Here is a 57,671-nt window from a genome sequence, read left to right as displayed (position 1 = left end):
TCGGTACGGCACGGGCGCGGTAGCCCTTGCTGACGAAAAAGCGCTCCAGCAGGCTGCTCAGCCCAGGATCGTCGTCAACAATAAGAATTTTTTCGCCTTCAGCATTGTTTGCAGTGCTGCTCATTGGATGCTCCTTTTAGCTCGGCGCGCATTATGGCGTAGCTGCCGTTATACGCACCGTGTGCATTGTTAGCAGATTTTTCCTTCACTGCCAGAAAACCGGGGTTTGTGCCTACAGACTGCTACACCCCCGAATGACAGAACGCTGGTTATAATGCGCGGCGTTTTGTGCCAGGCAACGTCTGAATCGTTACCGCAGGTGGCCGGGCTTTTTTCCCGGTGGCCGCAGTAATTGTTCGATTTCACGGGTCAATGGGGAGCCTTTTGACCCAGGCAGCGGCAATTTTCTAGCCGCTCAACCAGACTCCGGGCCTTTATTTCCGTGCCTGCGAGCCTGCTTTCACACTATGTCAGGTGGTTTTATGGACAGCATCAACAGCCGCATCGCCGAGGAACTCGGCGTACGCCCGCAACAGGTCGAAGCGGCCGTCGCGCTACTCGATGAAGGCTCTACCGTTCCCTTCATCGCCCGTTACCGGAAAGAAGTCACCGGCAGCCTCGATGACACCCAACTGCGTCATCTGGAAGAGCGTCTGCGCTACCTGCGAGAACTCGACGAACGGCGCATCAGCATCCTCGCCAGCATCCAGGAGCAGGGCAAACTCACCCCCGCCCTGGAGCGCGATATCAAACTCGCCGACACCAAGACCCGCCTCGAAGACTTGTACCTGCCGTACAAGCAGAAGCGCCGCACCAAGGGCCAGATTGCCCTGGAAGCCGGCCTTGGCGAACTGGCCGACGGCCTGTTCAACGACCCGAATCTGACGCCAGAAACCGAAGCCGCACGCTTCGTCGACGCCGAGAAAGGCGTAGCCGACGTGAAAGCTGCGCTGGAAGGCGCCAAGTACATCCTGATGGAGCGCTTCGCCGAAGACGCCAGTCTGCTGGAGAAGCTGCGCAACTTCCTCAAGCAGGAAGCGACCATCAGCGCCCGCGTGATCGCTGGCAAGGAAGAAGAAGGCGCGAAGTTCCGCGACTACTTCGAACACGACGAGCCGCTGAAAAGCATGCCGTCGCACCGCGCACTCGCGATTTTCCGTGGCCGCAACGAAGGCATCCTCAGCTCCGCGCTGAAAGTCGGCGACGAACTGCCGGGCACCATGCACCCGTGCGAAGGCATGATCGGTCAGCAATTCGGCATCCAGAACCAGAACCGACCGGCCGACAAATGGCTCGGTGAAGTGGTGCGCTGGACCTGGAAGGTCAAGCTTTACACGCACCTGGAAACCGACCTGCTCGGCGAGCTGCGCGACGGCGCCGAAACCGAGGCGATCAACGTCTTCGCCCACAACCTGCATGACCTGCTGCTGGCCGCGCCGGCCGGCCCGCGTGCGACCCTGGGCCTTGACCCGGGCCTGCGTACCGGCTGCAAGGTCGCGGTGGTGGACTCCACCGGCAAGCTGCTCGATCACGCCACGGTTTATCCGCATGTGCCGCACAACAAGTGGGATCAGACCATCGCGATCCTGGCCGCCCTGTGCGCCAAGCACTCGGTTGATCTGATCGCCATCGGCAACGGCACCGCCAGCCGCGAAACCGACAAACTGGCGATCGAGCTGATCAAAAAATACCCAGCGATGAAAATGACCAAGGTCATGGTGTCCGAGGCCGGCGCCTCGGTGTACTCGGCGTCGGAACTGGCAGCCAAGGAATTCCCGGATCTGGACGTGTCGATCCGTGGTGCAGTGTCCATCGCCCGTCGTCTGCAGGATCCACTGGCTGAACTGGTGAAAATCGATCCGAAATCCATCGGTGTCGGCCAGTACCAGCACGACGTGTCGCAGCTGAAACTGGCGCGTGGTCTGGATGCGGTGGTCGAGGACTGCGTGAACGCCGTCGGCGTCGATGTGAACACCGCTTCGGTGGCGCTGCTGGCGCGGATCTCCGGCCTCAACGCGACGTTGGCGCAGAACATCGTTGCTCACCGCGATGAACACGGCGCCTTCAAAACCCGCGCTGCGCTGAAAAAAGTCGCGCGTCTGGGCGAGAAAACTTTCGAACAGGCCGCAGGCTTCCTGCGCGTGATGAACGGCGACAACCCGCTGGATTCTTCCGCTGTTCACCCGGAAGCCTATCCGCTGGTGCAGCGCATTGCCGCTGAAACCGACCGCGACATTCGCTCGCTGATCGGCGACGCCGCATTCCTCAAGCGCCTGGATCCGAAGAAGTTCACCGACGAAACCTTCGGTCTGCCCACCGTCACCGACATTCTGCAAGAACTGGAAAAACCGGGCCGCGACCCGCGTCCGGAGTTCAAGACTGCCGAGTTCCAGGAAGGCGTCGAAGACCTGAAAGACCTGCAACTGGGGATGATCCTCGAAGGCGTCGTCACCAACGTGACCGCGTTCGGCGCGTTCGTCGACATCGGCGTGCATCAGGACGGTCTGGTGCACATCTCGGCGTTGTCGGAGAAGTTCATCAAGGACCCACGCGAAGCGGTGAAGGCCGGTGACGTGGTGAAAGTGAAGGTCATGGAAGTCGACATCCCGCGCAAACGCGTCGGCCTGTCGATGCGCATGAGCGACACCCCGGGCGAGAAAATCGACGGTGCCCGTGGTTCGCGTCCAGGCTCGGCACCGCGCCAGTCGTCGAACAACGCGCCGCGCAAGGAAACGGCCACAGCCGCTCCGGTGAACAACGCCATGGCTTCGCTGTTCGCCAACGCCAAGCAGTTGAAGAAACGCTGATGGAGATTCCGGCCGGGCTCGTCGAGAGCGCGTTTTTCAAGCTGTTGGGCTGCCGCCTGCACAGCCTGGAAACCGGGGTGGCGCAAGTCGCCCTGGTGCTGGAACCGCAACTGCGCAATCGCGGCGGCAAATTGCACGGTGGCGCGCTGTTCAGTCTGGTCGATATCGCCATGGGGCTGGCCTGTTCCAGCAGCCACGGCTTCGATCAGCAGAGCGCGACCATCGAGTGCAAGATCAACTATATCCGCGCCGTATCCGACGGCGAGGTGCTGTGCACGGCGCGGGTGATCCACCCGGGCCGCCGCACGCTGGTGGTCGAGGCCGACGTGATGCAGGGCGACAAACTGGTCGCAAAAGCGCAAGGCACGTTCGCTGTCCTGTAGATGTTGTTCATCATTTTGAGTTAATTTCGGCGCAACGAATCCTGTAGGAGCTGCCGCAGGCTGCGATCTTTTGATCTTGCTATTGAAAAACAAAATCAAAAGATCGCAGCCTGCGGCAGCTCCTACAGTTTATGTGTGTGGCTGACCGGCTAGAAAACCAGGCGAAAACGCCAGTTTCAACTTCACCCTTGTAGACCGTCCTGCCCACCCCCATATTGGGGCGACTGACGCGTGAAGGAATCCAAATTGAGCGAACTTCTCAACCGCCGCCTGGCTCTGCTCGGCGAGCGCGCCAACCTCTCTCTGCTCGAACAGTGCCTCCACGGTATCGAACGTGAATGCCTGCGCGTGACCAGTGAAGGTCGTCTGGCGCAAACGCCGCACCCGGAAGCCTTGGGTTCCGCGCTGACCAATGAACAGATCACCACCGACTATTCCGAGTCGCTGCTGGAGTTCATCACCCCTGCCCTGCCCGACCCGGCCGATACGCTGGCGAGCCTGGACAAGATTCATCGCTTTGCCTACAGCAAGCTCGGCAACGAGTACCTGTGGAGTCCGTCGATGCCGTGCCCGTTGCCGGCCGAGGAAGACATCCCGATCGCCTATTACGGCACCTCCAACATCGGTCAGCTCAAATACGTCTACCGCAAGGGCCTGGCCCTGCGTTACGGCAAGACCATGCAGTGCATCGCCGGGATCCACTACAACTTTTCCCTGCCGGAAAAGCTCTGGCCGCTGCTGCGCGAAGCCGAAGGTTTCGTCGGCACCGACCGCGATTTCCAGTCGTCGTCGTACATCGCGCTGATCCGTAACTTCCGCCGCTACAGCTGGCTGCTGATGTACCTGTTCGGTGCTTCGCCAGCGCTGGACGCAGGCTTCCTGCGCGGCCGTTCGCACCAGTTGGAACAACTGGATCCGGACACCCTGTACCTGCCGTACGCCACCAGCCTGCGCATGAGCGACCTCGGTTACCAGAGCAACGCCCAGGCCGGCCTGACGCCGTGCTACAACGATCTGGCGAGCTACACCGACAGCCTGCGCAAGGCCGTGGCCACGCCATACCCGCCGTATGTGGAAGTCGGCACGCACCAGGATGGCGAGTGGGTACAGCTCAACACCAACATCCTGCAGATCGAAAACGAGTACTACTCCAACATCCGCCCGAAACGCGTGACCTACACCGGCGAGCGGCCGATCCAGGCGCTGATGGCCCGGGGCATTCAGTACGTCGAAGTGCGTTGCCTGGATATCAACCCGTTCCTGCCGATGGGCATCGACGTCACTGAATCGCGCTTCCTCGACGCGTTCCTGCTGTATTGCGCGCTGAACGACAGTCCGCTGCTGACCAACACTTCGTGCGGCAATGCCACTTCGAACTTCCTCAGCGTGGTCAAGGAAGGCCGGCGTCCGGGCCTGCAGTTGCAGCGTGACGGCGAAGCGGTCGAGCTGAAGGTTTGGGCAGCCGAGCTGCTGGAACAAATCGCTCCACTGGCGGCGTTGCTCGATCAGAGCCATGGTGGCGACGCGCACAGCAAGGCGCTGGACGCGCAACTGGCCAAGGTCAGCGACCCGTCCCTGACCCCATCGGCGCAAGTGCTGGCCGCGATGGCCGAGCACAAGGAAAGCTTCGCGCAATTCTCCCTGCGCCAGAGCCAGGCCCACGCCGAGTTCTTCCGCCGCGAGCCGTTGGCTGCTGATGAACAGGCGAAGTTTGAGGAACTGGCGCGTTCGTCGCTGGCGCAACAGGCGGAGCTGGAGCAGAACGAGGTCGGTGATTTCGACGTGTTTGTCGGGTCGTATCAGGCGAGCATTCTGGCGATCAGCAACTAACCACTATTCCCTGTGGCGAGGGAGCTTGCTCCCGCTCGGCTGCGCAGCAGTCGCAATCTCAGTCCCCCGGTGCATCAGCAGCACCGTGATGAATTGATATGGGAGTCCTCCGGCCTCCAGCGGGAGCAAGCTCCCTCGCCACAATGGCCTCACCAGCAATCCCTCCGCTTAGATTTTTCCGCTCATAAGCTAAGTCTAAAAAGTTATTTATTTTTAGTTTCTTAGATCATTTAGTCTCCTTTCACGCCGATCGTCGGTCGCCTGATTTGGAGCACTCCCCATGAAACTGAATTTCCCGCTTCGCCTGCTGGCCGTGGCCTCTCTGGCTGCTGCGAGTTTTCTGGCGCAGGCCGCCGACCTCACCGTCGCTTACCAGACCACCGTCGACCCGGCGAAAATCGCCCAGGCCGATGGCACCTACGAGAAAGCCACCAAAGCCGACATCAGCTGGCGCAAGTTCGACAACGGTGCCGACATCATCGCCGCCATTGCTTCCGGTGATGTGCAGATCGGCTACCTCGGTTCCAGCCCGCTGACCGCTGCGATCACCCGCAAGGTTCCGGTGGAAACTTTCCTCATCGCCACCCAGATCGGCGCCGCCGAAGCACTGGTCGCCCGCGACGGTTCCGGAATCAAGAGCCCGCAGGATCTGGTCGGCAAGAAAATCGCCGTGCCGTTCGTGTCCACCGGACACTACAGCCTGCTCGCGGCGTTGAAACACTGGAACATCGATCCGTCGAAAGTCACCGTGCTCAACCTCGCCCCGCCAGCGATCATCGCCGCATGGAAACGCGGTGATATCGACGCCACTTACGTGTGGGATCCGGCCCTCGGTGTGGCCAAGGAAAACGGCAAAGTGCTGATCACCTCCGGCGAACTGGCCAAGTTCGGCGCGCCGACCTTCGATGCCTGGATCGTGCGCAAGGACTTCGCCGAGAAGCACCCGGAAATTGTCACCGCGTTCGCCAAGGTCACCCTCGACGCCTACGCCGATTACCGCAAGGATCCCAAAGCCTGGCTCGCCGACCAGTCCCACGTCGACAAGCTGGTGAAGCTTTCCGGCGCCAAGGCCAGCGACATTCCATTGCTGCTGCAGGGCAACGTCTACCCGCTGGCGGCTGATCAGGTGATCAGCCTCGGCGCGCCGACCACCCAAGCCATTACCGACACCGCCGCGTTCCTCAAGGAACAAGGCAAAGTCGAAGCCGTACTGCCGGACTACGCGCCGTACGTCAGCGCCAAATACATCACTAACTGATCGGGAGTTGACCGCGATGGCCTTGCTACAGCTGGAGCGCATCAGCGCACAGTACCCGGGCAGCCCTGAACCGGTGCTGGCGGACATTTCCCTGACCCTCGGGCCTCAGCAATTGCTGGTCGCCCTCGGCCCGTCCGGCAGTGGCAAGACCTCGCTGTTGAACCTGATTGCCGGCTTCGTCGAACCCAGCGCCGGGCGCATCACCCTCGACGGCGTGCCGGTCAAAGGCCCGAGCGCCGAACGCGGCGTGGTGTTCCAGGATGACGCCCTGCTGCCCTGGCAGGATGTGTTGGCCAACGTCGCGTTCGGTCTGGAGCTGGCCGGCGTCGCCAAGGACAAGCGCGAAAAGATCGCCCGGGAAATGCTTGCGCTGGTTGATCTCTCAGGGTTCGAAAGCCGTCGTATCTGGCAACTTTCCGGTGGCCAGAAACAACGCGTTGGCCTGGCCCGCGCCCTCGCCGCCGACCCGCGCGTGCTGCTGATGGACGAGCCCTTCGGCGCCCTCGATGCGTTCACCCGCGAGCAGATGCAGGAGCTGTTGCTGCAAGTCTGGCAGCGCACCGCCAAACCGGTGTTCCTGATTACCCACGACATCGAAGAAGCGGTATTCCTCGCCACTGACCTGATTCTGCTGGCGCCGAATCCGGGGCAGATCGTCGAGCGTCTGCATCTGGATTTCGGCCAGCGCTACGCCGCCGGTGAGTCGGCGCGGGCGATCAAATCCGACCCGCGTTTTATCGAAACCCGCGAGCACGTGTTGAGCAGAGTGTTCTCGCAACGCAGCGCCGTAAAACGGCAGGAGCGCGCATGAGCAGTTACGACGTTTCCGCCCCGGCAGTGAGAACCCCATCGGTGGCGATTCCGCAGCGCCGCAGCCTCAGCACGCGGTGGATCAGCCTGCTGACCCTGTTGTCCTTGCTGGTGATCTGGTGGGCCGTGACCGCCAGCGGTTTGATCGAACCGCTGTTCCTGCCGCCACCGTCCGCCGTGCTGCAAAAAGGCTGGTTGCTGGCGACCACCGGTTATATGGATTCGACCCTGTGGCAGCACCTGGGCGCGAGCCTGAGCCGTATCGGTCTGGGCCTCGGTTTTGCGATTCTGACCGCAGTGCCGGTGGGCATCGCCATCGGCGCCAATCGTATTGCCCGTGGTGTGCTTGACCCGCTGATCGAGTTCTACCGGCCGATTCCACCGCTGGCGTATCTGCCGCTGATCGTGATCTGGTGCGGCATCGGCGAGTTGTCGAAAGTGCTGCTGATCTACCTGGCGATTTTCGCGCCGATTGCCATTGCCACCGCGACCGGCGTGCGCACCGTTGACCCGGCGAAATTGCGCGCTGCTCAGTCGCTCGGTGCGACCCGCGCACAGTTGATCCGCCACGTGATTTTGCCCAGCGCCCTGCCAGATATTCTGACCGGTGTGCGCATCGGTCTGGGCGTTGGCTGGTCGACCCTGGTCGCCGCCGAACTGATCGCCGCCACCAGCGGTCTGGGCTTCATGGTCCAGTCGGCCGCGCAGTTTCTGGTCACCGATGTGGTGGTGCTGGGGATTCTGGTGATCGCCCTGATTGCCTTCGCCATGGAAATGGGCCTGCGCGCCCTGCAGCGCAAACTGGTGCCGTGGCACGGCCAAACCCACTAAAGCATTTGTGAATCCTCCCGTGTAGGAGCTGCCGAAGGCTGCGATCTTTTGATCTGCTTTTAAAAAACAAATCAAAAGATCGCAGCCTGCGGCAGCTCCTACAGGGGCGCGGTTACCCGGAATTGAAGAGAACCATCATGAGCAGCCTGACCATCACCCCCTTAAGCTCGGCCCTCGGCGCGCAGATCAGCGGCGTCGACGTCAGCCAGCCGTTGAACCTGGAACAGCGCAATGCCATCGAGCAGGCGCTGCTCAAGTATCAGGTGCTGTTCTTCCGCAACCAGCCGATCGAGCCTCCACAACAAGCGCGTTTCGCGGCGTACTTTGGCGACCTGCACATCCATCCGATCTACCCGAACGTGCCGGAGCAGCCCGAGGTGCTGATCCTCGACACCGCCGTCACCGACGTGCGCGACAACGCGATCTGGCACACCGACGTGACCTTCCTGCCAACGCCGGCGATGGGCGCAGTGCTCAGCGCCAAGCTGCTGCCGGAGTTCGGCGGCGATACGTTGTGGGCCAGCGGGATTGCCGCCTATGAAGCATTGTCGGCACCGATGAAAAAGCTGCTCGAAGGGCTGACCGCGACTCACGATTTCACCCGTTCGTTTCCGCTGGAACGCTACGGCAATACGCCGCAAGCCCTGGCGCAGTGGGAAGAAGCAAGGCGCAAGAATCCGCCGCTGTCGCACCCGGTAATCCGCACTCACCCGGTGAGCGGACGCCGTTCGTTGTTCGTCAACGAAGGCTTTACCTCGAAGATCAACGAGCTGTCGGAAACCGAGAGCGAAGCGATTCTGAAATTCCTGTTCGCTCATGCAACGCGGCCCGAATTCACCATTCGCTGGCGCTGGCAGAAGGATGACATTGCGTTCTGGGATAACCGCGTGACCCAGCATTACGCGGTGGATGATTACCGCCCGGCACGGCGGGTGATGCAGCGGGCGACGGTGTTGGGGGATGTGCCGTTCTTCAAATGAGGCCCGATTTCTCATTGCCTGAACTGTCCCCTTCGCGGGCAAGCCCGCTCCCACAGGTACAGCACCGTTCACAGACTTTGTGTACGACTGGAACCCTGTGGGAGCGGGCTTGCCCGCGAAAGCGTCAGAGCAGGCGCCGAATAATTCGGCGCCAGTCACTTATTCAGCGGTCGAAGGCTTCTCCCACAGATTGATCCCGCCCTCCTGGGCAAACCGGTCGATCTCCGCCAGTTCCTCAGCACTGAAGCTCAGATTCTTCAACGCCCCGACGTTCTCGATGATCTGCTCCGGCCGGCTCGCGCCGATCAGCGCCGAGGTCACTCGCGGATCACGCAGGGTCCAGGCCAGCGCCAGTTGCGCCAGGCTCTGGCCGCGACGCTTGGCGATCTCGTTCAACGCACGCACGTGCGCAATGTTAGCCTCGGACAAGTGCGAAGCCTGCAGCGAACCACCGCCCGGACGATTGACCCGCGCATCCGCCGGCACGCCATTGAGGTATTTGTCGGTCAGCAGACCTTGGGCCAACGGCGTGAACGCGATCACACCAGTGCCGAGTTCTTCGGTGGTGTCGAGCAGGTCTTTTTCCACCCAGCGATTGAGCAGGTTGTACGCCGGCTGATGAATCAGTAGCGGCACTTTCCATTCCTTGAGCAGCGCAGCGATCTCGCGGGTTTTCACCCCGGAGTACGACGAGATGCCGATGTACAACGCCTTGCCCTGCTGCACGGCGGTGGCGAGGGCGCTGGCGGTCTCTTCCAGCGGGGTGTCCGGGTCGAAGCGGTGCGAATAGAAAATATCCACGTAGTCCAGACCGAGGCGCTGCAGGCTCTGGTCCAGACTGGCCAGCACGTATTTGCGCGAGCCGCCGCCCTGACCATACGGGCCGGGCCACATGTCCCAACCGGCCTTGCTCGAGATGATCAGCTCATCGCGGTACGGCTTGAAATCTTCGCGCAGCAGGCGACCGAAATTGATTTCGGCGCTGCCGTATGGCGGACCGTAGTTGTTGGCCAGGTCGAAGTGGTTGATGCCCAAATCGAACGCGGTGCGCAGCAGGGCGCGCTGGGTGTCGATCGGCGTGCTGTCGCCGAAGTTGTGCCACAGGCCCAGCGACAGCGCCGGCAGCACCAGACCGCTGCGGCCGACGCGGCGGTAAGGGATGGAGTCGTAGCGGTTTTCGGCAGCGGTGTAAGTCATCGAATCCTCTCTTGTCTGTTTTGAAATGGGTGTCGACTTCTTCGCGAGCAGGCTCGCTCCCACATTTGGAATGCACTCCCCTGTGGGAGCGAGCCTGCTCGCGAAGGGTGTTACACAAATCTGTTGCCGGGTCGGGCCAGGCCCAGGTTGTCGCGCAACGTCCGGCCCTCATACTCGGTTCTGAACAGCCCGCGCCGCTGCAGTTCCGGGACCACACCACGGGCGAAGTCTTCGAGCCCGCCCGGCAGGTGCGGCACCAGCACGTTGAAGCCATCCGCCGCGCCCTGTTCGAACCACGCCTGCAAGCGGTCGGCGATCTGCTTCGGCGTGCCCACCAGGCTGTAATGCCCGCGTCCGCCAGCAATCCTGCGGCCCAATTCGGCGAGGGTCAGGTGCTCCCGCCCCGCCAGCTCAGTCAGCAGTTTCTGCCGGCTCTGCTGGCCGCTGTCGGTCAGTGGCAAATCCGGTAGCGGGCCGTCCAGCGGGTACTTCGACAAGTCGAAGTTGCCCAGCATACGCCCAAGCAACGCCACGCCAACCTCCGGTTCGACCAATTGCTGAAACGTTTCACATTTTTCCTGCGCTTCGGCTTCTGTCTGGCCGACGACAACAAACACCCCCGGCATGATTTTCAGCGAGTCGGCACTGCGTCCGTACTTGGCCAGACGTCCCTTGAGGTCGGCATAGAACGCCTGCGCACCGGCCAGCGAAGTCTGCGCGGTGAACACCACTTCGGCGGTCTGCGCCGCCAATTCACGCCCGGTTTCGGACGAGCCGGCCTGCACGATCACCGGTTGTCCCTGCGGCGAGCGTGCGACGTTCAACGGGCCTTTCACCCGAAAGTGCTCACCGACGTGATCCAGCACGTGAAGCTTCGACGGGTCGTAATAGGCGCCACGGGCCTTGTCGCGGACAAACGCATCATCCTCCCAACTGTCCCACAGCCCGCTGACCACCTGATGAAACTCCCGGGCGCGGCTGTAGCGTTCGGCGTGGCCGATGTGCTCGTCGCGACCAAAATTCAGCGCCTCGGCGGCGTTGTCCGAGGTCACCAGATTCCACCCGGCACGGCCGCCCGACAGATGATCGAGCGAGGCGAATTTGCGCGCCACGTGATACGGCTCGTTGTAGCTGGTGGTCGCCGTGGCGATCAGGCCGATGTGTTCGGTCACCGCGCTCAGGGCCGAGAGCAAGGTCAGCGGTTCGAAGTGATCGGAGCGCGCCATGCGGCTGGCGATGTCCTGAGTCGGCGCGGCAACGCTGTCGGCGACGAACAGCGTGTCGAACTTCGCCGCTTCGGCAATCTGCGCCAGACGCTTGTAGTGGGCGAAATCCAGACCGGCATTGGCCGGTACCTGCGGGTGCCGCCACGCAGCGACGTGGTGCCCGGTGGCCATGAGAAACGCGCCGAGTTTCAACTGTCTGCTCATCTCAGAAATCCTTGCGCAATTGCACGCCGAAGTAACGCTCGTCATCCCGAGGCACAGCGCGGTAGATGTAGCTGCCGCCGCTGGCCAGCAACGGTGAGTAGGACTTGTCGGCAAGGTTCTTGCCCAGCAGCGCCACACGCCAGCCGTTGCTGTAATCGGCGAGCGCTACGCTGGCGTTCCAGATGCCGTAGGCGCCTTGTTTGGTGTCGGCGTTCTGGCTGATGTCGTACTGCACTTCGCTCTGCCAGCTGTAGTCGGTGCCGAGTTCGATATCGAGGCCGTTGTCCAGCGGGATGCTGTAGTCGGCGCGCACGTAGCTTTTCCAGTCCGGACTGAACGGCAATGGCTTGCCATTGACGTTGCACGACGCCGCCGCGCCCGCCGGGCAACTGAACTGGTCGATGCGCGCGCGGGTGTAAGCCAGCGCCCCGGAGAACTTGAGTTGCTGGGTCGCCTGCAAGGCGTAATCGAGTTCGACGCCTTCGGTGCTGACGCTGCCGGCGTTGATCAGGCGCGTCACCACTTGCCCGGCGACCGTGTCGAAAAAATTCGCCTGGTAGTTGTCGTAATCGCTGTGGAACACCGCGAGGTTGGTGGTCAGCCGGTTGTTCCAGCGGGTGGCCTTGATACCCGCCTCCCAAGTGTTCGAGGTCTCCGGTTTCAGCGCTTCGGTGTCACGCGGCTGCATGTTGAAGAACACGTTGTAGGCCGGACCTTTGTAGCCGCGCGAATAGGTCAGGTACGTGGTGACTGCATCGCTGAGGTCGTACTGCACGCCGATCCGACCGGACCAGCCGTCCTCGTCCACCGATCCGGAACTGCGGGTGGCCGGCTGGATGCCGCTGACCGTGGTCGCCGACGTGGAGACGCGGCGGTGATCGTATTCCAGCTCATCGTGGGTGTAGCGCAGGCCGGCGATGCCACGAAAGTCCGAGGTGAAGTTCAGCGTGGCTTCGCCGAACGCGGCGTAGCTGTCGCTGGTGGTGCTGTAATCGGCGACGCCACGGTCGGTGCGTGTGGTGGTGGTCAAGGTGCGTTGATAGGTCTCGTCGTCCTTGCCGTGCATGTAGAACAGGCCGCCGACGTATTCGAGGAACTCACCTTTCGGCGAAGCCAGGCGCAGCTCCTGCGAGTACTGATCAAAGGCCAGATCGCCCTTGTCGGCGGTGCCGGGGAACGCTGCCGTGATCGTGCTCAGCCGATCGCCATCCTGATACTGCGTGTTGTCCCAGCCGCGCCACGCGGTGATCGACGTCAGGGTGTAATCGCCCAGTTGCCAGTCGAGCTGGCCGGACAGGCCCTTGTTGGTGTCCTCGACATGACTGCGGGTGTCGGTGTTGATGTCGCGGTTGTGGCTGCTGGCGTAGACCGGGCCCAGCGCGTTGGCGAAGGCCGGGGTCAGCGACTTGCTGACCACGCCGTTGGGGCCGTCGTCGTGGGACTGCATGTAGTCGGCAATCAAGGTGAAGGTGACGTCGTCGTTCGGGGTGAATTCGAGTTTGCCGCGCACCCCGCGATGGTTGTAGCCGTTGACCTCCTGGCCGTTGTGCTGGTTATCGACGTTGCCGTCGTACGTGCCGAACAGGGTGCTGATCGACCCCTTGAGCTTATCCGGAATCAGGCTGCCGCCAATGCCGAAGCGGGTGCGGCTTTCGTTGCCGCTGTAGTACGACTGGTCGATGTAGCCGTGGGTCTCGTTGGTCGGCGCTTTGCTGGTGATGTTGAGCACGCCGGCCGAGGCGTTCTTGCCGAACAATGTGCCTTGCGGGCCACGCAGCACTTCGACGCGCTCCAGATCCAGCAGGTCGAGAGTCGATTGACCGGGACGCGCATAGACCACGCCATCGATCACCGTGGCCACCGTTGGCTCGACGCCGGGCGAGGTGGAAATCGTGCCGACGCCCCGCACAAACAACGAGGTGTCCTTGTTCGACGCCCCAGTGCGGAAATTCAGCGACGGCACTTGCTGGACGATGCTTGCCACGCCGTTACGGTTATCGCGCTCCAGTTGTTCGCCGTCGATCACCGACACTGCCACCGGAACCTTCTGCAGCGACTCTTCGCGGCGAGTGGCGGTGACCGTGACGGACTTGAGGGTCGGCTCTTGTTCGCTGCTGTCGGCGGCGAAAGCAGTGGGCAGCGGCAACGCCGCCAGCCCTGTAAAAATCCAGCCAGCGGCGCGAATCGATTGCACCAGTTTGTGTGTCGCCCCAGGAGTGTTGTGCATGGTTGCCCGCTCGAAATTGGCCCTGTACCGCTGCCGTTCTGCGACGACAGCGCCTGAATCGTTGTCTTGGGCATTCGCTCGAGCGAGTAGCAGACAATGCGCTTTGTTAGCGCTAACATCGCCAGTATTGGCAAGCTCGGCATAGAGCGTCCAATACTGAAAAATTACTTTTATATGCGTTTTGGTTTTTAAGAAGGATCGAGCCTTGAGCCAGGAAAAGCCCCGCAAACGCCGTGGCGCCGGACGCGTGACCCTGAATGCAGTGGCGCGCGAGGCTGGCGTCTCGGCGATTACCGTGTCGCGCTATTTCAATCAGCCGGAAACCGTCTCGCCCGAGCGCCGCGAGCGGATCGCGGCGGTGGTGGCCGAGCTGGGTTACGTGCCGAATCTGGTGGCCGGCGGCCTGGCCTCGGCGCGGGGCAAAATCGTCGGCATGGTGATTCCGAACATCTCCGGGCCGATTTTTGCCAACACCATTCAGGGCTTCAGCGACACCCTCAGCCGCCACGGTTATCAGCTGCTGCTGGCGTCGAGTTACTTCAGCACCGAACAGGAAGAAAACGCCGTGCGCGCATTTCTTGGCTGGTCGCCGGCCGCGTTGGTGCTGACCAGTCATTTCCATAGTTCGGGCACGGAAAAGATGATTGCCGAGGCGGATATTCCGGTGATCGAAACCTGGGATTACCAGCCGGATCGCGAGCCGATGCAGATTGGCTTTTCGCACTATGAAGTCGGCGTGAGCGCTGCGCGTTATCTGCATGACAAAGGCTATCGCCGCATCGCCTTCGTGCAGAACAGCGCACTCGGTGACCTCAGTGCCCTCGAACGTCGCGACGGTTATGCCGCCACCGTGCGCGAGTTCGGCCTTGAGCCTTGGGTATTCGCCCCCGACGCCGACCGAGCGCCGTTCGAAGCCGGCAAGCAAGCGATGGAAGCGCTGATGAACGCCGCTCTCCGCCCCGACGCGATCATCTTCGCCAACGACAACCTCGCCGCCGGCGGCCTGCTCGCCGGGCAACGCGCAGGCCTCAAGATTCCCGAAGACTGCGCCGTGCTCGGCTTCGGCGATTACCCGTTCGCCGAGATGCTGTTGCCGAGCCTGAGCACGATCAAGCCACCGGCACTGGAGATCGGCGTGCTGGCGGCAACGCGGGTATTGGAAAGCCTTGGGGTGTTGCCGAGCGATGATGTGCAGCGGCTGAATCTGTTGCAATGCAACGTGATCGAGCGCGAAAGCACCTGACGAAAATGGCCTCGGCTTGATTGGCTATGCTCCAAGTAACACCGAGGGGGCCCCTTCGCGGGCAAGCCCGCTCCCACAGGATTTCGCGTTTTTCTCAGAATCTGTACTCAACACAAAAACCTGTGGGAGCGGGCTTGCCCGCGAAGGCGTCCGATCAAGCACCGCATAACCCGCAGGTACACCCATGCACACCGCCATCATCATCTTCTTCGGCCTGGTCCTGCTCGCCCTGATGCTCTACATCGGCGAGCACATTGGCTTCAGCCGGCAGACCCTGGCCTACAGCTTCGCCGCGCTGTGGCTGGCGTTGACGGTGATCAATGGTGCGGTGGGGGTGGTGCATGCCGGGCAGCCGCTGGGTTCGGAGATCGCGGTGGGCAGCGCAGTGTTCGGAGTGCCGATGGCGGCGATGGTGTTGTTCATGGTACTGAGCGCCGAGTCGTGAAACGTCCCGGCGCTCAGTTGCCGATCAACGCACCAGATGCAGGAACTGCATGTGGCGTTCGTACTGGTCGAGGATGTCGTTGATGATCTGTTCCTTGGTGTAGCCGACCAGATCGTAGTCCTGACTGCCCTCGCTCAAGTGCACTTCAGCGCGGTAGTAGCGGCGGTTGTTGAGCTGCTTGGAACCCATGCCACCCCGAGCAAACGACGGCGTGAAATAGCCGCGCATCTGCACCTGATAGATGAACGGATGCTGCTCGCCGTGGCCGATTTCCAGGCTGATGTTGTCGTGCGCCGGATCCGGCTGCGTGACCACGTTCAGACCCTTCTCGACAAATACCGCCGTCACTTCTTCGATCGCCGGACGCACCGTGGTGTCCATGAAGCGGTAAACCTCGTCGCGCGACGGGAAGTGCACCGCCTGACTCAGACGTTGGCGCCAGCCGCCCGTGCCACGCCGCGAACCGGAGACCGGTGCCAGCGAATGCAGTTGCGCGATCTGCTTCTGCGATTCCAGATAGAACGCCTTGTGCAGGCCCCACATCATCAGTAGCAAAATCATCGAGAACGGCAACGAAGTCAGCACCACCGCCGATTTCAGCGCATCGATACTGCCGGAGAACAACAGCGCACTGGTCACCAGCGCGGTCATCGCGCCCCAGAACACGCGCAGCCATTTCGGCCCGTCTTCGTCCGGATTGCCGCCCTTCGCCGACAAGGTCGAAAGCACCACGGTGCCGGAATCGGCAGAAGTGACGAAGAACACGAAGCTGATGAACACCGTCACCGCGATGACGGTTTTGCTCCACGGGTAGGTTTCCAGCAGCAGATAAAGGCTCATCGACGGGTTGTCGAGGGCCGACATGCCCAGCGCCGACATACCGTGGTTGAGCACCTGATCGATCGCACTGTTGCCGAAGATCGACATCCACGCCAGGGTGAAACCGAGCGGAATCAGCAGCACGCCGAAGACGAATTCGCGGATGGTGCGGCCACGGGAAATCCGCGCGATGAACAGGCCCACGAACGGCGACCATGCGATCCACCAGGCCCAGTAGAACACGGTCCAGCCGCCGAGCCAGTCGCTTGGTTTGTCGTAGGCGTAGAGGTCGAAACTCTTCATCGGCAACGCGCCGAGGTAGTCGCCGAGGTTCTGGATCAGGGTATTGAGCAGGTGCTGGGTGGGACCGGCGAACAACACGAACAGCAGCAGCGCACAGGCCAGCAACATGTTGATGTCGGACATCACCCGCACGCCCTTGTCCACACCGGAGACGGCGACGATGATCGCCGCGCCCATCATCAGCGTGATCAGGCCGACCTGAATCCATTGGGTGTGGGCGATGCCGAACAGGTAGTCCAGACCCGAGTTGAGGTGCAGCACACCAAAACCCATGTCGGCACCCAGGCCGAACACCGTAGCAATAATGCCGAAGCCGTCTACCGCGTAACCGATGGGGCCGTTGATGCGCTTGCCGATCAGCGGGTACAGCGCCGAACGCAAGGCCAGCGGCAGGTTATGCCGGTAGGCGAAATAGGCCAGCGCCATGCCGACGAAGGCGAACACGCCCCAGCCGTGCAGGCCCCAGTGCAGAAACAGAATCTGCATCGCCTGCCGCGCTGCATCGGCAGTGCCGGCCTCGCCTTGCGGCGGTTGCAGCATGTGGGTCAGCGGCTCCGACACGCAGAAGAAGAACAACGTGATGCTGATCCCGGCGGCGAACAGCATGCCGGCCCAGGACAGGTAACTGAACTCGGGTTCGTCGTGGTCGGCACCGAGTTTGATCTTGCCGTAGCCTGATAACGCGGTGACCACCACGAAGACCAGATACAGCGTCATCGCAAGCATGTAGTACCAGCCGACCGTATTGGCCGCCCAGTTTTGCGCAGCCAGCAACCAGGCGCCTGCCTGCTCCGGCATGGCGATGACAACCAGACCAAACAGCAGAATCACCGTCGCGGCGAAGTAGAACACCGGCGGATTCATGCGCACCAGACCGCTGGCGGGGGTAGACGATGCACTCATGAAACGTGCACCTCGAGGGGTTGAATCGTGGCTGAAATGATCGGACTCAGCAAAGGCAAGCCTCCTGTTGTGAGCGGGCAGCGAACCACCGGTTTAACTTGAATGAACGTTCAAGTTAAACATGGATAGGGTGGTAAGGACTAATCGCAGGGCCAGGCGGTAGTTTTCGTACAGCAGCCCAAGGAGGGGTATGACGCGGGTTTGAAGGGATTCGTTCAATGGAGAATTGGCTGAATGCCATCAACCTGGTTCGGTGCGAAAATTGTGGCGAGGGAGCTTGCTCCCTCGCCACAAACGAACTGGAAATCTTACTTCTGCGTCCCGTCATCATGCTGCAGATTGGCCTGGGTCAGGTTGCTCCCCGCCGGCACACTGCGGGTCAGCCAGACATTGCCGCCAATGGTCGAACCCTGGCCGATGGTGATCCGCCCCAGAATCGTCGCTCCGGCATAAATCACCACGTCATCCTCGACAATCGGATGCCGTGGATGCCCCTTCTGCAACTGCCCGTCTTCATCGGCCGGGAAGCGCTTGGCGCCCAAGGTCACGGCCTGATAAATCCGCACCCGCTCGCCGATGATCGCGGTCTCGCCGATCACCACACCGGTGCCATGGTCGATGAAGAAGCTGCGGCCGATCTGCGCGCCCGGGTGGATATCGATGCCGGTGGCCGAGTGCGCAATCTCCGCGCTGATCCGCGCCAGTAACGGCAACCCGGCGCGATACAGATGGTGCGCCAGACGATGGTGAATCACCGCCAGAATCCCCGGATAGCACAACAGCACCTCATCGACGCTGCGTGCCGCCGGGTCACCGTGATAGGCCGCCAGCACGTCGGTATCGAGCAGGCTGCGCAGGCCCGGCAAGGCCAGGGCAAAATCCTGAATGATGCGGATCGCCTGCGCTTCGACATCAGCATCGCCTTGCGCGCTGTGGCGGGCGACATACCGCAATTCCAGCCGCGCCTGCGCCAGCAAGGCATTCAACGCGGTATCGAGGGTGTGGCCGACATAGAAGTCTTCGCTTTCCTCACGCAGATCCACCGGCCCCAGCCGCATCGGGAACAATGCGCCACACAGCGCTTCGAGAATCTCGGCCATCGCCGCGCGGGACGGCAACTCACGACCACCCTGCTCGCCGCTGGCCCGGCCATTCTGGGTACGCCACTGATCCCGCGCGGTACGCAGTTGGCTGACGATGGTCTGCAATTGCCAATGGCTGGAACGCTCACTCACGGTAAAGACTCCTCACAGGCGGCCGGTCTGGCCGCGTCAACGGCGACTACTTTACGACAGGCCCACAAGGACGAATTAAGAACCGATCGTGCTGGCCTAAGCACATTTGGCTATAAGCAATTCACGGTTGCCCCGTTAAAACGGCCTGCCTATAGTCCTGTCATCTTCCTCCGCCAGTACGGGCTCATGATCAAACAACAGCTGGATCGCTTTAACCGTCTCGACCTGCTCGGCCAACCGACGCCTCTGGAAAAACTCGAACGACTGTCCGCCTGGCTGGGTCGCGATGTGTACATCAAACGCGATGACCTGACGCCGCTGGCCATGGGCGGCAACAAGCTGCGCAAACTCGAATACCTCGCCGCCGACGCCCTCGCCCAGGGCGCCGACACGCTGATCACCGCCGGTGCCTTGCAATCGAACCACCTACGCCAGACCGCCGCGCTGGCGGCCAGACTCGGCCTGGGTTGCGTGGCGCTGCTGGAAAATCCGCTGGGCACCGATGACAGCGATTACACCGGCAACGGCAACCGTCTGCTGCTCGATCTGTTCGACACCAAGGTCGAGTTGGTGGACAACCTCGACAACGCCGACGAACAACTCGCCGCACTCGCCGTGCGCCTGCGCAGCAATGGCAAGAAACCGTATCTGGTGCCGATCGGTGGCTCCAATGCTCTCGGTGCATTGGGCTACGTGCGTGCCGGTCTGGAACTGGCCGAGCAGATCAAGGACACCGGCCTGGAATTCGCCGCCGTGGTGCTGGCCTCGGGCAGCGCCGGGACCCACAGTGGTCTGGCGCTGGCGTTGAGCGAAGCGCTGCCGCAATTGCCGGTGATCGGCGTGACCGTCTCGCGCAGCGAAGAAGATCAGCGCCCGAAAGTGCAGGGTCTGGCCGAACGTACGGCGGACCTGCTGGGCGTGAAATTGCCAGTGAACTTCAAGGTCGAGTTGTGGGACGAATACTTCGGTCCGCGTTACGGCGAGCCGAATGCCGGGACACTGGCGGCGGTGAAGCTGTTGGCCAGTCAGGACGCGGTGTTGCTCGACCCGGTGTATACCGGCAAGGCCATGGCTGGTCTGCTCGACGGGATCGGCCGCCAGCGTTTCGACGATGGCCCGATCATCTTCCTGCATACCGGTGGGGCGCCGGCGTTGTTTGCCTACAGGGATGCTTTGAGCGGTTGAAGCGCTTTTGTGGCGAGGGAGCTTGCTCCCGCCGGGGCGCGCAGCGCCCCCAAACCTGCTTTCGCGTTTTTCAGTTGAACACTGGCGCCAGTTATTGCGACTGCTGCGCAGTCGGGCGGGAGCAAGCTCCCTCGCCACAGGCAGATACCACATATTCCATATATGAATATCAAATTAGACATTAAGTATTTTCAAGTCTAAAGCAGACATCTTATAGTCTCGCCGCAGGCGAATTTCGGGCAAGACGCATAAGCTGCTTTAGGGCACGATAACGCAGTCGTTCAATTCCCGGATTCGCCAACCTTCCTTAAGCGTCTTCCATAAGAAAACACAGGGGCTTGTCATGAATTTTTCCGCACTACGTCGCACTCTGCTGGTAGGTTCGCTGGGCCTTGCACTGAGCGCCGGCCTGATCGGCCAGGCAACCGCCGGTGAGCAGCTGCAACAGATCAAGGACAAAGGCGTCATCAACGTCGGCCTGGAAGGCACTTACCCACCGTTCAGCTTCGTTGACGCCGACGGCAAACTGTCCGGTTTCGAAGTCGAGCTCTCCGAAGCCCTGGCGCAGAAACTCGGCGTCAAAGCCAAGATTCAGCCGACCAAGTGGGACGGTATCCTCGCTGCGCTGGAATCCAAGCGTCTGGACGTCGTGGTCAACCAAGTGACCATCTCCGACGAGCGCAAGAAGAAATATGACTTCTCCGAGCCGTACACCGTTTCCGGGATCCAGGCGCTGGTGCTGAAGGACAAGGAAGCCAAGTTGAACATCAAGACTGCCGCCGATCTGTCCGGCAAGAAAGTCGGTGTCGGCCTGGGCACCAACTACGAACAATGGGTTCGCGCCAACGTGCCGGGCGCTGACGTGCGCACCTACGACGATGATCCGACCAAGTTCGCCGACCTGAACAACGGCCGCACCGACGCCATCCTGATCGACCGTCTGGCCGCACTGGAATACGCCAAGAAAGCCCCGAAAACCGTGGCTGCCGGTGAAGCGTTCTCCCGTCAGGAATCCGGTATCGCCCTGCGCAAAGGCGAGCCTGAGCTGCTGGCTGCGGTGAACAAAGCCCTCGACGAGCTGCGTGCCGACGGTACCCTTGAGAAGCTGTCGAAGAAATACTTCAACGCTGACGTCACCAAATAATGGAAGAAGCTTTCCAACTCGCACTGGACTCCGCGCCCTTTCTGCTCAAGGGCGCGTACTACACGGTTATCCTCAGCCTGGGCGGCATGTTCTTCGGCTTGCTGCTGGGCTTCGGCCTGGCCTTGATGCGCCTGTCGCGCTTCAAACTGGTGAGCTGGATTGCCCGCATCTACGTGTCGTTCTTCCGCGGCACGCCGTTGCTGGTGCAACTGTTCGTGATCTATTACGGCTTGCCGCAACTGGGTCTGGAACTGGATCCGCTGCCGGCGGCGCTGATCGGCTTCTCGCTGAACATGGCCGCCTACGCCTGTGAAATCCTCCGCGCGGCGATCGGTTCGATCGAACGTGGTCAATGGGAGGCCGCTGCGAGCATCGGCATGACCCGTGCGCAAACCCTGCGCCGGGCCATCCTGCCGCAGGCCATGCGCACGGCGCTGCCGCCGTTGGGCAACAGCTTCATTTCGCTGGTCAAGGACACGGCACTGGCCGCCACCATTCAGGTGCCGGAACTGTTCCGCCAGGCGCAACTGATTACCGCCCGGACTTTCGAAGTCTTCACCATGTATCTTGCCGCCGCGCTGATCTACTGGATTCTGGCCACGGTGCTCTCGCACCTGCAGAACAAGTTGGAAGAGCGGGCCAATCGGCACGACCAGGAGTCCTGACCCATGATTGTCGTGGAAAAACTGACAAAGCAGTTCAAGGGTCAAGAGGTGCTCAAAGGCATCGATCTTGAAGTAAAGGAAGGCGAGGTCGTGGCCATCATCGGCCCCAGCGGTTCGGGTAAAACCACGTTCCTGCGCTGCCTGAATTTCCTTGAAGAGCCCACCAGCGGCCGGATCAAGGTCGGCGATATCGAAATCGATACCCGCCGCCCGCTGAACCAGCAGCAAAGTCTGGTGCGCAATTTGCGCCAGCACGTGGGTTTCGTGTTCCAGAACTTCAACCTGTTCCCCCACCGCACCGCACTGGAAAACGTCATCGAGGGGCCGATCGTGGTCAAGAAGATGCCGCGCGAGCAAGCCGTTGCCCTGGGCATGAAGCTGTTGGCAAAGGTCGGTCTGGCCGGCAAGGAAGATGCGTATCCGCGTCGTCTCTCCGGCGGTCAGCAACAGCGCGTGGCGATTGCCCGGGCGCTGGCGATGGAGCCGGAAGTGATCCTGTTCGACGAACCGACCTCGGCGCTCGACCCGGAACTGGTCGGCGAAGTGTTGGCGACCATTCGTGGTCTGGCTGAAGAAAAACGCACCATGGTCATCGTCACTCACGAAATGGGGTTCGCCCGCGATGTGGCCAACCGTGTGGTGTTTTTTGACAAGGGCGTGATCGTCGAGCAAGGCGAAGCCAAAGCCTTGTTTGCCAACCCGAAAGAAGAGCGCACCAAACAGTTTCTCAGCAAGTTTCTGAATCACGCCTGAGAAGCTTATTGCTTTGAGTCATTAACTTCCACGGATGGAAGTTATACTTTTCCCGCCTACACAAACATCTAAGCCCCTCCATTCTAAAACCTGTCAAAACAATACATACATGTTCTGCAGCCGTTGGGCTTAATCCGTTGCGCATCTCTTTGCCTGCGAAACGATCCAAACTCGCCTGCACTAAAACAATAAAAACTGCCAAAAAACCGTAGTTCCATTCGCCATTGCGGCTAGGCAGCGTGACTGCACAACGTAGGAATCTTCTGATTAATCGGTAATTCACGGATTAACTAAGACACTCTATTGACACTCTTTCCCGCACACTCTTATCTAGTCGTCAACCGGCACCCACTAGTTGAATCAATTCGCACTCAGTCTGAACAAAAGTTCAGGCTGCATAACCGATTCATCACGCCTTTTGTTTTTTCAAGAAACGGAATTCGCCGCAAGATTTCAAGGAGAGAGCCCGATGATCCGCACTTCGCATACCCCCGAACTGGCAGCCCCGCACCTGGCAGCCGCGCAGAAAAACGCCGTCAACCTGGCCGCGGCCGCGCATCTGCTGATCGATGTTCTGCCGTACCCCGGTATGGACGCCGGCGATCTGATCGAACTGTTCTGGAACAACTGCTACGTCGCCTCACGCGTCCTGACCAGTGAAGACCTCGGCACATCGGTCAGTCTGCGAGTGCCGGAGAGCTTCATCGCCAGCGGTACCGCACGGATTCACTATCGGGTCATGCAAATCGGGCAGGGACCGGCGCTGTCGGCGGCAACCCGGGTTCAAGTCAAGCTCGACTGCCCAGGCGGCCAGCCTTCGGCGTTGTGCGGTGACGAGAATCAGCAACTGGCGCCGGTCACGGTACCCGACACCATCCGCCGCCAGGGCGTGAATCCCAATCAGATCAAACGCGGCGTGCCTCTGACCATCGAGCCCTACCGGAACATGGCCGAGGACGACGCCATCACTTTGCGCTGGGGCGATGTGCGCATGGACCTGGCCCGAATCACCGCTGCCGATGTCGGCCTGCCGATTCAGGTCTGGGTACCACCGGCAGTGATCGTAGAGGGCGGTGAGGATCTGCGCCTCGATGTGACCTACTGCGTCATCGACTGGGTCGGCAACAACTCACGCTGGGCACCGCCACGGACGTTGAAGATCGGTTGCGTGAATCCTTATCTGAAGGTGCCGCTGCGCCAGGATCTGAAGGCCGCTGAATCGACCAAGGATTGATGCCCCATTCCTGTACTCATGGGGCTTTGTAGTGAGGGGATCCAGAGAAAAGTCGCACCGCCCCGATGGACTGCGAAGCAGTCCCGTTTCTTATGATTCAGAAAGGGCCGCTGCGCGGCCTGTCGGGGATAAATCCCCTCACCACAGGTTGCACCACCACGGCTGGGAGCCTGTTAACCAACCCGACCACCGCCCCTTCTATACATATTCCTAAAAGTTAGTTTATTTAATATTTATACACGCTTAGGGTATATGAACCGGACCACCGGACATTCTTTCGTTCGCCGCACTTTTGCGGCGTTTTTCATGAGATGTGAGGTAGGTAGTATGGTCCGGAACACAATCACCCCAGTGCAGATCGCCAGGGCATTGCGTGCAGCCAGGGAGCGGCACTGATGTCCAGTCTGGCCGATGCAAACGTCCAGTCGGATCTGGACATCGCCCCGTTGTTGTTGCCCGCGCAGGTTTTGCGCAACGACGCCCAAGCCATCAAGGCTGCCCACGAACTGGCGCAAGTTGCCCGCGCGCAGGCCGCCAAACGTGATCGTCAGCGCAAGTTGCCGTGGTCGGAAATCGAACAGTTCACCCGCAGCGGTCTGGGCAGCATTGCCATCCCCCGTGAATACGGCGGCCCACAGGTTTCGTTTGTCACGTTGGCCGAGGTGTTCGCGATCATTTCCGCGGCCGACCCGGCGCTGGGACAGATCCCGCAGAACCAGTTCGGCATCATCAATCTGGTACTCGGCAGCGCCACCGAGGCGCAGAAAAAACAGCTGTTCCAGAGTGTTCTGGAAGGCTGGCGCATCGGCAACGCCGGCCCTGAGCGCGGCACCAAAAACACCCTGGAATTGAAAGCGCGCATCACCGCCGACGGCGATGATTATGTGATCAACGGCCAGAAGTTTTATTCCACCGGCGCGCTGTTCGCGCACTGGGTGGCGGTCAAGGCGCTGAATGACGACGGCAAGCAGGTGCTGGCATTCGTCCGCCGTGGCACCCCGGGCCTGCGCATAGTCGATGACTGGTCAGGCTTCGGTCAGCGCACCACCGCCAGTGGCACGATTCTGCTCAACAACGTGCGGGTCGAGTCGAGCCTGGTGGTCGACAACTGGAAGATCAACGAGAAGCCGAATACCCAAGGTGCCGTGTCGCAGCTGATTCAAGCGGCCATCGACGCCGGCATCGCCCGTGGCGCCATCGACGACGCCATCGAATTCGTCAAAACCCGCGCACGGCCGTGGATCGACGCCAAGGTGGAACGCGCCAGCGATGACCTCTACGTGATCGCCGACATCGGCAAACTGAAAATCGAACTGCACGCCGCCGAGGCATTGCTGCGCAAGGCCGGGCAAGTGCTGGATCAGGTGCACGCCGCACCGCTCACCGCCGAGTCCGCCGCCCGCGCTTCGATTGCGGTGGCCGAAGCCAAAGTGCTGACTACCGAGATTTCCTTGCTCGCCAGCGAGAAGCTTTTCGAACTGGCCGGCAGCCGCGCGACCCTCGCCGAATTCAACCTCGACCGCCACTGGCGCAACGCCCGGGTGCACACCCTGCACGACCCGGTGCGCTGGAAATATCACGCGGTCGGCGCCTATCGCCTCAACGGCACTCTACCGGCTCGCCATTCCTGGATTTAACGACCAGACATCTGGAGAAGCATATGACTTATTCTCACCCCGTCGCGGTCATCACCAGCGATGAACAAGCCCTGATTGTCGCCAGCGACCTGGCCGAAGATTTCAAACGCGACAGTGCCGTGCGCGACCGTGAACGCCGCCTGCCACTGCCGGAACTCGACGTATTTTCCCGCTCTGGCCTGTGGGGCATCAGCGTGCCCAAGGAATACGGCGGCGCCGGCGTGTCCAACGTGACCCTGGCCAAAGTCATCGCCCTGATCGCTCAGGCCGACGGCTCCCTCGGACAGATTCCGCAGAACCATTTCTACGCCCTCGAAGTGCTGCGCGTTAACGGCAGCCACGAGCAGAAACAGCGGCTGTACGCCGAGGTGCTGGCCGGTCAACGTTTCGGCAACGCGCTGGCGGAACTGGGCACCAAAACCGCCCACGACCGCGTCACCAGCCTCAAGCGTGACGGCGACGGCTATCGCATCAACGGGCGCAAGTTTTACGCGACCGGCGCGATCTACGCGCAGCGTATCCCGACCTCCGTGGTCGATGAAAATGGCGTGCAGCAACTGGCCTTCGTCCCGCGTGACAGCAAGGGCCTGACCGTGATCGACGACTGGAGTGGTTTCGGTCAGCGCACCACCGGCAGCGGATCCGTGGTGTTCGAAGACGTCTACGTTGCCGCCGAGGACGTGGTCCCGTTCCAGAGTGCTTTCGAGCGTCCGACCACGGTCGGCCCGCTGGCGCAGATCCTTCACGCCGCCATCGACACTGGCATCGCCCGCGCTGCTTATGAAGATGCCCTGCACTTCGTGCGCAGCAAGACCCGGCCATGGATCGACTCCGGCAACGACAAAGCCACCGAAGACCCGCTGACCCTGAAGAGTTTCGGTCACTTGAGTATTCGTCTGCACGCCACTGAAGCACTGCTGGAACGCGCCGGCGAATCCCTCGACAAGGCCCAGGCCGAGACCAACGCCGAGACCGTCGCTGCTGCCTCGATTGCCGTCGCCGAAGCGCGGGCGATCAGCACCGAAATTTCCCTGGCTGCCGGCAGCACCCTGTTCGAACTGGCCGGTAGCCAGGCGACCCTGATCGAGCACGGCCTCGACCGTCACTGGCGCAATGCCCGGGTGCACACCCTGCACGACCCGGTGCGCTGGAAGTATCACGCGGTGGGCAATTACTACCTCAACGACGAAAAGCCTCCGCTGCGAGGAACGATCTGATGAGCGCCGCGAAAAAGAAGATCCTGCTCAATGCGTTCAACATGAACTGCATTGGCCACATCAACCACGGTTTGTGGACACACCCGCGCGACACCTCGACGCGCTACAACACCATCGAATACTGGACCGAACTGGCGCAGTTGCTGGAGCGCGGTTTGTTCGACGGACTGTTCATCGCCGACATCGTCGGCGTGTACGACGTCTACCAGAACTCGGTGGACGTCACGCTCAAAGAGTCGATCCAGTTGCCGGTCAACGACCCGCTGCTGCTGGTGTCAGCGATGGCCGCCGTGACGAAAAATCTCGGCTTCGGCCTCACCGCCAACCTCACCTATGAACCGCCCTATCTGTTCGCCCGCCGCATGTCCACGCTCGATCATCTGAGCCGTGGTCGGGTCGGCTGGAACATCGTCACCGGTTACCTCGACAGCGCCGCCAAGGCCATGGGCCTGCGCGAACAGGTCGAGCATGACCGTCGCTACGATCAGGCCGACGAGTACCTCGAAGTGCTCTACAAACTCTGGGAGGGCAGTTGGGAAAACGGCGCGGTGCTCAATGACCGCGTGCAGCGCATCTACGCCCAGCCGGAGAAGGTGCACAAGGTCGAGCACCACGGCGAATTCTATCAAGTCGAGGGTTATCACCTCTGCGAGCCGTCGCCGCAGCGCACGCCTGTGCTGTTCCAGGCTGGCAGTTCCGATCGTGGATTGCTGTTCGCCGGGCGTCACGCCGAGTGCGTGTTCATCAGCGGCCAGAACAAGCCATCGACCAAGGTGCAGGTGGACAAGGTCCGCGCCAGCGCCGTCGAGGCCGGGCGCAATCCCGAGGACATCAAGGTGTTCATGGGCCTCAACGTGATCGTCGGCGCGACCGAAGAGGCCGCGTGGGCCAAGCACGCAGAGTACTTGAGTCATGCCAGTGCCGAGGCCGGTGTGGCGCACTTCTCGGCGTCCACCGGCATCGATTTTTCCCAATACGAAATCGACGAGCCGATCCAGTACGTCAAGAGCAACGCCATCCAGTCCGCAACCAAGAACCTGCAGAACAACGACTGGACCCGCCGCAAATTGCTCGACCAGCACGCCCTCGGTGGCCGCTACATCACCGTGGTCGGCTCGCCTGAGCAAGTGGCGGATGAACTGGAAGCGTGGATCGCTGAAACCGGACTGGACGGCTTCAACCTCACGCGCATCGTGACCCCGGAAAGCTATGTCGATTTCATCGAACTGGTGATTCCGGAGTTGCAGCGGCGCGGATCGTACAAGACCGCGTATGACAGCGGCAGTTTGCGCGAAAAGCTGTTTCACGCAGGGGCGCAGTTACCTGAGCAACATACCGGATCTTCGTACCGCCGCTAAAAGCATCGCTGGCAAGCCAGCTCCCACAAGGGTCTGTGGCGTTCACAAAACCTGTGGGAGCTGGCTTGCCAGCGATGAGGCCCGACCAGACACCACAAAATTCATGCACTGACTGGAAACCACACCATGACCCAGAAATTCCTGTCCCACCCAGTCAAAGCACTGGCCCTGGCCTTCGGCCTGTTCAGCTCAGCGGTGTTCGCCGCCGATGCACCCCTTAAAATCGGCACCACCGCCGCCTTCGCCATTCCACTGGAAGCCGCCGTCGAAGAAGCCTCCAGACAAGGCCTGAAAGTCGAGCTGGTGGAGTTCACCGACTGGATCGCACCGAACGTCAGCCTCGCCGCCGGCGACATCGACGTGAACTACTTCCAGCACATCCCGTTCCTCGAAAACGCCAAGGCGGCCTCCGGTTTTGACCTGGTGCCGTTCGCCCCGGGGATCATCAACAACGTCGGCCTCTACTCGAAAAAATACAAAAGCTTCGACGAGTTGCCCGAAGGCGCCAGCGTCGCCATCGCCAACGACCCGATCAACAGCGGTCGCGGCCTGCAACTGCTGGCCAAGGCCGGTCTGATCACCCTCAAACCTGGAGTCGGCTACAAGGCCACCGAAGACGATATCGTCGCCAACCCGAAGAAGATCAAGATCCTGCAAGTCGAAGCCGTGCAACTGGTGCGCGCCTACGATGACGCCGATCTGGTTCAGGGCTACCCGGCCTATATTCGTCTGGCGAAGACTTTTGACGCAGGCTCAGCGCTGCTGTTCGACGGTCTCGACCACAAGGAATACGTGATCCAGTTCGTCATCCAGCCGAAGAGCAAGGACGACCCGCGCCTGATCAAATTCGTCGACATCTACCAGCACTCGCCGGCCGTTCGCGCCGCGCTGGATAAGGCTCACGGCAAGCTGTATCAGGCCGGTTGGGAAAGCTGAACATGACCGCCGCGATCCAACGGCGACTGGAGATTCCAGAGCCAAAACATGCTGAAAAAACCGAACTGCATCCCGAGCTGAATCGTGCCCACGTGCGCTTCATCGGCCTGGGTAAAACCTACGCGGGCCGGCAAGGCCCGGTGGCGGCCCTGCAAGGCATCGACCTGGCGATTCAGCGCGGCGAGGTGTTCGGCATCATCGGCCGCAGCGGCGCCGGCAAGTCGTCACTGATCCGCACGATCAATCGTCTGGAACAACCGACGGCGGGACGCGTGCTGATCGATCAGGTCGACATCGGCGAGTTCGATGAGGATCGCCTGGTCGCGCTGCGCCGAAGGATCGGCATGATCTTCCAGCACTTCAACCTGATGTCGGCCAAGACCGTGTGGCAGAACGTCGAACTGCCGCTGAAAGTCGCGGGCGTGCCGAAGGCGCAACGCGAGCAGAAGGTGCGTGAACTGCTCGAACTGGTCGGCCTGCAAGACAAGCACAAGGCTTACCCGGCGCAGCTTTCCGGCGGGCAGAAACAGCGCGTCGGCATCGCCCGCGCATTGGTGCATGACCCGGACATTCTGCTGTGCGACGAAGCCACTTCGGCGCTCGATCCCGAGACCACTCAGTCGATCCTCGGCCTGCTGCGCGAGATCAATCAGCGCCTGGGCCTGACCATTGTGCTGATCACTCACGAAATGGCGGTGATCCGCGAAATCTGCGACCGCGTGGTAGTGCTGGAACACGGGCGGATCGTCGAGCAGGGCCCGGTCTGGGAAGTGTTCGGCAATCCGCAGCACGAGGTCAGCCAGACCTTGCTCGCGCCGCTGCAACACGCCTTGCCGGCAGAACTGCAAAGCCGTCTGCATGCCCAGCCGCCCTCCTCCGAGGCGGCGGTGGTGCTGCGTTTGCAGTTCACCGGCAGTGCCAGCGACGAGCCGGATCTGGCAGCGCTGTTCGCCGCCCTCGGCGGACGCGTGAAGTTGCTGCAGGGCGGCCTCGAGCGGATTCAGGGCCACGCGCTGGGACAACTGTTGCTGGCGGTCAGCGGCTCATCCCTGAGCGCCGAACAATTGCGCGAGCGCGCCGGGCAGTGGGCGCAACGAGTGGAGGTATCGGGTTATGTGGTTTGATCGTTTGCTCCAGGGTTTCATCGACACCTTCCTGATGGTCGGCGTGTCGTCGCTGATCGCGTTGCTGGTGGGGATCCCGATGGCGGTGATTCTGGTCACCAGCGACAAGGGCGGGATCTATCAGGCGCCGCTGCTCAACCGGGCGCTGGGCGCGTTCGTGAATCTGTTCCGCTCGATCCCGTTTCTGATTCTGATGGTCGCGCTGATTCCGTTCACCCGGCTGATTGTCGGCACCACGTACGGTGTGTGGGCGGCGGTGGTGCCGCTGACCATCGCCGCGACGCCGTTCTTTGCGCGGATTGCCGAAGTGAGTCTGCGTGAGGTCGATCACGGCTTGATCGAGGCGGCGCAAGCCATGGGCTGCCGGCGCTGGCACATCGTCTGGCATGTACTGTTGCCGGAAGCGCTGCCGGGAATCGTCGGCGGGTTCACGATTACGCTGGTGACGATGATCAACTCGTCGGCCATGGCCGGGGCGATTGGCGCCGGCGGCCTCGGCGATATCGCTTACCGCTACGGTTATCAACGTTTTGACAGCCAGATCATGCTGACGGTGATTGTGTTGCTGGTGGCGTTGGTGGCGGTGATTCAGCTCGGGGGCGATCGCCTCGCCAGAGGTCTGAACAAGCGCTGAAGCAAGATCAAAAGATCGCAGCCTTCGGCAGCTCCTACAGGGGAATGCGATCTTCTGTAGGAGCTGCCGAAGGCTGCGATCTTTTAAAGCGCGAAAGCGCTTATAGTCTGCCCAACTCCCCCAAACAGTCCGCCCCATGAAACAGACTCCCACCGATCTGGAACAGATCACCGCCACCACCCTCGGCCACTACAACTCGGTGGCCGAAGACTTCCGCGAAGGCACCCGCGATCACGATGTCAGCCAGAACATCGACGCGCTGCTACGGCATATCCACGGCACTGCGCCGTTCACCCTGCTCGATTTCGGCTGCGGCCCCGGACGTGATTTGCAGACGTTCACCCGCATGGGCCACGTCGCGGTCGGTCTCGATGGCTCAGAGGAATTTGCGCGCATGGCCCGCGAAGACAGCGGTTGCGAGGTCTGGCAGCAGGACTTTCTGAAACTCGATCTGCCGGCCGAGCACTTCGACGGTATCTTCGCCAATGCGGTGCTGTTTCATGTGCCGTTGCAGGAGTTGCCGCGGGTGCTCAAGCAGCTGCATGGCACGCTGAAACCGGGCGGGGTGTTGTTCAGTTCCAATCCGCGCGGGGATAACCGTGAGGGCTGGAATGGGCCACGCTACGGCTCATATCACGACCTGGACGCGTGGCGCGGGTTGTTGACGGCGGCGGGGTTTGTCGAGCTTGAACATTACTACCGGCCGGCGGGATTGCCGCGCGAGCAGCAGCCTTGGCTGGCGAGTGTCTGGCGGCGGGTTGGCTGAAGATCAAAAGATCGCAGTCTGCAGCAGCGCCGACATGGGATTTCCTGTAGGCGCTGCCGCAGGCTGCGATCTTTTGCTTTTGCCTTATGCTGTCTCTTTCTTCGGCTCGCGAATCTTGTACCAGGCCACATACAGCGCTGGCAGAAACAGCAGGGTCAGCAACGTCGCAACCACGATCCCGCCAATCATCGCGTAGGCCATCGGCCCCCAGAACACTTCCCGGGCAATCGGAATCATGCCCATGCTCGCCGCCGCAGCCGTCAGCAGGATCGGCCGACGCCGGTGCTCGGTCGCTTCCACCACCGCATCCCACGGCGTATAGCCCTTCTGCTCGAACTCATCGATCTGCGTCACCAGAATCACCGAGTTGCGGATGATGATACCGATCAGTGCAAGGATCCCCAGGATCGCCACGAAGCCCATCGGCGTACCGGTCGGCACCAGCGCCAGCACCACGCCGATCAGACCCAGCGGCGCGACACTTGCCACCAGGAACATCTTCTGCACGCTGTGCAACTGGATCATCAGGAAGGTCGCCATCAAAAACAGCATCAACGGCAGGACCTTGGCGATCGGTCCCTGGGCCTTGCCGCTTTCCTCGACCGTACCGCCCGTGGCGACTTTGTAGCCGACCGGGAGTTTTTCAGCGAAAGCATCAATCGACGGCTTGAGCAGTTTCACCAGGTCGGTCGGCTGGATCTCGTCGCGCACCGAGGCCTTGATGGTGATGGTCGGCAGACGGTCACGACGCCACACCAGCGGTTGCTCCAGCTCATACCGCACGGTGGCAAAGGCCAATAGCGGAATCGACGTGCCGTTGGGTGTGACGATCTGCAGGTTCTGCAGGGTTTCCGGGGTGCCGCGTTCGGAATCCACCGCGCGGCCGACGACGTTGATCAGGTAGATATCGTCATCGACCTGGGTCAGTGGCGAGCCGCTGACGATGCTATTCATCAGCTTCGCCACGTCTTCCGAGGACAGCCCGAGCTGACGCGCCTTGTCCTGGGCAATGTCGATGCGCAGCACTTTGCCCGGCTCGTTCCAGTCGTAAATGATCTCGCCGATGTGCTCGTTCTTGTCCAGTTCGGTCGCCAGATCGATAGCGTGCTTGCGCACCTGATCGATGTCCTTGCCGCTGACCCGGTACTGGATCGGGCGCCCCACCGGCGGGCCCATTTCCAGCGCCTGCACGTAACTGCCGATGCCGACGAAATCCTTGTGCAAGCGTTCACGCAGGCGTTGGCTGAGGGCTTCGCGGGCCTCGAAGTCTTTGCTGACGATCACCAGTTGCGCGTAGTACGGGTTCTGCAATTGCTGGTCGAGCGGCAAGTAGAAACGGATCGCGCCCTGACCGATGTAAGTGCTCCAGCGCACGATGTCCGGATCGCCCTTGAGCGTGGCTTCGAGCTTGTCCACGGCCTTGCGGGTTTCGTCGATCGAGGCGTTTTGCGGCAGGTTCAGATCGACGAGGATTTCCGGGCGATCGGAGGACGGGAAGAACTGATTTTGCACAAAGCGCATGCAGAACACCGCCAGCACGAAGCACAACACGGTGATGCCGATCGCCCACCAGCGGTTGCGCATCGACCACAGCAAACCGTGGTTGAATGCCCGGCCAATGCGTCCCGGCTCGCCCTCGTGAGGTTTCACATTGGTGCTGAGGATGTGCACGCCGATTACCGGTGCGAACAGCACCGCGACGATCCACGACACCAGCATGGCCACCGCGATCACCGCAAACAGGGTGAAGGTGTACTCACCGGCGGAGCTGGCGTTGAGGCCGATTGGCACGAAGCCGGCAACGGTCACCAGCGTACCGGTGAGCATCGGGAACGCCGTCGAGGTGTAGGCAAACGTAGCCGCCTGCTCCTTGGTCTCGCCCATTTCCAGACGCGTGACCATCATCTCCACGGTGATCATCGCGTCGTCCACCAGCAGCCCGAGGGCGATGATCAGCGCGCCGAGGGAAATCCGCTGCATGGTGATACCGCTGTATTCCATGAACACAAACACCATCGCCAGCACCAGCGGAATCGAGCACGCCACCACCAGCCCGGCGCGCACACCAAGACTGATGAAGCTGACCACCAGCACGATGATCACCGCTTCGAACAGCGCGCTGGTGAAGCCACCAACCGCCTCTTCCACCACCACGGCCTGATCGGACACCGTATGGACGCCGACGCCAACCGGCAGATCAGCGGTGATCTGGTCGATCCGCTGGTGCAACGCCTTGCCGAATTCCTGAACGTTGCCGCCCTTCTGCATGGCAATCGCCAGACCGATTGCCGGCTTGCCGTCGAAACGGAATTCCGGCGTGGCCGGGTCAACATAACCGCGACTGATGTCGGCGATATCGGCCAGACGATAGAAGCGCTCATTGAGTTTGAGATTGACCTCGGCCAGATCCTTCTCCGAGGCGAACTGCCCTGAAGTACGCACCGAGATACGCTCGGGCCCGGCCTCGATCACACCCGCCGGAGTCACGGCGTTCTGCGATTGCAGGCTCTGCACCACCTGACGCTGATCGATGCCCAATGCCGCGAGCTTGCGGGTGGAGAAGTTCAGGTAAATCACTTCGTCCTGCTGGCCGATCATCTCGATCTTGCCCAGACCCGGCACGTTGCGGATCTCGGCGCGGGCCTGTTCCACGTAGTCGCGCAACTGGCGCATGGTCAGGCCGTCGGCGGTAAACGCGTAGACCGAGCCGTAGACGTCACCGAACTCATCGTTGAATCCGGGCCCCTGAATCCCTTGGGGAAACTGTCCGCGAATGTCATCGATCTTCTTGCGCACCTGGTACCAGATTTCCGGAATGTCCTTGGCGCTGGTGGTGTCGCGCAGGTACACGTAGACCGTCGATTCACCGGGGCGCGTGTAACTTTTCACGTAGTCGAGAGAATCGAGCTCCTCGAGTTTTTTCTCGATGCGGTCGGTGACCTGCTTGAGGGTTTCCTCCTGGGTCGCGCCCGGCCATTTGGTCTGGATGACCATGGTCTTGATGGTGAACGAAGGATCTTCTTCACGCCCCAGATTGAAGTAAGAGAACACCCCCATCAGCAACGCGACGAACATCAGGTACCAGACGAACGACTGATGCTTGAGGGCCCATTCGGAGAGATTGAAAGAGCCTTTCATTGACTGTCCTCGTCGAGTTTCACGGCTTGTCCGGGTTTAAGACTGTTGACGCCTGCGCTGACCACGCGCTCGCCAGATTTGACGCCGTCGGCCAGCACCACGGTGCCGTCGGTACGGCTGATCACGCTGACGTCACGGGGCGCGACGGTTTTGCTGGAGGTGTCGACCACCCAGATGCGGGTCTTGCCATCGGCTTCCTGCAGGGCAGTGGCAGGCAACTCGATACGCGGCTTGATCGCCGAACTGAGGGTCACGCTGATCGCCGTACCGAGGCGAAACCCCTCCGGGGTGCTGGCCAGGGTCAGCCGCGCGCGGCGGGTGCGCGTGGCGCTTTGAGCCTGCGGTTCGATCTCGCGAATGGTCGCGGTGGTATTGATGCTCGGGTCGAGTTGCCCGGCCACCAGAAACACTACGTCGGCGGGGATCTGATCAACCAGTGTGTCCGGCAGGTCGATCACCGCTTCCTTGATGTCCGGTTGCGCCAGAGTCACCACTTGCTGGCCGGCGGTCACCACTTGGCCGGCTTCGGCATTCCATGCGGTGACCACGGCTTTGTGGTCGGCGCGCAGCTCGGTGTAGCCGAGCTGATCCTTGCTCTGATCGACCGCCGCCCGGGCCTGATCGAGCGAGGCCTGGGTGGTTTTCAGATCGGTGATGGCGATGTCCAGTTGTGCCTGCGCGCCCACCCCACGATCAAACAGCGCCTGCTGACGCCGGGCATTGGCCTGGGCGTTGATCAGTTGCGCCTGCACCTTGGCCAGATCGCCCTGGGCCGAACGCAACTGGTTCTGTTGATCGGAGGGGTCGAGCGTGGCGAGCAACGTACCCTTTTGCACCTCGGTGCCGACATCGACGTTACGGCTGGCAATACGTCCACCGACGCGGAAACCGGTGTTGCTCTCGTAACGCGCCTGAATGCTGCCGGCGAAACGCCCGAGGGTTTCCTCGTTCAGCGCCTGTACCTTGATCGACAGCACGGGTCGTACCGGCTCCGGAGGTGGCTCGCTTTTCGAGCAGGCGGCCAGCAACACACTGATGGATAACAGCCCCAGACGCTTCATGGCTGTGCTCCCGGTTGCAGATCCTTGTAGGTGTTTTCGGCGATCTCGACTTTCATGCCCGGATGCAACAACTGCCCACCCGCGACAATGACTTTTTCCCCGCCTTTGAGACCGTCGCTGATGATCACCTTGCCGATCAGGTAGCGGCTGACAGTGACGTTGTGCAACTGCGCCTCGCCCTTGTCGTCAACCATCCACACGGCCGGATCGCTGATGTTTTTGGTCAGCGCCGACCATGGCAATTCCACCGCCGACTTGCCGCTGCCCTTGGCCGTGGCGCTGACCACCGAGCCGAGCTGCATGCCCTGCGGCAGGCTGTCGAGGGTGACTTTGACTTGTACCGTGCCAGACTGCGCCGACACTGCCGGAGTGATTTCGCGCACCGTGCCGGTGGTCTTGATCGCGGGATTATCGAGCAGGCTGACGACAATCGAGCGATCGGCAGGACGTTCGGCCAGCAGCGATTCGTAGACGTTGAACACCGCGTCGCGATCGCCATCGCGGGCCAGTTTGAAAATCGGCGCGGTCGCCTGGACCACCTGGCCGACCTCTGCCTGGCGTTCAGTGATAATCCCCGGGGCATCGGCGATCAGCGCGGTGTAGCTCAGTTGATCCTTGGCATTGGCCAGTTGCGCCTGCGCCGCGCTCAAGGCGCTCTGGCTGCTGCGCAAGGCGGCTTGGGCGGAGTCGAATTCGCTCTGGCTGGTGTAACCCTTGGGCAACAGTTTCTGCTGACGCACGAACGCTGCGGCGCTCTGTTTGACCCGTGCCTGCTCGGCGATGACCTGGGCCTGAGCGGAATCGACGTTGGTCTGCAAATCCTTGGGATCGAGTTTGGCCAGCACTTGCCTGGCGCTGACCCGGTCGCCGACATCCACCATGCGCTGGATGATCTTGCCACCGACCCGGAACGACAGTTCGGTCTGCACCCGCGCCTGCACATCGCCGGTCAGGGTCACGGCAGCCGCGTAATCGGCAGGTTTGACCTCTTGCACAAAGACCCGTGGCAGGTACTCCGCCGGGGCTTCTTTCTTGCCGCAAGCGGTCAACAATGTGAGCAGGCTCAGCACGACAACTGTTTTCAATCCGGGACTCGCCATGCAGACTCCTTCCTGTGTACGAACGTGCAAGTGACGATACGACTGTGAGCTTAGAACAGGGTTCAACGTTCGCTCACGGGAATAACGCATTTTCCACATTGATTTCTGTGGCGAGGGAGCTTGCTCCCGCTCGACTGCGCAGCAGGCGCAAACCTTTCGAATCGGGGGTGGGGGCCGCTTCGCAGCCCAGCGGGAGCAAGCTCCCTCGCCACAGGGGTACAGGCACGACACACTATCGGCTCCGGCAAAGGAAACGCCCATGCTCAAGACCCTCGCGGTGGCCAATTACCGCTCGATCAACAAATTGGTGATCCCGCTGGGCCGGCTGAACCTGATCACCGGCCCCAACGGCAGCGGCAAGTCCAATCTCTACCGCGCCTTGCGCCTGCTGGCGGAGACCGCTCAGGGTGGCGTGGTCAATGCACTGGCCCGCGAGGGCGGGCTGGACTCGACGTTCTGGGCCGGGCCGGAAACCATCAGCCGACGCATGCGCAGCGGCGAAGTGGCGGTCGAGCCGACCGTGCGTCAGGGCGTCAAACGGCTGCGCCTGGGGTTTGCCGGGGAGGATTTCAGCTACTCCATCAGCCTCGGCCTGCCCGACTCCAACGGCCACTTCATGTTGCCGGGAGACACTCAGCCCAGCCCCTCGCGTTTCAGCCTCGATCCGCAGATCAAGCGCGAATGCATCTGGGCCGGCCCGCTCTATCGCCCGGCGAGCCTGCTGGTGGATCGCAACGGTGCGATGATCCGCGCCCGCGAAGCCCGCAGCTGGGACGTGCTGGCGCAGCACACACCGAATTTCGACAGCCTGTTCGATCAAATCGGCAGCCTGCGCAGTTCGCCAGAGGTGTTCCAGATGCGCGAGTTCATCCGCCGCTGGCGCTTCTACGACCACTTTCGCAGCGACGCCGACGCCCCGGTGCGCCAACCGCAACTGGGTACGCGCACGCCGGTGCTGCACCACGACGGTCGCGATCTGGCAGCCGCGTTGCAGACCATCAATGAAATCGGCGACCCCGAGGCGTTGCAGGCGGCGATCAGCGATGCGTTTCCCGGCGCACGGCTGAACATCGCACCGCTGGCCGGTGGACGCTTTGCCATCGAGTTTTTCCAGGAGGGGTTGCTGCGACCCTTGTCGGCGGCGGAGCTGTCGGACGGGACGTTGCGTTATCTGTTGCTGATTGCCGCATTGCTGACGCCAAGACCACCGTCATTGATGGTGCTCAACGAACCGGAAACCAGCCTGCACCCGGATCTTTTGCCGGCGCTGGCGCGCTTGATCATTCGCGCATCGGAACAGTGTCAGGTGTGGGTGGTGTCCCATGCACGGCGGTTGATTTCAGCGTTGCAGGAGGATCCGGAATGCAACTGCATCGTGCTGGAGAAAACCTTCGGCCAGACCGGAATTGTCGGGCAGCGGGTACTGGATGAGCCGGCGTGGAACTGGCCGGATTGAAAGCGAAAAGATCGCAGCCTGCGGCAGCTCCTACAGGTTTCGCGTCGCGCCGTGATAGGGTGACAAGCGCTGTCCGTGTAGGAGCTGCCGCAGGCTGCGATCTTTTGCGCCTTAATTAATCAACCCTGCCACTTGCCACCCTCGACAATCACACTCTCAGGCCGGGTGTCATCGCTCAGCTCTTTGCGCACGTATTGGTCGTACAGCTTGAGCAGGTACTTCTCTTCACCCAGCTTCGCCAGTTCGCTGTTCACCCAGTCACGCAGCTCGACATTGCCCTTCTTCACCGCCGGGGCAATCGGTGCTTCGGCGCCGAGTTTTTCCTCCAGCACACGGTAGCCCGGGTTCTGTTTGGCCCAGCTGAACAGCACCAGATTGTCCTGCGCGTAGGCATCGCCACGGCCATTGGCCAGGGCTTGCAACGACTCGGAGTTTTTCTCGAACTTCAGCAGTTTCCAGTCCGGATGGTTCTTGGTCAGCCAGATATCGGCAGTAGTCCCGGTGGTCACGATGGTGGTGCGGGTGGCCAAGTCATCCAGTTTTTTCACCGCACTGCTTTGCGGCACCAATGCCTGCACCGCAACCTTGAGGTTCGGGTTGGTGAATTCCACCGCCTCCTTGCGCTCCGGAGTCACGGTCATGTTGGCGAGGATCAGGTCGACCTTGTCGCTCTGCAGGAACGGAATGCGGCTCGCCGGCTCCACGGCAACAAACTCGACTTTGTTCTCGTCACCGAGCAGATCCTTGGCGAAACGCCGGCCGATGTCGGTGTCGAAACCGACGTAGCGCCCGGCCTCATCGACGAAACCGAACGGTGGCTTGTCGGTGAACACGCCGACGATCAGTTTGTCGCGGGCCTTGATCTTGTCCAGATAGCCGGCTGGCGCGGCGCTTTCGCTGGCGACTTTCGGCTTCGGCGGTTCTTCGGTTTTGCTGCAACCGGCAAGCAAGGCAAGGCTGAGCAGAGGCAGTAAAAAAGCGGCAGTTTTCATAGCGGTTCCAGTTCCTTTGTCGGATTCGTTTTTGGCAGTGTTGCAACGAAGGAGAACTTCTCCAGGAACTGCTGCGCGCGTGCGGTTTGCGGGTTCGTAAAGAAAATCTCGGGCGGGTTCTGTTCAAGGATACGCCCGGCATCCATGAACACGATGCGGTCGGCCACTGCGCGGGCGAAGGCCATTTCGTGGGTGACGATCAGCAGGGTCATGCCCTCGCGGGCCAGGCCCTGAATCACTTGCAGCACTTCCTTGACCATTTCCGGGTCGAGGGCCGCGGTGACTTCATCGAACAGCATGACCCGTGGGTTCATGCACAACGAGCGGACGACGGCGATGCGTTGCTGCTGGCCACCGGAGAGCTGGCGCGGGAAGGCATCGCGTTTATCCGCCAGGCCCACGCGTTCGAGCAGCGCTTCGGCTTGCTGCTGCGCTTCACGGCGCTGGCGCTTTTGCACCTTGAGCGGGCCAAGCAATAAATTGTCGAGCACGCTCATGTGCGGAAACAGGTGATAACTCTGGAACACCATGCCGATCTGTTGGCGCACTTCGCGCCAGTCGGTGGCCTTGTCCAACAGTTCACGACCGACAAATTTCAGGCTGCCGCTGTGCGCTTCTTCCAGACCGTTGAGGCAACGCAGCAACGTGCTTTTGCCACAACCGCTGGGGCCGAGAATGACGATCACTTCGCCGCTGCGCACGCGCAGATCGATGCCCTTGAGCACCTGTTGCTCGCCATAGAATTTGTTGAAACCCTGAAACTCGATCAATGCGCTCATGCTTGCGTCCAGCGCCGCTCCAGCACGCGCGAGGCGGCCGACAGCGGGTAGCAGATAAAAAAGAAAAACAGGAACAGCGCGCCGTAGATCAGCACCGATTCGTAGGTGCGCTCGATGATCTGCTGGCCGACTTTGATCACATCGACCACCCCGATCAGCACCGCCAGCGAGCTGGTCTTGATGATTCGCGTGTAGACGTTGATGGTCGGTGGTGTCATGCGCTTCAGCGCTTGCGGCAGCAACACGTAGCCGTACAGTTGCGCAGCATTCAGGCCGATCGACAGCCCCGCCTCACGCTGCCCGCGCGGCAACGAATGCAGCGCACCGCGTGCCACCTCGCCAACCTCGCTGGCGCCCCACAGCGACAGCACCAGCACCGCGCACCAGAAGCTCGGCAGGCTCAGTCCGAAGAAAATCGGCAAGCCGAAAAACAGCAGGTACAGCCAGACCAGCACCGGAATCGCCCGGAACAGTTCCAGATAGACCCGCAGGATCGTGTTCAGCCACTTCACGTTGAGCGTGCGCAATGCGCCGTAGAGCACGCCGCCAACGGTGCTGATGGCGATGCTCAGGAACGAAATCGACAAGGTTTGCCCGGCACCTTTTGCCAGTTGCGGCAACGACACCCAGAGCAGCTCAAGACCCGAACTGGCCATGCTGGAGCCTCCTTTCCAGACGGCTGAGCAACAGCGACAGCGGCAAGAACAACAGCACGCAGATCAGCGTCAGCACGGCGAGCATTTCGTAGGTTTTGTAGTAGAGCGCGATGTAGCTTTTGGTGGTGTAGAGGATTTCCGGCACCGCCACCGCCGAGACCACGGTGGTTTCCTTGAGCAGGAAAATGAAATTGGCGAACAGCGACGGCAGGCTGAGAATCCCCGCCTGCGGCAGGATCACGTAGCGCAGCAACTGGCCGTGGGACAGGCCGATGGAGCGCCCCGATTCCAGTTGCGCCTGCGGCACCGCATCGATGCCGGCGCGCAGTACCTCGGTGAGGTAGGCACCGCCAAGGAAAGTCATGGTGATGATTGCCGCGGTGAATCCGGAAACCTTGATCCCCAGCGCCGGCAAGGCAAAGTAGACGAAGAACAGTTGAATCAGCAGCGGCGTGTTGCGCGCCAGCTCCACATACAGGCCGACGGCGCGTTGCAGGTAAGGCGTGCGGAACACCAGAATCGTCGCGTTGAGCAGGGCCACCAGCAGCGACGTGCCGATGGCGATGAACCCGACTTGCAGCGTCACGCCCACAGCCTTGAGAAAGGCCGGCAGGGTACTGAGGATAAAGGCGTAGTCGAAAGTCATGAAGCATCCTGGACGTCGCTCGGTAAGCGACGGTCATGCAGTCCATGGACAGCGGGTAACTGTCCGGCAGGTGCTGACTTTATAGGTATAAAAACAAGAATTTAAATACCGTTAAAGCATATTGATATCACTCAAAAAACTACCCTGTGGGTTTGCCGGGAAGGAATAAGAAGGCTATTTTCCCTTGCGCTGTAGGAAGGATCTTTTTTGCGTGAAAGCCCTCCAAGGACGAACAGCTTTTGGCCAGACTCCCCCGGCCAAACCATTACAAGGAAGACAACATGGACGTAAAAGTGCCGCAGCGACTGGACCCGCAGGACATCGTGAAATTGCTCGTGGCGTTGCGCCGGGCGTTGAAGGCTCAGGTGGCCTGAACCCGATCTGGCTTTTGATATTTTGTGGCGAGGGAGCCTGCTCCCGCTCGACTGCGCAGCAGTCGCAAACCGGGCACGCGATTGGGAGTCCTTCGGCCTCCAGCGGGAGCAAGCTCCCTCGCCACAGGCATGTCGATCCCATAAATCGAGCGCACACAAAAACGCCGATGACCCTCACTGGCCATCGGCGTTTTCATACCTTGAAGGGGTGGTTCAAGCGGCGGATCAGAACGCCGGCAGCACCGCGCCGTTGTACTTCTTCTCGATGAACGCTTTGACTTCCGGGCTGGTCAGCGCAGCGGCCAGTTTCTTGATGGCGTCGCTGTTCTTGTTGTCCTCACGGGCGACCAGAAAGTTTACGTAAGGCGAGTCAGCGCCTTCGATCACCAATGCATCCTTGGTCGGGTTCAGCTTGGCTTCCAGCGCGTAGTTGGTGTTGATCATGTCCAGATCAACTTCCTTCAGCACGCGTGGCAGCAGGGCCGATTCCAGTTCCTTGAACTTGAAGTTGTGCGGGTTCTTGGCGATGTCTTTCGGGGTCGCCAGGGCGTTTTTCGGATCTTTCAGTTCGATCAGGCCCGCCTTCTGCAGCAGGATCAGGGCACGGCCGCTGTTGCTGCCCTCGTTCGGGATAGCGATGGTCGCGCCGTCAGGCAGATCAGCCAGTTTCTTGTACTTGCTCGAGTAGCCACCGAACGGTTCAACGTGCACGCCTTGAACGGTCACCAGGTACTTGGCCTTGTCGTCCTTGTATTTGCCGGCATTGAAGCTGTCCAGGTAGGGCTTGGTCTGGAAGTAGTTGGCATCCAGACGCTTCTCGCCCACCTGCACGTTCGGCTGCACGTAGTCGGTGAAGACCTTGATTTCCAGATCCACGCCTTCTTTGGCCAGGGTCGGTTTGATCAGCTCGAGAATTTCCGCGTGCGGCACCGGAGTCGCCGCCACCACCAGTTTCTCGCCGGCCTGGGCCAGGGAAGCAGTCAGAGCAGCCGCCAATGCGGTAAACAACAGAACCTTTTTCATGCAGTGTCCTTATCGAGAATCACGGTCGCGAATGGCGACGGCTATTAATACGTGTGCCAGTGAAGTGCTATCTCTGGCGTGAAGCGGACAATACCGGGATTTTTTATTCCCGGACAATAACGTTTATTCACGTTGATATTCCATTTTGTTCATACACGCGAGATAGACATGCAGGCGCTGCCGCAGGCTGCGATCTTTTGATTTTCAATGGTTTAAAAGCGCTGAAAGCAAGATCAAAAGATCCCAGCCTGCGGCAGCTCCTACACGAGGCCTGCGTTGTTCAGTAACTGCTTTAGCGCCTGCTGATCGGCGGCGTTGCCATTTTCCAGGATTTGTTTGATCTGGCTTTCGATCTGCACCAGCGTCTGTGGCAGGTTCAGGTGCTCCGGGAGGATTTCCTCGCCAGTGCTGACCAGCAGCGCGAAGTGAATGACATTTTCCAGCTCGCGGGTGTTGCCCGGCCAGCTGTGGCGTTCCAGCAGGTGCTGCGCGGCTTCGCTGATCAACGGCACCGGCAGATCAAGGCGCTGGCTGTAGATGCCGAGAAAGTATTCGGCCAACGACAGGATGTCGCCGATCCGCTCGCGCAGGGCCGGCAATTCCAGCTGACCTTCGCTGAGGTAGTGATAGAGCCGTTCGTGGAATTTCCCCGCGTCCACCGCTTGCGCCAGATCGATGCTGGTGGCTGCGACCAACCGCACATCCACCGGGCTCGGCTGATGCGCGCCGACGCGGGTGACTTCATGATTTTCCAGGGCGGCGAGCAGTTTGATCTGAATCGGCAGCGGCAAGTCGCCAATCTCGTCCAGATACAACGTGCCGCCGTTGGCCGAACCGAACCAGCCGGCACGACTGCTGGCCGAACCGGTGTAACTGCCGGCGGCATAGCCGAACAGTTCGGCATCGGCATACGTCGGGCTGATCGCGCCGCAGTTGACCGAGACGAACAGACCGCTGCGATCACTGGCGCGGTGGATGTGGCGCGCGAGCAACTCTTTACCGGTGCCGGTCTCGCCACGGATCAATACCGAGATTGTCCGTGGTGCCAGGTGCTCCAGCTCTTCACGCAGTTGCCGCGAACGTGGATCAACGAAGACCAGCGCCTTGGCGCGGATGCTCAGGGGGCTTTTTTCCGCATCGGGAAAGGTCAGCAACGGCTGACCGAACGCTTCAAAACTCATGGCAGACTCCCGCCCACAACCGCCGGGAGACGGGGGCGATCAAAAAGAAAAAATACCACTCAAGCGCGACGCCGCGCGTGGTGTTCCAGGCGGTTTTGCAGGCGATAGAGGTAAGCGAAACCTTGCTCCCAGCGCTGGTGCCCGGACTTGACGTTGATGTGCCCGGCCCCGGCGAGAATCCCCGCCTCGGCGCCCCAATCGCGCGCCAGCTCCAGCGCACGTGGCGCGCTGACCGCGGCGTCGTTGTCGGAGGCGACGACCTGACTGGGGAAAGGCAGCAGGTCAGTCGGGATCGGTGCGAAGTTACGCAGCGCCGGTGCGCAAGTCGGGCGCTCGACATCCGCCGGTGCAACCAGCAACGCCCCGCGCACCTGCCGCAGGTATTGCACGGGCGCGGTAGCCGCCCAATGCGCAACGGTGACGCAACCCAGGCTGTGAGCAATCAGGATCACTGGCGTGCTGTCGGCGGCAATCGCTTCGGCCAGCGCCGCGACCCAGTCTTCACGGCGCGGCGTCAGCCAGTCGGCCTGCTCCACCCGGGCGCTGTTGGGCAGGCTGTTCTGCCAGTGGGTTTGCCAATGATCTTCTGGCGATCCTTGCCAGCCCGGCACAATCAGGTAACGGATTGATTCGTTGCGCATGGGGGAGCTCTCCTGCGTCGTGTCTGTTCCTGATCGAGTATAGGGACGGGATTTATATTCGTTAAGGAATAAGAAGCTATTTATTAAGACTCAAAAGAAATATCAATTGTTTTGTGCAGGAGCTGCCTAAGGCTGCGATCTTTTGCTCTTGTTCTTAAAATCAAAATCAAAAGATCGCAGCCTTCGGCAGCTCCTGCAGGGGTAGTTTTTGCGAGATAAAAAAAGGGCCGCACCCTGCCAAGGAGACGGCCCCGGAAAAACGTAAATCCTGTTACCGCGCGGTGATCACCGACAACTTGGTAATCCCCGCCCGCTCGATCGAAGCCATGGCCCGCGCCACTTCGCCGTAGTTCACCCCGTCGTCGGCCTGCAGTTGCACGCGGACTTCCGGGTCTTTCGCCTTGGCCGACTTGAGGTTGAATTCCAACAGGTCCGGCTGGATTTCATCCTTGTTGATAAACAGTTTGCCGGCACCGTCGATGCTCACCACCAGCGGGTCTTTCTGCTCGACCGGCGCCACGGCTTCGGTCTTCGGCAAATTGATCGGGATCGCATTGGTCAGCAGCGGTGCGGTGACGATAAACACCACCAGCAGCACCAGCATCACATCCACCAGCGGCGTCACGTTGATCTCGCTCAGCACCTCGTCGCTGTCTTGCGTGGAAAAGGCCATATCAGGACGCCTCCTTCACTTTTGTCGCGTTGCCCGGTGCCGACACCTTGTTTGCAGTCGGGTGGATCAACACGCGGAACGCACTCTTCTGCGCCAGGCTGTAGAAGTCGTGGGCGAAGTCATCCAGATCCGCCGCCGTCAGTTTCAGACGCCGCAAAAAGTAGTTGTAAACCAGCACCGCCGGCACCGCGACGGCGATCCCCACACCGGTGGCGACCAGTGCCGCACCGATCGGACCGGCGACTGTTTCCAGGCTCGCCGAGCCTGCCGCGCTGATGCCTTTGAGCGCTTCCATGATTCCCCACACCGTGCCGAACAGACCAATAAACGGCGAGGTGCTGCCAATACTCGCGACCACCGCCAGACCGGTTTCCAGCGAACGCCGTTCGCGCACGATCTGCTGGCGCAAGGCACGTTCGAGGCGATCTTGATGGTTGATCGCCTGGCTCAGATCATTGGCCTGCGGCGCCTCACCCACCTGAATCGCCGCGTAACCGGCTTGTGCCACCCGGGCCGCAGCGCCGGGTTGGGTTTCGCTCAACTCAGCGGCGGAGTCGAGACTCGACGCCGCCCAGAAGCGTTTATGAAACTTGCGATCCTGCGCCTTCAGACGACCGAACTGCACAGCCTTGAGCAGCGCCAGTCCCCAGGTGGCAACGGAAAAAACCACTAGCAGCCAGATCACCGCACTTTCGATGGATTCCAGTGGAGAGGCCAGTAACGTCATGATGTGTTCCCTCGTGTAAACATTTAGCGCGAATAGGTTTCGGTTTAATGAATCTTGAAATCGATGGGCACGCTGACCCAGCCGTCCTGGGCGACATCACCCTGCTTGGCCGGCACGAAGCTCCACTGTTTGACGGCGTTGAGCGCTGCGTCGTCGAGCTGCTGCCGGCCACTGCTTTTCTGAATCTGGATCTCGCCCGGCTTGCCATTGGCCAACACATGCACCCTTAACATCACCGTGCCTTCCCAGCCGCGACGCTGAGCCAGCGACGGGTATTCCGGCGCCGGGTTCTTCAAATACGCGGCGTTGGCCGAGGCCGGCGTTACCGGAGCCGGAGCCGCGGGTGCAGGTGGCGCTGGCGCAGCGACCGGGGCGGCCGGTTGCGGCGGCGCCGGTGGTTGCTCCACGGCTTTGGGTGCTGGCTTCGGCACCGGTTTAACCACCGGTTTCGGCTTGGGTTTGGGGATCGGTTTAGGCGGTGGCGGCTTCACCGCCAACTCGTCTTCAACCGGTGGCGGAGGTTCGACCACCGGCGCGGGCGGCGGCGGTTCAACCACGGGCGGCGCGGGTGGTGCCGGCCGCGAAAACTCGATGGTCATCGGCGGAATTTCCGGCGGCACGATCGGCAACGCCGGTGTCGGATGCTGATTGATCCAGTAGATCACCGCACCATGCACCAGCAGCGCCAGCACGCCGAGCAGGATCGCTTCACGACGGCTCAGAATGCCCTTGGGCGCGCGCTGCAAACGCAACTGCCCCAACGGCACACGATGGGGCCGGCCGAGATCGACCAATTCGCCACTCGGTGCCTGGCGCCACAGCACCTCTTGTGCACTGGCGGCGGTCTGGACATTGCCCATTGATTCACTCCCTGCGGTCTTTTTTGCGTTTTCTACACAACAGTCAATCCGCCGTTTGTTGAATCCCCCACGGCGAGTCGATGTGTGAATCATTGGGTTTGTCGCTTATCTCCGAAAGTAATCTTTAATGTTATGCATAGGCCTTTCTGGAATAAATGAGTTGATCAATTCCGCCAAAGCCGCGCGCCACAAGGGCTGCAGCGTTACGCTGCAAAACGCATGCTTTTCAGGCATTGAAAGTATTCATGCAACGCATCAAATTCGCCTGACCCGGTTTCATGGGACAACTAATACAAAATCGATAGTTGCCAATAAAACTCCGCCAACAAAAAGGCCGGAGCACTTTCGTGCCCCGGCCTGTTTAATTGACCGAACAATTATTGCTTGATGAACTCTCCTGCCAGCCCCACAACATCACCATCAAAGTTAGTACGCGAACCCACCGCACGAACTTTCGAATAGTTGTGGTCCGGCGAGAACAGCGTCCAGGACTGATAGCCAGTGCCATCATTCAGCGCCGCGAACGTGATGATCGTCGGCTGCCCGGTACTGTTCTGGAAATGGTAATGCCCGTAGGCGATGTCGTAGTTCACGCCGTTCTGGCTGAACTTGCCGCTGAAGGTGCCGTTGGAATCGTTACCATCGGTGATCGTCAGTTTGGCGCCAGCGTTAGCGTTTACATAATTGCCATTAATGCTCGACATAACGTGATTTCCTTTATCGTTGGATAAGTGTCTTCCGATGAGAGCAAGTTCCCTCCTGGAAACTCACGACACACAGGATGGTTGTCCATTGACTTATTGTCCACGGCACTTATCAACGATATTGCTATAGGCACTATTCATGTCGTTCATAACTTATTTCGAATCGGAAGAACCTTAATAACTAACGGCTGACTTGGGTTTGTTGCACACCGATGGCCGGCACCAGAACTGCCGTCTCCGAACGCGGCGTTCCCGCCGGCACCCAGTCATAACTCACAGGCAGCGCACGATAGACCCAGTTGCTGATTGCATCACTGCCTGGCGCCTTGCCCAGATACGGGCTGACATATTCCCAGACGTTTTCACCGCTGGCCGTGATCTGGAAAAACCGCCCGTTCATGCCTTCGTCGATCAGCGTATTGCCGTTGGGCAAGCGTCGCGCGCTGCTGATGAATGAACTGTAGAAGGCCCAACCCGGCTGCTTCGAATTCGCTGCGCTGTATTGCCAGACGATTTGATTTTTCTGCGGGTCGATTTCCAGCACCCGCGAACCGGAAATCAGCCCGAGGGGGACGTTTGGATAGCCCGCCGAACCCTGGTTATCGAACACCAGCAGATTGCCCGCACCGGGGAGCCCGGCGGGGATGATGTGCGCGTCGTGCTGACCGACAAACTGATCCACCGGACGCGGTAATTTCTGCGCGGTTTTCGGGCTGATCAGCGGCAGGTTCGGGCCGAGGCGCCACACCACTTTGCCGCTGTGCTTGTCGATGATCGCAATGAAGTTGGCGTTGCGCGAATCGAGCAACAGGTTGTCCGGATTGAAGCGTTTGTCGCCGGCATCGAACCACTTGTTCGGCCCGACCACGCTGAGGTTGTTGATGTGCAAGTAATCCGGATTATCGCTGGCGCGCACCAGTTTCAATTGCTCCGGGGTGAAGCCGAATTCGTTCAGGTGCTCCGAGGCCAGCCACTGCCATTTCACCGCACCGTCAGGACTGACTTCATAGATCGCATCGTCGATCACCTCAGGCACTTTGAAGCCTTTGACCTTATGCACCTTGTTCGCCAGCACCACGGTGTTGCCGTTGCTTAACCGGCGCTGATCATGATGCTGTTGCGCCGCACCGCCGGGCGCCTTGTCACCCCACTGCCAGACCACTTTGCCGTTCCAGTCCAGTTCACCGACGCTCTGATTGCCCAGACCGTTACCGGCGGAGCCGAGCTTGCCCGGATCCTTGTCACTCAGTTGCAACAGCACATGCCCGCGCGCGCCGCCGACCAGTTGCGGGTCGATGATCGCCGACGGGAAACCCGCCTGTGGCCAGGTTTTCACCTCGTTGCCGTTCATGTCGATCAAGTGGGTCTGCTTGTCGGCGCCACTGAAGATCACGTACTGGTTGAACGCTTTGTTCGGGTCATAGCGGGTGACGCCGGTCGGGTACACGCTGGGGGCGGCGAACACCCCGGTGCTTGAGACTGCGCCGGATAACAAAAGGGCTAAAGCGGTTTTGCCTGGCAACATGATGCAGCTCCTTGAATGACGGATCAGAAGTCGTAGCGACCGGTTACGCCGAGGGTGCGCGGCGTACCGAGCAGGCCTTCATAACCGCCGTTGCCGCCGGTCCACAGCGTCGTGTAATAGGTCTTGTCGAAGGCGTTTTTCAGCCACAGCGAAACGTCCCACTGGCCCTGATTGAAATCGCCACGCAGACCGGTGGACAGGTTGACCACGGCGTAGCTCGGGATCTGCCCGTAATCGGAATCCTCGACCGTGCCCACCGCTTTGGAGCGGAACGCGTAACTGCCGGTGACGTAGGGTTGCAGACCGTTGGCCAGATTCCATTCGTATTTGCCGTTGGCGTTGCCGATCCATTTCGACGCGCCGACCACCTGGTGCCCGCTGAGGTCGCAGGACGCCGGTGCGCCCGGTGCCTGGCTGACTTCCGGCGGGCATGGCGCATCTTTGTACGAGAGGTAGCTGACGTCGTTGTACGAGCCGTTGAAGTTCAGCGTCAGGCCGCGCAACGGGATCACGGTGCTTTCGAATTCGACGCCGCGCGAGCGCACAGAACCGGCGTTGGTCAGGTATTGCACGCGGTTGACGTCATCGTAGGCGTTGGTCTGGTAAGCGTTGACCTGAGTCCAGAACACGTTGGCGTTGAGTTGCAGACGCCGATCCCACAGCGTGCTCTTGAAGCCGAGTTCGGCGTTGTTGGCGCGTTCGGTGCCGATCAGCAGCGAGTCGGCGCCGGCGGTTGGCGCCGACCCCACCGCGAGGTTCACCCCGCCGGACTTTTCACCGTGAGACAGCGTGGCGTAGCCGAGCAGGTCATCGGTGATGCGATAGCTGAGGTTGAGCAGTCCGGACGGGCTGGAGCTGTACTGATTCAGATCGCCGGAATCGTAGGCACCCGTGCGTCCGCGTCGTGCGGTGGCCGCTGCGCCGGTGACAGTGGCGCCACCGACCGGCGCATCGCGGGTGACCCAGGCGTTCTTCTCTTCATAGGTACCACGCACCCCGGCGGTGAAGTCCAGACGCTCGGTGAGGTGCCAGGTGCCTTGGGCGAACAGGGCGAAGCTGTCGGTCTTGATGTGGCCGTTGCCGACGCTGCCGACGTTGGCCAGCGCACCGCGTGGCGTGCCGTTCCAGATGTCGGCCTGCGGGCCGTAATAGGCGAAGGATTTGTTGTCCAGATCCGAGCCGAAGTAGTACGCGCCCACCACGTAGTCGAAGAACTCGCCCTTGGGCGAGGCCAGGCGAAATTCCTGCGAGTACTGTTTGTCTTCGACCGAAACTCCGGCGTTGTAAGTCGCCGCAACGTTGAGACCGTCGTCGTTGGCCGGGGTGAAATTCCAGAAGCGATAGGAGCTGATCGAGGTCAGGGTGAAATCGCTCGGCAGCGTCCAGTTGGCCTCCACCGACGTGCCGCCCTGATGCACGGTGACGTGCTGGTCGTTGTCCAGATTGACCTTGCGGTGCGAGCCGTTGACCAGCGTCGCGCCGGCGGCATTGGCCCGCGATTGGTAGAGGTTGACGCCGTTGATGGTCGGTCCGGTGTTGTACAGCACGCGGGTGCCGGCGCTGGAGTCCTCTTCGTTGTAATCGCCGATCCAGCGCAGATTGAAATCTTCGTTGGGCTTGAACAGCAACTGCGCACGGAAGCCATCGCGCGAGCCACCGTTCAGGTCATGGCCGTTGTATTCGTTCTTGATGTCGCCATCGCTACGGGTGCGATAGGCCGAAAAACGTCCGGCCAGTTGATCGTTGATCGGCCCGGAAATGGTGCCCTTGGTCTGGAAATACCCGTCCTCGCCGAACGAGGTTTCGATGCTGCGCTCCGGGGTAAAGGTCGGCGCGCGGGTACTGATGTTGATCACCCCGGCGGTGGTGTTCTTGCCGAATAGTGTGCCCTGTGGCCCGCGCAGGACTTCGAGCTGTTCGATGTCCATCAGGTCGAACACCGCCATCCCCGGACGGCCCAGATAGACGTTGTCGATGTACAGACCGACGCTGCCTTCCAGACCGTCGCTGGCCGGGTTGTTGCCCAGGCCACGAATCGACACGCTGGACTGACGCGCGTGCATGTAGGCGACGTTGACGCTGGGCACCAGTTGCTGCAAATCCTGAATCCGGTAGACCCGCTGCGTCTCCAGCGTCTGACCGCTGACCACGCTCATCGGCGTCGGCACGTCTTGCGAACTTTCTTCGCGACGGCGGGTGGTGACGGTCACGGTTTCCAGCTGCGAGCTGTTGGCCGCGGGCTTGCCGGCGGGAGCCGGCGGCGGTGTTTCGGCGTTCGCGGCGTAACCCTGAGTCCAGCTGGCACTCCCCGCCAGCAACAGGGCCAGAGGCAGGCGTTTGAGCCGTCGTGGTGTTAAGGGTGACGCAAGGTTCAACGGACTCATGGCGCGGCTCCTGGTCAAAAAACACACAGACATCTTCAGTGCTGCATATTCTTTTCAGTTATTTATTTATGGACTTACAAATATTTACTGCATAAGAGATTGCCTTTATAAGGAGTCGACCTAATGCATATCCAATGCATTTCCCGGATATTTTTTATGTGAAAAATGCATATCGACTTGCGCCAACTTCGACACTTCATTGCCCTCGCCGAACAACGCAGCTTCGTCGCCGGCGCGCAGGCGGTGAACCTGTCGCAGTCGGCGTTCAGCCGCAGCATTCAGGCGCTGGAGCACAGCGTCGGCTGTCAGTTGGTTGATCGCGGGCGCAAGGAATTACCGCCGACCAAGCAGGGTCAGGTGTTGCTCGAACATGCGCGGCGACTGGTCAGTGGCGCGCAGCAGATGGCCAACGAGATCAGTCAGTTCAATGGGCTGGAGGCGGGCGAGTTGCGCTTCGGTTGCGGCCCGGCGCCGGCAGCCGGATTGATCCCGCGCGCGATCGGCGCGTTCATCGGGCGCTACCCGAAAGCGCGGGTGCAATTTCAGGTCGATGACTGGCAGAGCCTGAGCAAACGCCTGCTCAGCGAAGAGTTCGAATTCTTCGTCGCCGACACCCGCCACTTCGAAGCCGATCCGGATTACCTGACGTACCGTTTGCGACCGCGCAAATGGCATTTCTGCTGCCGCGCCGAGCATCCAATAGCGGCATTCGAACGGGTCTCGGCCGAGCAACTGATGAGTTATCCACTGGCCGTAAGCATCCGCCCGCCGAACCTGCGCAAGGTCATCGTCGACCTCAGCGGCCGCCCGGATTTCACCCCCAATGTCGAATGCGAAAACAGCTCAAGCCTGCTCGGCGTGGTGCTGCGCTCGGATGCCATCGGCATTGTTGGCGCGTATTCCGACGCACTGCATCAGGCCAAGGGCGAGCTGGTGTGTTTGCGGATCGAGGGTTTGGCCGATGACCTGGAGGAGCTGTACACCCGTTATGGGATTGTCAGTCGGGCGGGGTATCGGTTGTCGCCGCTGGCTGAGGCGATGATTGAGCAGATCAAGGCGATTGATGCGGTAGATGAGGAGGTTTGTTCACTCGAAAATTTAGCTGTCTGAGCTACCGCTATCGCTGGCTTGCCAGCCCCCACAAGTTGCGGGTGTTCACATCATATTGGCTTGGCGCAAATCCTGTGGGAGCTGGCTTGCCAGCGATGGTGCCGAAACAGTCACCGATGCATCCACTGCATAAAACCCATTCCCCAAATGCACTTGCCGAACCCCCCCGCCGAAAGCGACAACCCTCGCCTGTCTTTCTGACCGGTGAATCTCATGTCCAATCCGCAAAACCCTGTGCGCAACGTGCTCTACATCATGTGCGATCAACTGCGCCGCGATTACCTGTCCTGCTACGGCCATCCGCATCTGCACACGCCGAACATCGATCGCCTGGCCGCCGCTGGCGTGCGCTTCAGCCGCGCCTACACCCAGGGCACGATCTGCGGGCCGTCGCGGATGTCGGCCTACACCGGACGCTACGTCAGCAGCCATCAGGTCGCATGGAACGCCGTGCCGTTGCCGCTGGAAGAACTGACCATCGGTGATTATCTGCGCCCGCACGGCATTCGCACTGCGCTGGTCGGCAAAACCCACGCCACGGCCAATGTCGATGCCCTGCAGCGTCTGGCGATCAACCCGGACAGCGCGCAGGCCGAGGTGCTCAACGAGGTCGGTTTCGAGCCGTACTTTCGCCACGACGGGATCTTCCCCGACGACCCGCTGTTCGACGACAAACGCGAATCCGCGCCCTACACCCATTACCTGCGCGAGCACGGTTTCGACGGGCGCAACCCCTGGCACGAGTGGGCCAACGCTGCCGAAGGCGAGAACGGAGAAATCCTCAGCGGCTGGCACATGCGTCATGCGCATTTGCCAGCGCGAATTCCCGAGCAGTTCTCAGAGACTGTCTACACTACAAATCGAGCCATCGACTTCATCACCGAGCAAGGTGAGAAATCCTGGTGTTTACACCTCTCCTACATCAAACCGCACTGGCCCTATATCGTACCGGCGCCATACCACGCCTTGTACAGTACGAAATCGATTCTCGAAGCGGTCCGCGCGACGCCCTCCGAAGCCAGCAAACACCCCGTATACACGGCGTTTCGCCAGCATGAGGAAAGCCTCAACTTCTCCCGTGATTCAGTACGATTGAATGTAATCCCCACCTACATGGGCCTGATCAAGCAAGTGGATGATCAACTCGGTCGGCTGTTTGATTGTCTGCAGAGCAAGGGTCGTTGGGATGACACGTTGATCGTGTTCACCAGCGATCACGGCGACTTTTTGGGTGACCATTGGCTGGGCGAGAAGGAGTTTTTGCTCGAGCAAGCGGTGGGCGTGCCGTTGATCGTGCGCGACCCGCGTGCGGCGGCGGATATCACTCGCGGCACGGTGGATGAGCGGCTGGCGGAGACAATCGATGCATTGCCGACGTTTCTCCAGGCCCTGGGTTTGCCGGGCGCCGAGCATCGGCTGGAGGGCCGCTCGCTGATCCCGCTGTTGCACGGCGAAAATCCCGAGTGGCGCCGCTACGCCATCAGCGAATACGACTACGCCTTCCAGGCCCCGGCACGCGAGCGACTTGGCCAACCGATCGACCGTTGCCGCATGACCATGGTGCGCAGCGAGCGCTGGAAATACCTGGCGTACGACGGCTTCCGGCCGCAGTTGTTTGATCTGCTGAATGATCCGCAGGAGTTGCGCGATTTGGGTGACGACCCGGCCTACGCGGCGGTGCGCGAGGAGCACGCGGTGTACCTGTTTGAGTGGGTGCGCGGATTGAAGCGGCGGACCACGATCAGTCATCAGGAGATCGATTTGCGCGGACAGCGGTTTCGCTATGGCGAGCCGGAGACCGAGAAGGTGGTGCAAATCGGTGTGTGGTAGTTAAAAGCATCGCTGGCAAGCCAGCTCCCACAGGTTTTGCGTTGTTCACATCCTTTGTGTCCGACACCAATCTCTGTGGGAGCTGGCTTGCCAGCGATGGAGCCTTATCAAACGCCGACGATATCCGCGCCTTTAATGGTCTGACTACGTTGCCCCGAAGCCCCAACCGGCACTTCACCCTTGAGCGTCACTCGCCGCACGATGCGATCCTGAGTGCCGTAATCATCAATCGCATAATGCTGCGTCGACCGGTTGTCCCAGATCGCCACATCACCGGCCTTCCAGCGCCAGCGCACGGTGTTTTCCTGACGAATCACATGGCTCTGCAACAAGCCGAACAGGTGCGCCGAATCGGCTTGCGAATAACCCTTGATGCGCTTGACGAAGTGCCCCAGCAGCAAGCTCTTCTCGCCGCTGATCGGATGCACACGCACCACTGGGTGCTCGGTCTCGTAGACGGTCGAGGTGAAGATTTTGCGATAGCGCTCGAGCTTCTCCGCCGACACGTCCGGCTTGGCCCCGGCGTAGTCGTATTCATTGCTGTGCACGGCGACCAGTTTGTCCGCCAGCTCGCGCAGTTCGGTCGGCAGTTCGTTATAGGCGGTCGCGGTGTTGGCCCACAGGGTGTCGCCACCGAAGGCCGGGGCCACCACCGAGCGCAGGATCGAGGCTTTGGGGTAGGCGTCGACGAAGGTCACGTCGGTGTGCCAGGAGTTGGCGCGCTGGCCCTCGGCGCCGTCCAGCTCCAGCAGATAACGGGTGCCCTCACGCACCGGCACGGTCGGATGCGCCACGGGCTCGCCGAGCAGATGGGCGAAGGCTTCCTGGCGCTGATCGTCGAGCTGGGTCTGTTCACGGAAGAACACCACCTTGTACTGGATCAGCGCCTGCTGAATGGCTTCGACCGTGGCGGCGTCCAGTTCTCCGGACAGGTGCACGCCCCGAATCTCGGCGCCGATACGGCCGGCCACCGGATGGATTTCCAGCGCATGGACATCGGGTTTTACAGCGAGTGCGGCATTGCTCATGGGTAGACCCTCATCGACTGCTTGCGGTTAGGCGGCAGCGAAACATCGCTCTATCTATATTCCATTTACATCTAATAGATATTCACATGCTTCGTTGACGGAATAAGAGCTTGCATTTAAAACCTCAAGCAACCCTCGTCGCAAATGCCTTCGAGCTATTTTTAGGATGCCGGAAAAGCATATGGATCTTCGCCAGTTGCGCTACTTCATCGCCCTCAACGAACACCGCAGTTTTGTCCGTGCGGCGGACGCGATGGGCATCACTCAACCGGCGTTCAGCCGCAGCATCCAAGGGCTGGAGCAAGAGTTCGGCTGCGTGCTGGTGGATCGCGGCAACAAGGATCTGCGCCCCACCCCCGAAGGCCAGGTGGTGCTGCAACACGCCCTGACCCTGGTGCAGGGCGCGGCGTTGCTCAGCGCCGAAGTGACGCAAATGACCAAGCTTGATGCCGGAGAGCTGCACTTTGGTTGCGGCCCGGCGCCAGCGGTGAAACTGGTGCCGGATGCGGTGGCGCAATTCATCAACGCGCACCCGAAAGTACGCACCTGTTTTCAGGTGGATAACTGGGAAAAGCTCAGCCGCGCGCTGAGCCGCGAAGAGATCGAATTCTTCATCGCCGACATCCGCCATTTCGAGGCCGATCCAAACTTCCAGACCCAGGCCCTGACGCCCAAGCGCGGGGTGTTTTTCTGCCGGCCCGGGCACCCGCTGCTGGCCAAGGAAAGCCTGTCGACCAACGACATGTTCGACTACCCGCTGGCGACCACGCTGATCCCGCCAGGGATTCGCAAACTGTTGGCGAATCTCAGCGGCCGGATCGATTTTTCGCCGACCATCGAGACCGAGCATTTCCCGGCGCTGGTGAAAGTGGTGCTGCAATCCAATGCGATTGGCGTGGGCACGGAAGAGGCGTTCGTCGAAGACATTGCCCAAGGTTCACTGGCGCTGCTGCACTGGCGCAACCTGCCACAGAATCTGGAGAGCATGAATGCGCGCTGCGGGATTGTCAGTCGTACCGGGTTTCGCCTGTCGCCCGCAGCAAGAGCGATGATCGAGACGTTGGTGGCGGTGGATAAGCAGGAAGTCAGCGTCGCGGTTTGAAGATCAAAAGATCGCAGCCTTCGGCAGCTCCTACATGGGAATGCGTTCTCCTGCAGGCGCTGCCGAAGGCTGCGATCTTTTGCTTTTAAAGCTTGGCCGCCGCCAACTCAGGCGCCACCCAATCGCTGACCTTGAACGGTTTGCGGATCAGTTTCTGCTGCGCCGCCAGATCCACCGAGTCCTGCAATTTGCCGAGGAACACCGGGTCCAGCGTCGATGGGAACACTTCGCTGAGTTTCTGATCCTGCAGGTCCTGGGTCAGGATCACCGATGGATAACTTGCCAGCCCCGACACCAGTTGCACGTAGGCAGCCTTGTTGCTGTCCTGGGTCAGCCAATCCACCGCCTGCTGCTGCGCCTTGAGCAGTTTCGCGACGACTTCCGGGTGCCCGTCGACAAACTTGCCGGTGCCCACCAGCACTGACTGCACACTGCCGGCGCCACCCAGATCCTTGGTGTTCAGCGGCAATTCCGCCAGCCCCTTGGCTTGCAGGGCCGTCAGCCCTGAACTGCCCCACGATGCGTCGATCTGTTTAGCCGCCAATGCCGCGACCGCTGCATTGAAGTCGAGGTTGATTACCTTCAGATCCTTTTCGCTCAGGCCCTGACTGGCCAGCGCCGCATCGAACGACAACTGCGTGGCGGTGCCACGGAAGATCGCCACGCGCTTGCCTTTCAGATCCTGCAGGGTCTTGATCCCCGAACCCGGCACCACGCCCAGATATTGCTTCACCCCGCGCGCGCTGGCGCTGAGCAAACGTGTGTCGAGGCCATTGGACTTGCCGATGATCGCCGCCAGGTCGCCCAGATACGCCAGATCGACTTGACCGTTGGCAAACGCCTCGTTGATCACCGGCCCGGCGCCTTTGAAGAAGCTCCATTGAATCTTGATGCCCTGATCGGCGAAGGCTTTTTCGAAGATCTGCCGATCACGCAGCACATCCACCACACCGCCGCCGCTGTGCTGGGTGCCGGCGCTCAGGTCAGGGACGGCGATCCTGATCTCCTTGAGTTCATCGGCCTGCGCGGTAAAGGCCAGCAGCCCCGCCAGTGCCGTAATGGCAAACAGACTGAAAACTCGTTTGAAGGGAAGGTTCATGGGTGCGGCTCCTTGATCACGACGGGCGTTGAGGAGCCGAAAGTAGGCCGAAGCGTGACCCTCGCTTAAATACTATAAATGCACATTTTTATAGCCATTAACGCTAAGCAAGCAACAACGCGGGCTGCAGCGGCGTATGCATTAACAGCATCGAAAATATTCTTCGAATGCATTGGATGCGCGATGCGCTGGAAGCCTTAAATGGCGCTGCTTATCTCCAAATTCAAT

Annotated in this window: 49 protein-coding genes (1 of these 49 cut by a window edge); 25 read left to right on the top strand and 24 right to left on the bottom strand. The window is 60.8% G+C overall.

Annotated elements, in window-relative coordinates:
* Positions 1-124, bottom strand: partial view of a two-component system response regulator OmpR gene (ompR, locus tag OC71_RS16150; protein ID WP_003220637.1) — the 5' portion only. Its footprint begins 617 nt before the window's first position; only the first 124 of its 741 coding nucleotides appear in the window; the start codon lies at positions 122-124; its stop codon lies beyond the left edge, outside the window.
* 358 nt (positions 125-482) lie between these two features.
* Between ompR and OC71_RS16145 the strand changes: the two genes are divergently transcribed.
* The 7 genes from OC71_RS16145 to tauD all read left to right on the top strand — a co-directional run bounded on the left by OC71_RS16145 (position 483) and on the right by tauD (position 8,899).
* Entirely contained in the window at positions 483-2,807 is a 2,325-nt protein-coding gene (locus tag OC71_RS16145; protein ID WP_007964702.1) for a Tex family protein, read from the top strand.
* On the top strand, positions 2,807-3,190 hold the full coding sequence (locus OC71_RS16140; RefSeq protein WP_052510599.1) for a PaaI family thioesterase: 384 nt from the start codon (positions 2,807-2,809) through the stop codon (positions 3,188-3,190). Before OC71_RS16145 ends, OC71_RS16140 begins: the two co-directional genes overlap by 1 nt.
* Positions 3,191-3,436: 246 nt before the next feature.
* On the top strand, positions 3,437-5,020 hold the full coding sequence (gene gshA, locus OC71_RS16135; RefSeq protein WP_041071222.1) for a glutamate--cysteine ligase: 1,584 nt from the start codon (positions 3,437-3,439) through the stop codon (positions 5,018-5,020).
* A 280-nt stretch (positions 5,021-5,300) separates the two neighbouring features.
* On the top strand, positions 5,301-6,278 hold the full coding sequence (gene tauA, locus OC71_RS16130) for a taurine ABC transporter substrate-binding protein (protein ID WP_041071219.1): 978 nt from the start codon (positions 5,301-5,303) through the stop codon (positions 6,276-6,278).
* A 16-nt stretch (positions 6,279-6,294) separates the two neighbouring features.
* Positions 6,295-7,089 (top strand): taurine ABC transporter ATP-binding subunit, encoded by a 795-nt coding sequence (gene tauB, locus OC71_RS16125; RefSeq protein WP_041071216.1) that lies wholly within the window; start codon positions 6,295-6,297, stop codon positions 7,087-7,089.
* Complete coding sequence (gene tauC / locus OC71_RS16120) at positions 7,086-7,919, top strand: taurine ABC transporter permease TauC (RefSeq protein WP_041071213.1); 834 nt, start codon at positions 7,086-7,088, stop codon at positions 7,917-7,919. Before tauB ends, tauC begins: the two co-directional genes overlap by 4 nt.
* 137 nt (positions 7,920-8,056) lie before the next feature.
* Entirely contained in the window at positions 8,057-8,899 is an 843-nt protein-coding gene (gene tauD / locus OC71_RS16115) for a taurine dioxygenase (protein ID WP_041071210.1), read from the top strand.
* Between the two features lie 159 nt (positions 8,900-9,058).
* Here tauD and mgrA read toward each other — a convergent pair whose 3' ends face one another.
* From mgrA to OC71_RS16100, 3 genes are all read right to left on the bottom strand, one after another.
* Entirely contained in the window at positions 9,059-10,096 is a 1,038-nt protein-coding gene (gene mgrA, locus OC71_RS16110) for an L-glyceraldehyde 3-phosphate reductase (RefSeq protein ID WP_041071207.1), read from the bottom strand.
* Between the two features lie 110 nt (positions 10,097-10,206).
* Complete coding sequence (locus tag OC71_RS16105; protein WP_041071203.1) at positions 10,207-11,526, bottom strand: LLM class flavin-dependent oxidoreductase; 1,320 nt, start codon at positions 11,524-11,526, stop codon at positions 10,207-10,209.
* A 1-nt stretch (position 11,527) separates the two neighbouring features.
* Positions 11,528-13,753: a TonB-dependent receptor gene (locus OC71_RS16100; protein WP_041071200.1), complete on the bottom strand. Its 2,226-nt coding sequence runs from the start codon at positions 13,751-13,753 to the stop codon at positions 11,528-11,530.
* 205 nt (positions 13,754-13,958) lie between these two features.
* On the opposite strand from OC71_RS16100, the gene OC71_RS16095 reads away from it, so the two are divergent.
* The gene (locus tag OC71_RS16095) at positions 13,959-14,996 is read left to right on the top strand and encodes a LacI family DNA-binding transcriptional regulator (protein ID WP_041071197.1); all 1,038 of its coding nucleotides are present in this window, start codon (positions 13,959-13,961) and stop codon (positions 14,994-14,996) included.
* A 184-nt stretch (positions 14,997-15,180) separates the two neighbouring features.
* Entirely contained in the window at positions 15,181-15,441 is a 261-nt protein-coding gene (locus OC71_RS16090; RefSeq protein WP_041071194.1) for a hypothetical protein, read from the top strand.
* 24 nt (positions 15,442-15,465) lie between these two features.
* Here OC71_RS16090 and betT read toward each other — a convergent pair whose 3' ends face one another.
* Together betT and epsC are read right to left on the bottom strand one after the other, a co-directional pair.
* Positions 15,466-17,427 carry a choline transporter BetT gene (gene betT / locus OC71_RS16085; protein ID WP_174377299.1) on the bottom strand — a complete coding sequence of 654 codons (1,962 nt, stop codon included), beginning with the start codon at positions 17,425-17,427 and terminating at the stop codon, positions 15,466-15,468.
* A gap of 347 nt (positions 17,428-17,774) precedes the next feature.
* On the bottom strand, positions 17,775-18,701 hold the full coding sequence (epsC, locus tag OC71_RS16080) for a serine O-acetyltransferase EpsC (RefSeq protein ID WP_041071188.1): 927 nt from the start codon (positions 18,699-18,701) through the stop codon (positions 17,775-17,777).
* A gap of 186 nt (positions 18,702-18,887) precedes the next feature.
* Between epsC and OC71_RS16075 the strand changes: the two genes are divergently transcribed.
* The 12 genes from OC71_RS16075 to OC71_RS16020 all read left to right on the top strand — a co-directional run bounded on the left by OC71_RS16075 (position 18,888) and on the right by OC71_RS16020 (position 31,354).
* Positions 18,888-19,886, top strand: a complete 999-nt coding sequence (locus tag OC71_RS16075) for a D-cysteine desulfhydrase (protein WP_041071185.1) — start codon at positions 18,888-18,890, stop codon at positions 19,884-19,886.
* Between the two features lie 343 nt (positions 19,887-20,229).
* Positions 20,230-21,030, top strand: coding sequence for a cystine ABC transporter substrate-binding protein (tcyJ, locus tag OC71_RS16070; RefSeq protein WP_041071182.1), 801 nt, complete (start codon positions 20,230-20,232; stop codon positions 21,028-21,030).
* Positions 21,030-21,695, top strand: a complete 666-nt coding sequence (gene tcyL, locus OC71_RS16065; RefSeq protein WP_003220607.1) for a cystine ABC transporter permease — start codon at positions 21,030-21,032, stop codon at positions 21,693-21,695. Before tcyJ ends, tcyL begins: the two co-directional genes overlap by 1 nt.
* Positions 21,696-21,698: 3 nt before the next feature.
* Positions 21,699-22,448 carry an L-cystine ABC transporter ATP-binding protein TcyN gene (gene tcyN / locus OC71_RS16060; RefSeq protein ID WP_041071179.1) on the top strand — a complete coding sequence of 250 codons (750 nt, stop codon included), beginning with the start codon at positions 21,699-21,701 and terminating at the stop codon, positions 22,446-22,448.
* Positions 22,449-22,917: 469 nt separating this feature from the next.
* Positions 22,918-23,682, top strand: a complete 765-nt coding sequence (locus tag OC71_RS16055) for a hypothetical protein (RefSeq protein WP_041071176.1) — start codon at positions 22,918-22,920, stop codon at positions 23,680-23,682.
* A 395-nt stretch (positions 23,683-24,077) separates the two neighbouring features.
* Positions 24,078-25,319, top strand: coding sequence for an SfnB family sulfur acquisition oxidoreductase (locus OC71_RS16050; RefSeq protein ID WP_041071173.1), 1,242 nt, complete (start codon positions 24,078-24,080; stop codon positions 25,317-25,319).
* Between the two features lie 23 nt (positions 25,320-25,342).
* Positions 25,343-26,536, top strand: coding sequence for an SfnB family sulfur acquisition oxidoreductase (locus OC71_RS16045; protein WP_041071170.1), 1,194 nt, complete (start codon positions 25,343-25,345; stop codon positions 26,534-26,536).
* The gene (locus tag OC71_RS16040) at positions 26,536-27,894 is read left to right on the top strand and encodes an LLM class flavin-dependent oxidoreductase (protein WP_041071167.1); all 1,359 of its coding nucleotides are present in this window, start codon (positions 26,536-26,538) and stop codon (positions 27,892-27,894) included. Before OC71_RS16045 ends, OC71_RS16040 begins: the two co-directional genes overlap by 1 nt.
* A 126-nt stretch (positions 27,895-28,020) precedes the next feature.
* Positions 28,021-28,830, top strand: coding sequence for a MetQ/NlpA family ABC transporter substrate-binding protein (locus OC71_RS16035; protein WP_041071164.1), 810 nt, complete (start codon positions 28,021-28,023; stop codon positions 28,828-28,830).
* 2 nt (positions 28,831-28,832) lie between these two features.
* Positions 28,833-29,954, top strand: coding sequence for a methionine ABC transporter ATP-binding protein (locus OC71_RS16030; RefSeq protein WP_041071161.1), 1,122 nt, complete (start codon positions 28,833-28,835; stop codon positions 29,952-29,954).
* Complete coding sequence (locus OC71_RS16025) at positions 29,944-30,588, top strand: methionine ABC transporter permease (RefSeq protein WP_027611182.1); 645 nt, start codon at positions 29,944-29,946, stop codon at positions 30,586-30,588. Before OC71_RS16030 ends, OC71_RS16025 begins: the two co-directional genes overlap by 11 nt.
* 136 nt (positions 30,589-30,724) lie before the next feature.
* Positions 30,725-31,354, top strand: coding sequence for a bifunctional 2-polyprenyl-6-hydroxyphenol methylase/3-demethylubiquinol 3-O-methyltransferase UbiG (locus OC71_RS16020; RefSeq protein WP_041071158.1), 630 nt, complete (start codon positions 30,725-30,727; stop codon positions 31,352-31,354).
* Positions 31,355-31,438: 84 nt separating this feature from the next.
* On the opposite strand, the gene OC71_RS16015 is transcribed toward OC71_RS16020, so the two are convergent.
* The 3 genes from OC71_RS16015 to OC71_RS16005 are packed head-to-tail and all read right to left on the bottom strand — an operon-like array spanning position 31,439 to position 36,653.
* The gene (locus tag OC71_RS16015; RefSeq protein WP_041071156.1) at positions 31,439-34,492 is read right to left on the bottom strand and encodes an efflux RND transporter permease subunit; all 3,054 of its coding nucleotides are present in this window, start codon (positions 34,490-34,492) and stop codon (positions 31,439-31,441) included.
* Complete coding sequence (locus tag OC71_RS16010; protein WP_041071153.1) at positions 34,489-35,553, bottom strand: efflux RND transporter periplasmic adaptor subunit; 1,065 nt, start codon at positions 35,551-35,553, stop codon at positions 34,489-34,491. Before OC71_RS16010 ends, OC71_RS16015 begins: the two co-directional genes overlap by 4 nt.
* Complete coding sequence (locus tag OC71_RS16005) at positions 35,550-36,653, bottom strand: efflux RND transporter periplasmic adaptor subunit (protein WP_041071151.1); 1,104 nt, start codon at positions 36,651-36,653, stop codon at positions 35,550-35,552. Before OC71_RS16005 ends, OC71_RS16010 begins: the two co-directional genes overlap by 4 nt.
* Positions 36,654-36,912: 259 nt before the next feature.
* Here OC71_RS16005 and OC71_RS16000 point away from each other — a divergent pair, with 259 nt between their 5' ends.
* Positions 36,913-38,109, top strand: a complete 1,197-nt coding sequence (locus tag OC71_RS16000) for an AAA family ATPase (protein ID WP_041071148.1) — start codon at positions 36,913-36,915, stop codon at positions 38,107-38,109.
* Between the two features lie 119 nt (positions 38,110-38,228).
* Here the strand turns inward: OC71_RS16000 and OC71_RS15995 are convergent, their stop codons facing one another.
* The 13 genes from OC71_RS15995 to OC71_RS15935 all read right to left on the bottom strand — a co-directional run bounded on the left by OC71_RS15995 (position 38,229) and on the right by OC71_RS15935 (position 51,274).
* The gene (locus OC71_RS15995) at positions 38,229-39,101 is read right to left on the bottom strand and encodes a transporter substrate-binding domain-containing protein (protein WP_041071145.1); all 873 of its coding nucleotides are present in this window, start codon (positions 39,099-39,101) and stop codon (positions 38,229-38,231) included.
* Positions 39,098-39,880, bottom strand: a complete 783-nt coding sequence (locus OC71_RS15990) for an amino acid ABC transporter ATP-binding protein (protein WP_041071142.1) — start codon at positions 39,878-39,880, stop codon at positions 39,098-39,100. The genes OC71_RS15995 and OC71_RS15990 overlap by 4 nt, the downstream gene beginning before the upstream one ends.
* Entirely contained in the window at positions 39,877-40,536 is a 660-nt protein-coding gene (locus tag OC71_RS15985; RefSeq protein ID WP_041071139.1) for an amino acid ABC transporter permease, read from the bottom strand. The genes OC71_RS15990 and OC71_RS15985 overlap by 4 nt, the downstream gene beginning before the upstream one ends.
* On the bottom strand, positions 40,517-41,182 hold the full coding sequence (locus tag OC71_RS15980) for an amino acid ABC transporter permease (protein ID WP_041071136.1): 666 nt from the start codon (positions 41,180-41,182) through the stop codon (positions 40,517-40,519). Before OC71_RS15980 ends, OC71_RS15985 begins: the two co-directional genes overlap by 20 nt.
* A gap of 599 nt (positions 41,183-41,781) precedes the next feature.
* The gene (locus OC71_RS15975) at positions 41,782-42,579 is read right to left on the bottom strand and encodes a MetQ/NlpA family ABC transporter substrate-binding protein (RefSeq protein ID WP_041071133.1); all 798 of its coding nucleotides are present in this window, start codon (positions 42,577-42,579) and stop codon (positions 41,782-41,784) included.
* Positions 42,580-42,839: 260 nt separating this feature from the next.
* A complete protein-coding gene (locus OC71_RS15970) occupies positions 42,840-43,760 on the bottom strand; it encodes a sigma 54-interacting transcriptional regulator (RefSeq protein ID WP_041071130.1) in 921 nt (306 codons plus the stop codon).
* A 59-nt stretch (positions 43,761-43,819) separates the two neighbouring features.
* A complete protein-coding gene (locus OC71_RS15965) occupies positions 43,820-44,401 on the bottom strand; it encodes an alpha/beta hydrolase (RefSeq protein WP_041071127.1) in 582 nt (193 codons plus the stop codon).
* 271 nt (positions 44,402-44,672) lie between these two features.
* Positions 44,673-45,074 carry a biopolymer transporter ExbD gene (locus OC71_RS15960; RefSeq protein WP_003220570.1) on the bottom strand — a complete coding sequence of 134 codons (402 nt, stop codon included), beginning with the start codon at positions 45,072-45,074 and terminating at the stop codon, positions 44,673-44,675.
* Between the two features lies 1 nt (position 45,075).
* Positions 45,076-45,801, bottom strand: a complete 726-nt coding sequence (locus OC71_RS15955; protein WP_041071117.1) for a MotA/TolQ/ExbB proton channel family protein — start codon at positions 45,799-45,801, stop codon at positions 45,076-45,078.
* Positions 45,802-45,845: 44 nt separating this feature from the next.
* The gene (locus OC71_RS15950) at positions 45,846-46,661 is read right to left on the bottom strand and encodes an energy transducer TonB (protein WP_041071114.1); all 816 of its coding nucleotides are present in this window, start codon (positions 46,659-46,661) and stop codon (positions 45,846-45,848) included.
* Positions 46,662-47,038: 377 nt separating this feature from the next.
* Positions 47,039-47,365 (bottom strand): hypothetical protein, encoded by a 327-nt coding sequence (locus OC71_RS15945; protein ID WP_003220553.1) that lies wholly within the window; start codon positions 47,363-47,365, stop codon positions 47,039-47,041.
* A 181-nt stretch (positions 47,366-47,546) separates the two neighbouring features.
* Positions 47,547-48,890 (bottom strand): aryl-sulfate sulfotransferase, encoded by a 1,344-nt coding sequence (locus OC71_RS15940; RefSeq protein WP_041071110.1) that lies wholly within the window; start codon positions 48,888-48,890, stop codon positions 47,547-47,549.
* A 23-nt stretch (positions 48,891-48,913) separates the two neighbouring features.
* A complete protein-coding gene (locus OC71_RS15935; RefSeq protein WP_041071107.1) occupies positions 48,914-51,274 on the bottom strand; it encodes a TonB-dependent receptor in 2,361 nt (786 codons plus the stop codon).
* Positions 51,275-51,439: 165 nt separating this feature from the next.
* On the opposite strand from OC71_RS15935, the gene OC71_RS15930 reads away from it, so the two are divergent.
* Entirely contained in the window at positions 51,440-52,384 is a 945-nt protein-coding gene (locus tag OC71_RS15930; RefSeq protein WP_041071105.1) for a LysR family transcriptional regulator, read from the top strand.
* A gap of 213 nt (positions 52,385-52,597) precedes the next feature.
* Positions 52,598-54,214 (top strand): alkaline phosphatase family protein, encoded by a 1,617-nt coding sequence (locus OC71_RS15925; protein WP_041071102.1) that lies wholly within the window; start codon positions 52,598-52,600, stop codon positions 54,212-54,214.
* Positions 54,215-54,321: 107 nt separating this feature from the next.
* Here the strand turns inward: OC71_RS15925 and OC71_RS15920 are convergent, their stop codons facing one another.
* Positions 54,322-55,242, bottom strand: coding sequence for a TauD/TfdA family dioxygenase (locus OC71_RS15920; protein ID WP_041071098.1), 921 nt, complete (start codon positions 55,240-55,242; stop codon positions 54,322-54,324).
* A gap of 181 nt (positions 55,243-55,423) precedes the next feature.
* On the opposite strand from OC71_RS15920, the gene OC71_RS15915 reads away from it, so the two are divergent.
* A complete protein-coding gene (locus tag OC71_RS15915) occupies positions 55,424-56,344 on the top strand; it encodes a LysR family transcriptional regulator (protein ID WP_041071095.1) in 921 nt (306 codons plus the stop codon).
* An 85-nt stretch (positions 56,345-56,429) separates the two neighbouring features.
* On the opposite strand, the gene OC71_RS15910 is transcribed toward OC71_RS15915, so the two are convergent.
* Positions 56,430-57,443 (bottom strand): ABC transporter substrate-binding protein, encoded by a 1,014-nt coding sequence (locus OC71_RS15910; RefSeq protein WP_041071092.1) that lies wholly within the window; start codon positions 57,441-57,443, stop codon positions 56,430-56,432.
* Positions 57,444-57,671 lie beyond the last annotated feature (228 nt).

It is taken from the genome of Pseudomonas sp. W15Feb9B, assembly GCF_000828175.1.
GTDB lineage: Bacteria > Pseudomonadota > Gammaproteobacteria > Pseudomonadales > Pseudomonadaceae > Aquipseudomonas > Aquipseudomonas parakoreensis.
Note: the sequence above shows the minus strand (reverse complement) of the source record. Positions and strands in the feature narration are given on the sequence as shown.

Excerpts from the sequence above, each read along its gene's own strand:
- tcyN (WP_041071179.1), top strand. The coding sequence starts at position 21,699 with ATGATTGTCGTGGAAAAACTGACAAAGCAGTTCAAGGGTCAAGAGGTG.
- OC71_RS16045 (WP_041071170.1), top strand. The coding sequence starts at position 25,343 with ATGACTTATTCTCACCCCGTCGCGGTCATCACCAGCGATGAACAAGCC.
- OC71_RS15925 (WP_041071102.1), top strand. The coding sequence starts at position 52,598 with ATGTCCAATCCGCAAAACCCTGTGCGCAACGTGCTCTACATCATGTGC.
- OC71_RS15940 (WP_041071110.1), bottom strand. The coding sequence starts at position 48,890 with ATGTTGCCAGGCAAAACCGCTTTAGCCCTTTTGTTATCCGGCGCAGTC.
- OC71_RS15920 (WP_041071098.1), bottom strand. The coding sequence starts at position 55,242 with ATGAGCAATGCCGCACTCGCTGTAAAACCCGATGTCCATGCGCTGGAA.
- OC71_RS15970 (WP_041071130.1), bottom strand. The coding sequence starts at position 43,760 with ATGAGTTTTGAAGCGTTCGGTCAGCCGTTGCTGACCTTTCCCGATGCG.
- OC71_RS15955 (WP_041071117.1), bottom strand. The coding sequence starts at position 45,801 with ATGACGTTACTGGCCTCTCCACTGGAATCCATCGAAAGTGCGGTGATC.
- OC71_RS16145 (WP_007964702.1), top strand. The coding sequence starts at position 483 with ATGGACAGCATCAACAGCCGCATCGCCGAGGAACTCGGCGTACGCCCG.
- OC71_RS15990 (WP_041071142.1), bottom strand. The coding sequence starts at position 39,880 with ATGAGCGCATTGATCGAGTTTCAGGGTTTCAACAAATTCTATGGCGAG.
- OC71_RS16140 (WP_052510599.1), top strand. The coding sequence starts at position 2,807 with ATGGAGATTCCGGCCGGGCTCGTCGAGAGCGCGTTTTTCAAGCTGTTG.
- OC71_RS15985 (WP_041071139.1), bottom strand. The coding sequence starts at position 40,536 with ATGGCCAGTTCGGGTCTTGAGCTGCTCTGGGTGTCGTTGCCGCAACTG.
- OC71_RS16005 (WP_041071151.1), bottom strand. The coding sequence starts at position 36,653 with ATGGCGAGTCCCGGATTGAAAACAGTTGTCGTGCTGAGCCTGCTCACA.
- tauC (WP_041071213.1), top strand. The coding sequence starts at position 7,086 with ATGAGCAGTTACGACGTTTCCGCCCCGGCAGTGAGAACCCCATCGGTG.
- tauB (WP_041071216.1), top strand. The coding sequence starts at position 6,295 with ATGGCCTTGCTACAGCTGGAGCGCATCAGCGCACAGTACCCGGGCAGC.
- OC71_RS16010 (WP_041071153.1), bottom strand. The coding sequence starts at position 35,553 with ATGAAGCGTCTGGGGCTGTTATCCATCAGTGTGTTGCTGGCCGCCTGC.
- OC71_RS16090 (WP_041071194.1), top strand. The coding sequence starts at position 15,181 with ATGCACACCGCCATCATCATCTTCTTCGGCCTGGTCCTGCTCGCCCTG.
- OC71_RS15995 (WP_041071145.1), bottom strand. The coding sequence starts at position 39,101 with ATGAAAACTGCCGCTTTTTTACTGCCTCTGCTCAGCCTTGCCTTGCTT.
- OC71_RS16105 (WP_041071203.1), bottom strand. The coding sequence starts at position 11,526 with ATGAGCAGACAGTTGAAACTCGGCGCGTTTCTCATGGCCACCGGGCAC.
- OC71_RS16015 (WP_041071156.1), bottom strand. The coding sequence starts at position 34,492 with ATGAAAGGCTCTTTCAATCTCTCCGAATGGGCCCTCAAGCATCAGTCG.
- tcyL (WP_003220607.1), top strand. The coding sequence starts at position 21,030 with ATGGAAGAAGCTTTCCAACTCGCACTGGACTCCGCGCCCTTTCTGCTC.
- mgrA (WP_041071207.1), bottom strand. The coding sequence starts at position 10,096 with ATGACTTACACCGCTGCCGAAAACCGCTACGACTCCATCCCTTACCGC.
- OC71_RS16100 (WP_041071200.1), bottom strand. The coding sequence starts at position 13,753 with ATGCACAACACTCCTGGGGCGACACACAAACTGGTGCAATCGATTCGC.
- OC71_RS15965 (WP_041071127.1), bottom strand. The coding sequence starts at position 44,401 with ATGCGCAACGAATCAATCCGTTACCTGATTGTGCCGGGCTGGCAAGGA.
- OC71_RS15935 (WP_041071107.1), bottom strand. The coding sequence starts at position 51,274 with ATGAGTCCGTTGAACCTTGCGTCACCCTTAACACCACGACGGCTCAAA.
- OC71_RS15980 (WP_041071136.1), bottom strand. The coding sequence starts at position 41,182 with ATGACTTTCGACTACGCCTTTATCCTCAGTACCCTGCCGGCCTTTCTC.
- OC71_RS15975 (WP_041071133.1), bottom strand. The coding sequence starts at position 42,579 with ATGAAAAAGGTTCTGTTGTTTACCGCATTGGCGGCTGCTCTGACTGCT.
- OC71_RS15945 (WP_003220553.1), bottom strand. The coding sequence starts at position 47,365 with ATGTCGAGCATTAATGGCAATTATGTAAACGCTAACGCTGGCGCCAAA.
- OC71_RS16000 (WP_041071148.1), top strand. The coding sequence starts at position 36,913 with ATGCTCAAGACCCTCGCGGTGGCCAATTACCGCTCGATCAACAAATTG.
- OC71_RS16075 (WP_041071185.1), top strand. The coding sequence starts at position 18,888 with ATGATCAAACAACAGCTGGATCGCTTTAACCGTCTCGACCTGCTCGGC.
- OC71_RS16055 (WP_041071176.1), top strand. The coding sequence starts at position 22,918 with ATGATCCGCACTTCGCATACCCCCGAACTGGCAGCCCCGCACCTGGCA.
- OC71_RS16020 (WP_041071158.1), top strand. The coding sequence starts at position 30,725 with ATGAAACAGACTCCCACCGATCTGGAACAGATCACCGCCACCACCCTC.
- tauD (WP_041071210.1), top strand. The coding sequence starts at position 8,057 with ATGAGCAGCCTGACCATCACCCCCTTAAGCTCGGCCCTCGGCGCGCAG.
- OC71_RS15950 (WP_041071114.1), bottom strand. The coding sequence starts at position 46,661 with ATGGGCAATGTCCAGACCGCCGCCAGTGCACAAGAGGTGCTGTGGCGC.
- tcyJ (WP_041071182.1), top strand. The coding sequence starts at position 20,230 with ATGAATTTTTCCGCACTACGTCGCACTCTGCTGGTAGGTTCGCTGGGC.
- OC71_RS15960 (WP_003220570.1), bottom strand. The coding sequence starts at position 45,074 with ATGGCCTTTTCCACGCAAGACAGCGACGAGGTGCTGAGCGAGATCAAC.
- betT (WP_174377299.1), bottom strand. The coding sequence starts at position 17,427 with ATGAATCCGCCGGTGTTCTACTTCGCCGCGACGGTGATTCTGCTGTTT.
- OC71_RS16040 (WP_041071167.1), top strand. The coding sequence starts at position 26,536 with ATGAGCGCCGCGAAAAAGAAGATCCTGCTCAATGCGTTCAACATGAAC.
- OC71_RS16050 (WP_041071173.1), top strand. The coding sequence starts at position 24,078 with ATGTCCAGTCTGGCCGATGCAAACGTCCAGTCGGATCTGGACATCGCC.
- OC71_RS15930 (WP_041071105.1), top strand. The coding sequence starts at position 51,440 with ATGCATATCGACTTGCGCCAACTTCGACACTTCATTGCCCTCGCCGAA.
- OC71_RS15910 (WP_041071092.1), bottom strand. The coding sequence starts at position 57,443 with ATGAACCTTCCCTTCAAACGAGTTTTCAGTCTGTTTGCCATTACGGCA.
- OC71_RS16025 (WP_027611182.1), top strand. The coding sequence starts at position 29,944 with ATGTGGTTTGATCGTTTGCTCCAGGGTTTCATCGACACCTTCCTGATG.
- tauA (WP_041071219.1), top strand. The coding sequence starts at position 5,301 with ATGAAACTGAATTTCCCGCTTCGCCTGCTGGCCGTGGCCTCTCTGGCT.
- OC71_RS16030 (WP_041071161.1), top strand. The coding sequence starts at position 28,833 with ATGACCGCCGCGATCCAACGGCGACTGGAGATTCCAGAGCCAAAACAT.
- OC71_RS16035 (WP_041071164.1), top strand. The coding sequence starts at position 28,021 with ATGACCCAGAAATTCCTGTCCCACCCAGTCAAAGCACTGGCCCTGGCC.
- OC71_RS15915 (WP_041071095.1), top strand. The coding sequence starts at position 55,424 with ATGGATCTTCGCCAGTTGCGCTACTTCATCGCCCTCAACGAACACCGC.